Annotated in this window: 46 protein-coding genes (1 of these 46 running past the window's edge); 19 read left to right on the top strand and 27 right to left on the bottom strand. The window is 72.9% G+C overall.

Annotated features, from left to right (window positions below; genetic code table 11):
- Window positions 1-185, top strand: the final stretch of a protein-coding gene (locus ACZ6H8_RS04925) for a hypothetical protein (protein WP_464145035.1). The gene continues 538 nt to the left of window position 1, outside the view; only the last 185 of its 723 coding nucleotides appear in the window; the start codon falls outside the window, past its left edge; its stop codon occupies window positions 183-185.
- A 192-nt stretch (window positions 186-377) separates the two neighbouring features.
- On the opposite strand, the gene ACZ6H8_RS04920 is transcribed toward ACZ6H8_RS04925, so the two are convergent.
- Entirely contained in the window at window positions 378-1,019 is a 642-nt protein-coding gene (locus ACZ6H8_RS04920) for a hypothetical protein (protein WP_464145032.1), read from the bottom strand.
- A gap of 349 nt (window positions 1,020-1,368) precedes the next feature.
- Here ACZ6H8_RS04920 and ACZ6H8_RS04915 point away from each other — a divergent pair, with 349 nt between their 5' ends.
- The 3 genes from ACZ6H8_RS04915 (at window position 1,369) to ACZ6H8_RS04905 (ending at window position 5,405) form a co-directional block, all read left to right on the top strand.
- Entirely contained in the window at window positions 1,369-3,213 is a 1,845-nt protein-coding gene (locus ACZ6H8_RS04915; protein WP_464145028.1) for a DUF7507 domain-containing protein, read from the top strand.
- Window positions 3,214-3,539: 326 nt separating this feature from the next.
- A complete protein-coding gene (locus ACZ6H8_RS04910; RefSeq protein WP_464145025.1) occupies window positions 3,540-3,794 on the top strand; it encodes a hypothetical protein in 255 nt (84 codons plus the stop codon).
- Between the two features lie 183 nt (window positions 3,795-3,977).
- Complete coding sequence (locus ACZ6H8_RS04905; RefSeq protein WP_464145022.1) at window positions 3,978-5,405, top strand: RNA polymerase sigma factor; 1,428 nt, start codon at window positions 3,978-3,980, stop codon at window positions 5,403-5,405.
- Between the two features lie 7 nt (window positions 5,406-5,412).
- Here ACZ6H8_RS04905 and ACZ6H8_RS04900 read toward each other — a convergent pair whose 3' ends face one another.
- Window positions 5,413-6,354, bottom strand: coding sequence for a YfaP family protein (locus ACZ6H8_RS04900; RefSeq protein WP_464145017.1), 942 nt, complete (start codon window positions 6,352-6,354; stop codon window positions 5,413-5,415).
- Window positions 6,355-6,480: 126 nt separating this feature from the next.
- Between ACZ6H8_RS04900 and ACZ6H8_RS04895 the strand changes: the two genes are divergently transcribed.
- The gene (locus ACZ6H8_RS04895; RefSeq protein ID WP_464145015.1) at window positions 6,481-13,137 is read left to right on the top strand and encodes a GH92 family glycosyl hydrolase; all 6,657 of its coding nucleotides are present in this window, start codon (window positions 6,481-6,483) and stop codon (window positions 13,135-13,137) included.
- Between the two features lie 103 nt (window positions 13,138-13,240).
- Window positions 13,241-14,290 (top strand): LacI family DNA-binding transcriptional regulator, encoded by a 1,050-nt coding sequence (locus ACZ6H8_RS04890; RefSeq protein WP_464145012.1) that lies wholly within the window; start codon window positions 13,241-13,243, stop codon window positions 14,288-14,290.
- A gap of 23 nt (window positions 14,291-14,313) precedes the next feature.
- On the opposite strand, the gene ACZ6H8_RS04885 is transcribed toward ACZ6H8_RS04890, so the two are convergent.
- From ACZ6H8_RS04885 to ACZ6H8_RS04860, 6 genes are all read right to left on the bottom strand, one after another.
- Window positions 14,314-16,110, bottom strand: a complete 1,797-nt coding sequence (locus ACZ6H8_RS04885) for a DUF7507 domain-containing protein (RefSeq protein ID WP_464145011.1) — start codon at window positions 16,108-16,110, stop codon at window positions 14,314-14,316.
- Between the two features lie 103 nt (window positions 16,111-16,213).
- Window positions 16,214-16,975, bottom strand: coding sequence for an alpha/beta fold hydrolase (locus ACZ6H8_RS04880; protein WP_464145009.1), 762 nt, complete (start codon window positions 16,973-16,975; stop codon window positions 16,214-16,216).
- Between the two features lie 37 nt (window positions 16,976-17,012).
- Window positions 17,013-17,687 (bottom strand): SDR family NAD(P)-dependent oxidoreductase, encoded by a 675-nt coding sequence (locus ACZ6H8_RS04875; RefSeq protein ID WP_464145007.1) that lies wholly within the window; start codon window positions 17,685-17,687, stop codon window positions 17,013-17,015.
- A 165-nt stretch (window positions 17,688-17,852) separates the two neighbouring features.
- The gene (locus ACZ6H8_RS04870) at window positions 17,853-18,443 is read right to left on the bottom strand and encodes a DUF305 domain-containing protein (RefSeq protein ID WP_464145006.1); all 591 of its coding nucleotides are present in this window, start codon (window positions 18,441-18,443) and stop codon (window positions 17,853-17,855) included.
- A gap of 71 nt (window positions 18,444-18,514) precedes the next feature.
- Window positions 18,515-20,686, bottom strand: a complete 2,172-nt coding sequence (locus ACZ6H8_RS04865) for a heavy metal translocating P-type ATPase (RefSeq protein ID WP_464145003.1) — start codon at window positions 20,684-20,686, stop codon at window positions 18,515-18,517.
- Window positions 20,687-20,881: 195 nt separating this feature from the next.
- Entirely contained in the window at window positions 20,882-22,645 is a 1,764-nt protein-coding gene (locus ACZ6H8_RS04860) for a DUF5979 domain-containing protein (protein ID WP_464145000.1), read from the bottom strand.
- A 210-nt stretch (window positions 22,646-22,855) separates the two neighbouring features.
- Here ACZ6H8_RS04860 and ACZ6H8_RS04855 point away from each other — a divergent pair, with 210 nt between their 5' ends.
- A complete protein-coding gene (locus ACZ6H8_RS04855) occupies window positions 22,856-23,497 on the top strand; it encodes a hypothetical protein (RefSeq protein ID WP_464144997.1) in 642 nt (213 codons plus the stop codon).
- 66 nt (window positions 23,498-23,563) lie between these two features.
- On the opposite strand, the gene ACZ6H8_RS04850 is transcribed toward ACZ6H8_RS04855, so the two are convergent.
- On the bottom strand, window positions 23,564-24,067 hold the full coding sequence (locus ACZ6H8_RS04850) for a hypothetical protein (protein ID WP_464144995.1): 504 nt from the start codon (window positions 24,065-24,067) through the stop codon (window positions 23,564-23,566).
- A 398-nt stretch (window positions 24,068-24,465) separates the two neighbouring features.
- Here ACZ6H8_RS04850 and ACZ6H8_RS04845 point away from each other — a divergent pair, with 398 nt between their 5' ends.
- Complete coding sequence (locus ACZ6H8_RS04845) at window positions 24,466-25,083, top strand: TetR/AcrR family transcriptional regulator (protein WP_464144993.1); 618 nt, start codon at window positions 24,466-24,468, stop codon at window positions 25,081-25,083.
- Between the two features lie 112 nt (window positions 25,084-25,195).
- Here ACZ6H8_RS04845 and ACZ6H8_RS04840 read toward each other — a convergent pair whose 3' ends face one another.
- Entirely contained in the window at window positions 25,196-25,420 is a 225-nt protein-coding gene (locus tag ACZ6H8_RS04840) for a hypothetical protein (RefSeq protein WP_464144990.1), read from the bottom strand.
- Window positions 25,421-26,143: 723 nt separating this feature from the next.
- Here ACZ6H8_RS04840 and ACZ6H8_RS04835 point away from each other — a divergent pair.
- From ACZ6H8_RS04835 to ACZ6H8_RS04825, 3 genes are all read left to right on the top strand, one after another.
- A complete protein-coding gene (locus tag ACZ6H8_RS04835) occupies window positions 26,144-28,372 on the top strand; it encodes an ATP-dependent Clp protease ATP-binding subunit (RefSeq protein WP_464144988.1) in 2,229 nt (742 codons plus the stop codon).
- Between the two features lie 101 nt (window positions 28,373-28,473).
- On the top strand, window positions 28,474-28,971 hold the full coding sequence (locus ACZ6H8_RS04830) for a heme-degrading domain-containing protein (RefSeq protein WP_464144986.1): 498 nt from the start codon (window positions 28,474-28,476) through the stop codon (window positions 28,969-28,971).
- 556 nt (window positions 28,972-29,527) lie between these two features.
- On the top strand, window positions 29,528-31,135 hold the full coding sequence (locus ACZ6H8_RS04825) for a DEAD/DEAH box helicase (protein WP_464145126.1): 1,608 nt from the start codon (window positions 29,528-29,530) through the stop codon (window positions 31,133-31,135).
- A gap of 119 nt (window positions 31,136-31,254) precedes the next feature.
- On the opposite strand, the gene ACZ6H8_RS04820 is transcribed toward ACZ6H8_RS04825, so the two are convergent.
- Complete coding sequence (locus tag ACZ6H8_RS04820; protein WP_464144984.1) at window positions 31,255-32,028, bottom strand: GAP family protein; 774 nt, start codon at window positions 32,026-32,028, stop codon at window positions 31,255-31,257.
- A 117-nt stretch (window positions 32,029-32,145) separates the two neighbouring features.
- Here ACZ6H8_RS04820 and ACZ6H8_RS04815 point away from each other — a divergent pair, with 117 nt between their 5' ends.
- On the top strand, window positions 32,146-33,363 hold the full coding sequence (locus ACZ6H8_RS04815) for a sensor histidine kinase (protein ID WP_464144981.1): 1,218 nt from the start codon (window positions 32,146-32,148) through the stop codon (window positions 33,361-33,363).
- Entirely contained in the window at window positions 33,360-34,022 is a 663-nt protein-coding gene (locus ACZ6H8_RS04810) for a response regulator (protein ID WP_464144979.1), read from the top strand. Before ACZ6H8_RS04815 ends, ACZ6H8_RS04810 begins: the two co-directional genes overlap by 4 nt.
- 95 nt (window positions 34,023-34,117) lie before the next feature.
- On the opposite strand, the gene ACZ6H8_RS04805 is transcribed toward ACZ6H8_RS04810, so the two are convergent.
- On the bottom strand, window positions 34,118-35,053 hold the full coding sequence (locus tag ACZ6H8_RS04805) for an ROK family protein (protein ID WP_464144975.1): 936 nt from the start codon (window positions 35,051-35,053) through the stop codon (window positions 34,118-34,120).
- A 74-nt stretch (window positions 35,054-35,127) separates the two neighbouring features.
- Here ACZ6H8_RS04805 and ACZ6H8_RS04800 point away from each other — a divergent pair, with 74 nt between their 5' ends.
- Window positions 35,128-35,793 (top strand): pyroglutamyl-peptidase I, encoded by a 666-nt coding sequence (locus tag ACZ6H8_RS04800; protein WP_464144973.1) that lies wholly within the window; start codon window positions 35,128-35,130, stop codon window positions 35,791-35,793.
- Window positions 35,794-35,906: 113 nt separating this feature from the next.
- Here ACZ6H8_RS04800 and ACZ6H8_RS04795 read toward each other — a convergent pair whose 3' ends face one another.
- From ACZ6H8_RS04795 to erm, 4 genes are all read right to left on the bottom strand, one after another.
- Window positions 35,907-36,572, bottom strand: a complete 666-nt coding sequence (locus ACZ6H8_RS04795) for a YdeI/OmpD-associated family protein (RefSeq protein ID WP_464144969.1) — start codon at window positions 36,570-36,572, stop codon at window positions 35,907-35,909.
- 59 nt (window positions 36,573-36,631) lie between these two features.
- Window positions 36,632-37,684 (bottom strand): threonine aldolase family protein, encoded by a 1,053-nt coding sequence (locus tag ACZ6H8_RS04790; protein WP_464144967.1) that lies wholly within the window; start codon window positions 37,682-37,684, stop codon window positions 36,632-36,634.
- A gap of 115 nt (window positions 37,685-37,799) precedes the next feature.
- Window positions 37,800-40,049: a bifunctional metallophosphatase/5'-nucleotidase gene (locus tag ACZ6H8_RS04785; protein ID WP_464144965.1), complete on the bottom strand. Its 2,250-nt coding sequence runs from the start codon at window positions 40,047-40,049 to the stop codon at window positions 37,800-37,802.
- Between the two features lie 161 nt (window positions 40,050-40,210).
- The gene (gene erm, locus ACZ6H8_RS04780; protein ID WP_464144964.1) at window positions 40,211-41,110 is read right to left on the bottom strand and encodes a 23S ribosomal RNA methyltransferase Erm; all 900 of its coding nucleotides are present in this window, start codon (window positions 41,108-41,110) and stop codon (window positions 40,211-40,213) included.
- A 403-nt stretch (window positions 41,111-41,513) separates the two neighbouring features.
- On the opposite strand from erm, the gene ACZ6H8_RS04775 reads away from it, so the two are divergent.
- Window positions 41,514-42,878, top strand: a complete 1,365-nt coding sequence (locus ACZ6H8_RS04775; protein WP_464144960.1) for a cryptochrome/photolyase family protein — start codon at window positions 41,514-41,516, stop codon at window positions 42,876-42,878.
- Between the two features lie 76 nt (window positions 42,879-42,954).
- A complete protein-coding gene (locus tag ACZ6H8_RS04770; protein ID WP_464144953.1) occupies window positions 42,955-43,926 on the top strand; it encodes a hypothetical protein in 972 nt (323 codons plus the stop codon).
- Window positions 43,927-44,046: 120 nt separating this feature from the next.
- On the opposite strand, the gene ACZ6H8_RS04765 is transcribed toward ACZ6H8_RS04770, so the two are convergent.
- The 7 genes from ACZ6H8_RS04765 to ACZ6H8_RS04735 form a co-directional block, all read right to left on the bottom strand.
- Window positions 44,047-44,781: a hypothetical protein gene (locus tag ACZ6H8_RS04765; protein WP_464144950.1), complete on the bottom strand. Its 735-nt coding sequence runs from the start codon at window positions 44,779-44,781 to the stop codon at window positions 44,047-44,049.
- A gap of 13 nt (window positions 44,782-44,794) precedes the next feature.
- Complete coding sequence (locus tag ACZ6H8_RS04760) at window positions 44,795-45,688, bottom strand: ABC transporter ATP-binding protein (protein ID WP_464144947.1); 894 nt, start codon at window positions 45,686-45,688, stop codon at window positions 44,795-44,797.
- Window positions 45,685-45,837: a hypothetical protein gene (locus tag ACZ6H8_RS04755; protein WP_464144945.1), complete on the bottom strand. Its 153-nt coding sequence runs from the start codon at window positions 45,835-45,837 to the stop codon at window positions 45,685-45,687. The genes ACZ6H8_RS04760 and ACZ6H8_RS04755 overlap by 4 nt, the downstream gene beginning before the upstream one ends.
- Before the next feature lie 61 nt (window positions 45,838-45,898).
- Window positions 45,899-46,687 carry an HpcH/HpaI aldolase family protein gene (locus ACZ6H8_RS04750; RefSeq protein ID WP_464144942.1) on the bottom strand — a complete coding sequence of 263 codons (789 nt, stop codon included), beginning with the start codon at window positions 46,685-46,687 and terminating at the stop codon, window positions 45,899-45,901.
- A gap of 47 nt (window positions 46,688-46,734) precedes the next feature.
- Window positions 46,735-47,676 carry an aldo/keto reductase gene (locus ACZ6H8_RS04745; protein WP_464144940.1) on the bottom strand — a complete coding sequence of 314 codons (942 nt, stop codon included), beginning with the start codon at window positions 47,674-47,676 and terminating at the stop codon, window positions 46,735-46,737.
- 35 nt (window positions 47,677-47,711) lie between these two features.
- Window positions 47,712-48,659, bottom strand: coding sequence for a phosphoglycerate dehydrogenase (locus ACZ6H8_RS04740; RefSeq protein WP_464144939.1), 948 nt, complete (start codon window positions 48,657-48,659; stop codon window positions 47,712-47,714).
- Window positions 48,660-48,661: 2 nt separating this feature from the next.
- Window positions 48,662-50,068: an Nramp family divalent metal transporter gene (locus tag ACZ6H8_RS04735; RefSeq protein ID WP_464144936.1), complete on the bottom strand. Its 1,407-nt coding sequence runs from the start codon at window positions 50,066-50,068 to the stop codon at window positions 48,662-48,664.
- Window positions 50,069-50,207: 139 nt separating this feature from the next.
- Here ACZ6H8_RS04735 and ACZ6H8_RS04730 point away from each other — a divergent pair, with 139 nt between their 5' ends.
- The 3 genes from ACZ6H8_RS04730 to ACZ6H8_RS04720 are packed head-to-tail and all read left to right on the top strand — an operon-like array spanning window position 50,208 to window position 53,187.
- Window positions 50,208-51,368 (top strand): four-carbon acid sugar kinase family protein, encoded by a 1,161-nt coding sequence (locus ACZ6H8_RS04730; RefSeq protein WP_464144934.1) that lies wholly within the window; start codon window positions 50,208-50,210, stop codon window positions 51,366-51,368.
- Entirely contained in the window at window positions 51,365-52,369 is a 1,005-nt protein-coding gene (gene pdxA / locus ACZ6H8_RS04725; protein ID WP_464144932.1) for a 4-hydroxythreonine-4-phosphate dehydrogenase PdxA, read from the top strand. The genes ACZ6H8_RS04730 and pdxA overlap by 4 nt, the downstream gene beginning before the upstream one ends.
- A gap of 41 nt (window positions 52,370-52,410) precedes the next feature.
- Window positions 52,411-53,187 (top strand): DeoR/GlpR family DNA-binding transcription regulator, encoded by a 777-nt coding sequence (locus ACZ6H8_RS04720; protein WP_464144930.1) that lies wholly within the window; start codon window positions 52,411-52,413, stop codon window positions 53,185-53,187.
- 23 nt (window positions 53,188-53,210) lie between these two features.
- On the opposite strand, the gene ACZ6H8_RS04715 is transcribed toward ACZ6H8_RS04720, so the two are convergent.
- The 4 genes from ACZ6H8_RS04715 to ACZ6H8_RS04700 form a co-directional block, all read right to left on the bottom strand.
- Entirely contained in the window at window positions 53,211-54,560 is a 1,350-nt protein-coding gene (locus ACZ6H8_RS04715) for a heparan-alpha-glucosaminide N-acetyltransferase domain-containing protein (protein ID WP_464144927.1), read from the bottom strand.
- 119 nt (window positions 54,561-54,679) lie between these two features.
- Window positions 54,680-55,798, bottom strand: a complete 1,119-nt coding sequence (locus ACZ6H8_RS04710) for an ABC transporter permease (protein ID WP_464144924.1) — start codon at window positions 55,796-55,798, stop codon at window positions 54,680-54,682.
- The gene (locus tag ACZ6H8_RS04705) at window positions 55,795-56,679 is read right to left on the bottom strand and encodes an ABC transporter ATP-binding protein (protein ID WP_464144922.1); all 885 of its coding nucleotides are present in this window, start codon (window positions 56,677-56,679) and stop codon (window positions 55,795-55,797) included. The genes ACZ6H8_RS04710 and ACZ6H8_RS04705 overlap by 4 nt, the downstream gene beginning before the upstream one ends.
- A 292-nt stretch (window positions 56,680-56,971) precedes the next feature.
- Entirely contained in the window at window positions 56,972-57,652 is a 681-nt protein-coding gene (locus tag ACZ6H8_RS04700; RefSeq protein ID WP_464144920.1) for a response regulator, read from the bottom strand.
- Window positions 57,653-57,671: the final 19 nt, after the last annotated feature.

Genomic DNA, 57,671 nt, shown 5'->3' with positions numbered 1-57,671 from the left:
ACGTCGCGGGGCCGCGACTGTGGATGGCGCGCACCCAGCGCGTGCTCGCGCGGCAGGGTGACGGCGGTCTCGCACGCAGCGACGTCGCGCACGGCGGCATCGCACCGTGGATCCCGCAGACCGCACCGATCGCTCCGACCGATCCGGGCCCACCGTCCTCGCTCGGCTCCGGAGGCGCCCGATGACCGCCGACGCGGCAGCCGTCGACCCCGAGGGTCGATCGGCAGCAGCATCCGAGGCATCCGCGCTGCACGCCGCGGCGACGTGCTCCGCGCACCGGGCGCCGTGCCGTTCGTGCGGCAGCCGCTCCGGTCAGCGCACGCGTGCGCCCGGTTCGAGCGGGATGCCGAGATCCCGCCGGACGAGGAGGTGGATCGTCAGCGCGGCGCGAGGCGCGAGAGCTCGCGGCGGATGGCGCGCGGCCGCAGCGGGCGGCATCCCGCATCCGTCAGCGCGCGCACGATCGTCGGCTCGCGACGCGCGAGCATGAGGCCGCGGCGTACGAGGAACGTCGGGCTCTTGCGGCGCTCGCGCAGATCGCGGAGCAGCCGGAACGCCATCGTCGTGCCCCGCGGACGACGCACCGCGATGGCGTCGAGCAGCAGCCCGCGTGCGAGCGCGGGCGCGACGACCTCGCTCGCGAAGATGCCCTCGGCGACGAACGCGGGCGCGTCGCCGAGCGCGAGGGTGCGCCAGCCGACGCGGTCGCTGCGTGCGATGTCGTAGTCGGGCACCCTCGTCGCACCCGTGGTCGCGAGCTGCTCGATCGCAGCGATCGCGTCGGGCAGATGCCAGGAGCCCGGGTGGTCCCAGTCGACCTCGCCGGTGTCGAGCAACGGCAGCTCGGGATCGCCGGCGACGCGATAGAAGTCGTCGAGGCGCAGCACCGGCAGCCCCGACGCCTCGGCGAGACGCGACTTGCCGGAGCCTGAGGCGCCGCCGATGAGCAGCATCCGTGCTCTCGGCGTCGCCATGGGTGCATCGGCCGCGTCGTCGGAGGGCGCTGGCGCGTCGGGCATGGACTCCATGATCCCATGCGCGCAGCCGCGAGCGGGATCATGGCCGCGCCCGTGCCGCATCCCGATCGGTCGCATCTCTCGCAGACGCGCTGTACCCCGTCTCGTGACCGCGCGCGACATGTCGTCTAGCATCGCCGGGATCGCGCTCACGCGAGTCCAGCACCCGTCGCCGCGGCGACACGCCGCTGTCACGTTCCCGAGGGATCCTCGTCCTCTCTGTGACGGATGATGCCCCGCCGTGCTGCGACGGGCGTCGGGACCGCAGGATCTCGACCGAGGAGTTGACGTGGTAGCCACCACAGGAGTTGCCGGCATGCCAGGGAGGCCGCGTGCGCGGCGCTGGACGAGCATGCTGACCGCAGCCCTGCTGGCAGCAGGCAGCCTCGTGTCCCTCGCGACCGCCGCGGCAGCGCCTGCCCAGGCGGCGCAGCCCGGCTTCGAGTGCACCGCCGACGCGGTCTACGCCACGAGCAGCGCCGGACAGATCTCGAGGGTGCAGGCATCCACCGGCGCGGTCACGCCGAACGGCGCCTTCACCGTCCCGGCTGGCAACACGGTCAACGCGCTCGCGATCGGCGAGGGTGGCGGCCGCTACGCGTACGGCTACGACCGCACTGCAGGCCAGGTGCTGCGCTACGACGCGCAGACCGAGACGACGCAGGCGTTCGCAGGCGTCCCCGGCAGCTTCGCGACCATCGCAGGCGCCATCGACCCGGCGACCGGCATCTACTACTTCGCCACCGGCGGACCGACGTGGACGCTCTACGCCTTCGACACGACGACCCACGTCGTCATCGGCCAGGTCGGCACCATCAGCGGCCTCGCCGCCAACGGCGACATGGCCTTCGACTCCGTCGGCAACCTCTACGTCGTGTCGAACGGCAACGCCGCCGCACCCGGCGCCTTCGCTCGCATCGACGCTCCCATCGCGACGACGGCGGGCTCGGTCGCGTACGCGGCGACGCCCATCGCCCAGACGCCAGGCGGGCTCGGAGAGTACGCGTCGCTCGCGGTCGTCGCCGACGGCAGCATCGCGATCGGTGCAGGCACGACCGTCACGCGCGTCGCCCCCGAGACCGGTGCGACCCTCTCGCAGACCACGGCGGCCGTCCCCGGCTCCCTCGCCGACATGGCCAGCTGCGCCTACCCGAACATCCTCGTCGTGCAGAAGGACCTCCCTGAGGGTCGCTACCTGCCGACGGACCAGTTCCGCGTCGAGGTGACTGGCGAGGGGTCGCAGACGGCCTCCGTCGGCACCACCGAGGGCGTCGACGACGGCGTGCAGGACCTCGCGAACGAGGTCGCAGGCCCCATCCTCGGGCTGGACGGCGTCGCGGGCACCTTCACGGAGGTCGGCGTCGGCACGACGGACCTCGCGAACTACGCGACGACCTGGCAGTGCGTCGACATGGCGACCGGCGCGACGGTCGCGAGCGGCACCGGCACGACGGGCTCGGTCGACGTCGCAGCGGGCCCCGTCGCCGCCGAGGTGCACTGCACGTTCACGAACATCCCCCTGCGTCCCTCGCTGTCGTTGGACACGTCCGTCGCCGAGCTCGTCGACGCCGACGGCAACGGCTCCACCGACGCCGGAGACGGGATCCTCTGGCAGTTCACGCTCACGAACACCGGCACGACGGTGCTCGACGACCTCGTCGTCGACGACGACGTGCTCGCGGCAGCAGGCATCGGCGTGACGTGCGACCCCGCGACGCTCGCTCCCGGAGCCTCGGTCACGTGCACCGCCGATGCCGCGTACGCGATCACCGCGGCCGACGTCGTCGCAGGCCAGGTCGTCAACACGGCGACGGCGACCGGCGTGCCGCCGACGCAGCCGCCGGTCACGAGCCCGCCGGACACCACCGTGACCCCGGTCGGCGGCGACGAGGTCGAGGAGGCCGACCCCGAGTCGGGCACGGCCGTCACCCTCGGCGACACGATCACGTACACGCTGACGATCACGCAGACCGGCACGGGGCCCGTGCGCGGCGCGACGCTCGTCGACGACCTCTCCGACGTGCTCGACGACGCGACGCTCGGCGCCGATGCCGTGGCGTCCGCGGGCACGCTCTCGTTCGACGCGGCCGCGCGAACCCTGCACTGGACCGGGGACCTCGCCGTGGGCGACGTCGTGACGCTCACCTACTCGGTGACGGTCACGGGCGCGAGCGGTGCGAGGCCGCGAACGCCGTGACGAGCGCCGGCTGCGCACACGCGTGCACGGCCGAGCATCCCTCCGGGGCGTACGAGGTCGTGAAGGGGTCGGATCCAGCCTCAGGGCCGTCGGTCGTCGAGGGTGACGTCCTCGGTCACGGTCGCGGCAGCCGGCGACACGGTGCACGAGACGGGCGACGACGTCGCGACGAAGGACGCTGACCCGGCATCGGGTCTCGCGGCGAGGGAGGGGCGAGCGGTCGGCTCGCCCCGCCTCCGCGGCAGGATGGCGCGGCGTCGTCACGATCGCCGTCGCCGCTCGTCATGGGTGCAGGAGGGTACAAGCCTCCTGAGCCGAGGGCCCACGTGGACAACTTCGCGATGTCGATCGCCTGCGACGCGTGCGGCGCGTGCGCGGTGGTCGCGCGCGCGAACCTCGACGACGTGCTCGACGAGGATCCGAGCATCGCAGCGCTCCTCGAACCGCTCTGGCAGCGCGGCTGGGTGCACGACGCGGTCCACGGCTTCGTGTTCTGCTCCGACGCCTGCGCTCGAGCGCACGGTGTCGACGAGCGCCCGGACGACCGGTGGCTGCGCTGGGCGCTGCAGGATCCGGCGTGAGGCACCCCCTCGTGTCGGAGCGCCCGCGGAGCGCGACGACGTACCCCCCTCGCGCACGTGCCAGCGACCTCCCCGGCACGGTCTGCGACCATGCACGATGGAGGGGTGGGATGCAGCATGCGCACGGCGCCGGTCGCAGCGGTCGTCAGGTGGTGACGTCCGATGACGCCTGACGAGCGTGCAGTGCTCGACGACCTGACCGCGCGTGCTCGAGCTGGCGACGCGTCGGCGCTCGGGGCGATGTTCGGGCGGCTGCAGCCCGTGCTCGTGCGCATCGCGCAGCGCGAGATCGGCAGGAGCCACGCGCACCTCGACGCCGACGACCTCGCCTCCGACGTCATGCTGCGGCTCATCGAGCGGTTCCAGGCGGGGCAGGGGCCAGACGACAACCCCCTCGCGTACCTGGCGCGCGCCATCCGCAACCGGGTGATCGACGTCCGCAGGTCGGCAGCGAGCCGCGACGTCGGCTCCGACGACTTCGCCGAGCTCGCGGACGCCTACGCGCGCATCGAGGATGCCGACGAGCAGCACCGCGTCGACGTCGAGGACGACCTCGCGGTCGTGCGGCTCGCGATGTCGCGGCTGCCGAGGCGGCAGCAGGTCATCCTCACCGCCGTCGCGGTCGAGGGCATGCGCCCGCGAGAGATCGCGGCGAGCACGGGCGTCGCGGCCAACACGGTCTCGGCGACGGCGAGCCGCGCACGCAAGGCGCTCGCGGTCGAGGTGCGTCGTGCGCTGCTCGAGGCCGAGGGAGTCGACGCATGCGAGGCGCACCGCGACGCGCTCGCGACCGAACGGCCCGCGGCAGCGGCGGCGCTCGCCCACCTCGAGGAGTGCGCGCGGTGTCGTGGCGCGCTCGCCCGCTTCGCCGCGCTGCCGTCGTTGCTCGCGATCGTGCCGCTGGCGGTGCTGTCGGGCTTCGTGGGCGAGACGGCCGCGGCGAGCGCGGCGAGCGGAGCCGCGGCCGCGGCGCCGGGTGGGACCGCGCTGGCTGCGGCAACGGCGCCGGTGCCTGCGGCCGCGGGCAGGACCGGGCGACGCGTCGGACTCGCCGCCGCGGGCCTCGCGCTGCTCGCGCTGCTCGCGGTGTGCTTCGCGCTCCTGCTGCAGCCGGATGCCGTCGAGTCCGACGGGGCAGACGACGCCGACGCCGCGTCGCCCACCGCCGAGGCGGGAGGCGACGCGGCCGATGCTCCCGCGACCCCGATCCCGACCGCGACCGCGACCGATGATGCGGCCGACGCCAGCGACGCGCCGTCGGCGGGCGCATCCGCGAGCCCGGTCGGGCTGGGCATCGACGTCACCGTCGGTGCAGGCACGACGACCATCGCGGTCGCCCTCGACCTCGAGGCCGGCGCCACCGTCGAGGGGCTGCTGGTCGCGCTGCCGTCGTCGATGCGGATCGTCGACGCCGGCGACTGGGAGTGCCCGAGCGGGGCGGGCGGTGGCACGTGCACCCCGGGCTCGCACACCCCGGGCTCGGCGACGATCGTCGTGGGTGCCGTCGATGGTGCTGCCGCCTCCGGCGAGGCGACGATCGAGGTGGCCGTCGTCGCCGAGGGCATCCGCGCCGAGGTGTCGTCGACGGGCTCGATCGTCGTCGAGCCGTGAGCGCGCGCTACGGCACGTCGAAGCGGCCCACGACGATGCCTGCCTCCTGCCCGCCTCCGAGGCCCGGCGCCTCGAGGATGCCCTCCCATCGGTAGGTGCGTCCGATGGCCTGGACGGTGACGACCCAGCTCGTCTGGTCGATGCCGCAGTCGGCGTAGAGGTTGAGCCGCACCTCGTACTGGCCGGAGGGTGCGTCGCCGGTCGGCCACGTCACGTTCTCGTTGCGGATGCCGTCGATCTGGCACGACGGGTTCGAGTCGAGGTCGAGCTCGCCGCCGGACGGCGAGGTCGTCGAGCCGTAGTAGATGGTCTCGCCCTCGGGGTCGACGACGTACAGATCGGCGTCGACATCCTCGTTCCACGACACGCTCACCTGCACGTCGCCCGTGCCCACCTCGACGATCGAGATGTTGGTCGCATCGGTGGCGCTCACGGTGCCCGAGGCGTCGACGACGGCGATGACCGCCGAGAACTCGGTCGACGGCGGCGTCTGCGACACCGTGACCACGATCGAGGTGCTCGTCGTGGGTGCCGCCAGGTCGATCTCGTACGAGCCCGGCCACGCGGTCGGGGTGGTCGACGACGCACCCGTGGGCCCCGCGCCGACGAGCACCGACTGGAACGGCTCGTTCGACGACACGACGATCTCGACGCTGCCGCCGTTGACGGCGATCGCGGCGTCGGTGACGGTGACGGCGTCGCCGGGGCCGGGCTCGACGGCGTCGCCGACGGTCGCGCCGACGCTCGCTCCACCGTCGGCCGTCGCGGACGTCAGGTAGTCGTCGAGCCGAGCGTCGGCAGGCGCCTGGGTCGACGGCGTCGTGCCGGTGGGGCCCGGGTTCGGGCTCGGCGGCGAGGGGATGCCGGGGATGCAGCCGGTGAGCGCCACGACGGCGGCGAGGATCGCTGCGACGTGGACGGCGGGGTGGCTGCGGTGGCTCGTGCGCATGGCGCGAGCGTAGGCCGCGAGGCTGGACGCGCGCATCGACCTGCGCGGGTCGCTTGACGGGGGAGCCGCGCGCCCCGTACCGTGACCTCACTGACAACGATGTCAGTCACGGCTCCAGGAGTTCCCATGCTGCACCGTCGCACCGCGCCGTCCCGTCGCACCCTCGGCCTCCGCGCGCCGCTGGCCGCACTGCTTGCCGCAGTGCTCGTCGCACCGCTCGTCGGCCTCGACGCCGCGGCGCCGGCCGTCGCCGCCGACCCGCCGTTCACGACGTCGTTCGAGACCTCCGACGTCGCAGCGCACCCCGTGCCGCCGTCGGAGGCGTACGAGCCCCCCGTCAACGTGCAGGGCTCCACGCTGCCGCCCTCGAGCCTCGTCTCGCAGCTCTCGGCCGTCACGGCCTCGAACGAGAACGCGCCGAACGAGACCGCGGCACGACTCTTCGACGGGGACCCGGGCACGAAGTGGCTCGCACGCTCCACCACCGCGTGGGTGCAGATGGACTTCGCAGCCCCCGTCACGGTGCTCACCTACGCGCTCACGACCGCCAACGACTCCGCCGACCGCGACCCCAGGGCGTGGACGCTGCAGGGCTCGACCGACGGCGAGACCTGGATCGACGTCGACGCGCAGTCCGGCCAGCTCGACGGCGCCGCGCGCTTCGCGACGTCGACGTACGCCCTCGCAGCGCCCGCGACGTACGTGCACTTCCGGCTGCAGGTCACCGAGAACCACGGCGCGACGCTGCTGCAGCTCGCCGACCTCGACCTGCGCGGCGACGACGCCGGCGCGACCGCGACCCCCATGCTCACGTCGCTCGGCGCGGGACCCACCACGGGCTACAACATCGCATCCGGTCGCGGCTTCGACGGCGTCGCCGCCGTGCAGTACCGCGGCCAGCACATCGGCGACGGTCCCGCGTCGAGCACGAACGTGCTCGTCGACGACCTCGACGTGCCGATCGCCGCCGACACCGAGCTCGCGTACGCCGTGCTGCCGACGCTCTACGGTGCCGACCTGCAGTACCCCTCGACGTTCATCGCACTCGACCTCGTGATCGAGACGGCGGCGGGCGAGACCGTGCGCATGTCGGGCGCGCAGCTCGTCGACCAGTACGGCTTCTCGGCCACCGCTGCAGGGCAGGGGGCGGCGAAGTCGCTCTACGCCGACCAGTGGAACCGCATCCGCGTCGACCTCGGCTCCTTCGCGGGCGGCACGGTCACGCAGGTGCTGCTCGCCTACGACAACCCGGGCGGCAGCGCGGGCACCCGCTTCTCCGGATGGGTCGACGACGTCTCGATCGCCGCCGCGAGCCCCATCGACGCCGCCACCGTGCTCGACCTCGTCGACACCCGCCGTGGCACGAACTCCTCCGGCGGCTTCTCGCGCGGCAACAACATCCCCGCGACCGCCGTGCCGAACGGCTTCAACTTCCTCGTGCCGATGACGAACGCGACGTCGCAGACGTGGCTGTACGACTACGCCTCGCGCAACACCCCGCAGAACCTGCCCGCCCTCGAGGGTCTCGGCATCTCGCACGAGCCGAGCCCGTGGATGGGCGACCGGGCGCAGCTCGCGTTCATGCCCAGCCTCGACACCGGCACGCCCTCCGGCACGACCGCATCTCGCAGGCTGCCGTTCTCGCACGACGACGAGATCGCACGTCCCGACGAGTACTCCGTCGCGTTCGCGAACGGGCTCACGGCGTCGATGACCCCCAGCGACCACGGCGGCGTCATGCGCTTCGCGTTCCCCGACTCCGCGAGCGTCGGCACCGTCATGGTCGACCAGGTCGCGGGAGCCTCGGGCCTGCAGATCTCGGCCGACGGCATCGTGACCGGATGGGTCGAGGGCGGCTCCGGGCTCTCGGCAGGCCACTCGCGCATGTTCGTGTACGGCACCTTCAGCGAGGCTCCCGTCGCGACCGGCATGGCATCGAGCCGCGCGTCGGCCGCGTGGGGCCGCTTCGACACCGGCGATGCGCCGCTCGAGCTGCGCTTCGCCACGTCGTTCATCTCGCTCGACCAGGCGCAGCACAACCTCGACCTCGAGGTCGCCGGCGTCACGTACGACGACGTGCGCGCGTCGGCCCGCGACCAGTGGATCGAGCGGCTCGAGGTCGTCGACCTCTCGGCATCGGATGCGACGGAGGCCGAGCTCGTGAGCTTCTACTCGGGCCTCTACCGCCTGAACCTCTACCCGAACTCGCAGTCCGAGAACACCGGCACCGCAGCCGAGCCGCGCTGGCAGTACGCCTCCCCGGTGCGCCCGCAGGACGGCGACGCGACGGCGACCGAGACGAACGCGCAGATCATGGACGGCCAGATCTACGTCAACAACGGCTTCTGGGACACGTACCGCACGGTCTGGCCGCTGTACTCGCTGCTCTACCCCGAGGTGACCGAGCGGCTCGTCGACGGCTTCGTGCAGCAGTACCGCGACGGGGGTTGGATCGCGCGCTGGTCGTCGCCCGGATACGCCGATCTCATGACCGGCACGTCGTCAGACGCGTCCTTCGCCGAGGCGTACACCTCGGGCGCGATCTCCACCGACCTCGCCGAGGAGGCCTTCGCGGCCGCGCTGCGCAACGCCACCGTCTCCTCCGGCAGCGACACGAGCCTCGAGAACCCCAACGCCGTCGGCCGGAAGGGCATCGCGACCTCCCCGTTCCTGCAGTACACCTCCTCGACCACCGGGCAGAGCGTGTCGTGGGGCCTCGAGGGCAACATCAACGACGCGGCGCTGGCCGACATGGCCGCCATGCTCTCGACCGACCCCGAGGTCGCGCCCGAGCAGCAGGCGATCTACGCCGAGCACGCCGTCTACCTCGACGCCCGTGCGAGCGACTTCGTGAACATGTTCGACCCCAACGTCGGCTTCTTCCAGGCGCGCGAGCCCGACGGCACGTGGCAGCTGTCGCCCGAGGAGTACGACCCCACCGACTGGCAGAACCACGCCTACACCGAGGCACCGGGGTGGACGTTCGCCTTCCACGCCCCGTTCGACGTGCCGGCGCTCGCGGCGCTCTACGGCGGCAGCGACGGGCTGGACGCCAAGCTCGAGGAGTTCTACACGACGCCCGAGACCGCATTGTCGAGCGGCATCCACGAGGCCTTCGAGGCCCGCGACGTGCGCATGGGGCAGTTCGGGTTCTCGAACCAGGTCTCGCACCACACCCCGTACATCTCGGCCGCGAACGGCGACCCGACGACGACGCAGGAGGTCGTGCGCGAGGTGCTCGCGAGGCTCTACGTCGGCAGCGAGATCGGCCAGGGCTACGCGGGCGACGAGGACAACGGCGAGACGTCGTCCTGGTACATCCTCTCGGCGCTCGGGTTCTACCCGCTCGCCCTCGGCTCCGGCGAGTACGTCATCGGCTCGCCGCTGTTCGACCACGCCGTCATCCAGCGCGACGACGACCGCGGCGGCGACCTGACGATCACGGCGCCCGGCAACGACGACGCGTCGATCTACGTCGGCGGCGTGAGCCTCGACGGCGAGGCCCTCGACGCGCCGCGCCTCGACCAGGCGGCGCTCGCCGAGGCGAGCGAGCTGACGTTCGCGATGCAGGACGAGCCCTCGGACTGGGGCTCCTCGAGCACGGCGGAGCCCGTGCACGAGCCGCTGACCGACGCCACCAACCGGTTCCTCAGCACCATCTCGACCGGCGCGGAGGGGCCGCAGGCGGGCGCGCTCGCCGACGACAACTCCACCTCGGAGGTGACCTTCGGCACCGAGACGCCCACGCTGCAGGTGCAGCTGCGCGGCGGCACCGCGACGACCTCGATCTACACGATCACGAACGGCGCCACCGGATCCGCGCCGACGAGCTGGACGCTGTCGGGCTCGAACGACGGCACGGCGTGGGAGGTCGTCGACGAACGCGACGACGAGACGTTCGCGTGGGCGACGCAGACGCGCCCGTTCGTCGTCGAGTCGCCAGGCGCCTACGCGCAGTACCGGCTCGAGGTGCGAGCCTCGAGCGACGGTCCGACGACGATCGCCGAGCTCGAGCTGCTGGGCGAGGTCGACCCCGGCCCCTTCTCGGTGACGCCCGTCGACGCGCTCACCGCGTGGGTCGACGTCGAGCTCGACGCACCCGTCGCGACCGTGCTCGGCGTGCCCGAGGGCGTCACGCCCACCGCGACCGTCGACTACCTCGATGGCGCAGGGCCCATCGACGCCGAGCTGCGGGCACTGCCCGTCGGCGGTGGCCTCGAGGTCGTCGCACCGCACGCGTTCACCGCCGCGGGCGTCTACGCCGCGACCGTCACCGTCACGGCAGGGGAGCTCGTCGCGAGCGCCCAGACGCAGGTGACCGTCGCCCGCCCATCCACGACGGCCGAGTCGATCGGAGCGCTCGCGAACGTCGACTGCTTCGCCGACCGCGCCGTCGGTGGCGACTGCGACGGGCAGGGCGCCGCGCTCGACGCCGCGCAGCTGCAGGCGGCCGGCATCGCGTTCGGCGAGGTCGACACCGTCGAGCTGACGACCGCCGCGGGCGCACGCACCTTCTCGTTCGTGCTGCCTGCGCTGCCGGCGGGTGCCGCCGACACGATCACGCCTGCAGGTCAGGTGCTGCCCGTGCTCGCCGGCGCCGACACCACCCACGTGTCGCTCGTCGGCACCGCCAACGAGGGCACGCAGTCCACGACCCTCACCCTCACCTACGCAGACGGCTCGACGCAGCAGATGCCGGTGACGTTCGGCGACTGGGTGGGCGGCACGTCGCAGCCCGCCGGCGGCAACGTCGTCGTCGCGACCGTGCCGGGAAGGCTCGTGGGCCCGGGCTCGGTCGACACGAAGCCGTCGTCGCTGTTCGCCACGGCGCCCTTCGCGCTCGCGACCGACGAGAGCGGTGCGCCGCTGCAGCTCGTGTCGATCACGTTCCCGGCAGCCTCCGGCACCCTCGCAGGCGGTCAGGTGCACGTCGCCGCCGTCGCGATCGACGGGCAGATCCCCGCACCCACCCTCGCGGTCGCACCTGCGGTCGAGGCCATCCAGGCCACGGCGGATGCCGAGCTCGACCTCGACCTCGCGACGTTCGACGGCGTGAGCCCGCAGGCCGAGCAGGTCACGGCCGTCGTCAGCTGGGGCGACGGCTCGCCGTCGGACATCGCACGCATCGACCTCTCCGGTGCCCAGCTCGACGCGCCGTCGGAGGTCGCGGCGAGCCTGCAGGCCGAGATCGCCGAGCAGGTCGTGCGCGGCTCGCACACGTACCTGGAGGAGGGCACGTTCACGGCGACCGTGACGGTCGACGACGGCGTCGCGAGCGCATCGACGACGATCCCCGTGACCGTCGCGCCCGCACAGGCCCCGACGCCTGCGCTCGCGGTGCAGCCGGGACCGTACCTGCCTGGGGCGACCGTCGTCGTCGACGGATCCGGCTTCGTCGGCGGCGAGGCCGTCGAGGTCACCCTGAGCGGCAGCGACGTCGTCGTCGACGCGACCGCGGGCCAGGACGGCACGTTCCGTGCCGAGCTCGACCTCGGCGACGTCGCCGACGGCGACTACGTCGTGACGGCGACCGGTGCGCAGTCGGCGACGCCTGCGACCGCGACCATCACGGTCGCGACGCCCGATGTGCCCTCGACGACGGTGCTGCGCGCGTCGGCGTCGACGGTCGAGATCGGCGACGAGATCACCCTCACCGCGTCGGTCTCGGTCGCGGACGCGGCCGCGACGAGTGGATCGGTCACCTTCTCGGACGGCTCGGGCATCGTCGGCACCGTCCCGGTGTCGCAGGGCTCGGCGGAGCTCGTGCTGCCTGCCGACGCGCTCGGCGACCGCACGTTCGTCGCGACCTTCGGTGGCGGCGACGGCGTGGCCGCGAGCGCATCGGCGCCCGTGACCGTGTCGGTCGTGCCCGACGTGAGCGTCGACGTCGCCACCCTCGCGGGCGGCACGCGGTACGAGACGAACGTGCTCGCATCGCAGGCGCTGTTCGCACCCGGCACGCCCGTGTACGTCACGGCCGGGCAGGGCTTCCCCGACGCGCTCGCAGCGGGTCCGGCGGCAGCGCACGACGACGCGAGCCTGCTGCTCACGCCCAGCGAGGCGCTGCAGGACGTGACGATGACGGAGCTCGACCGGCTGCAGCCGCCCAGCATCACGATCATCGGTGGGCCGACGACCGTGAGCGGCGCCATCGAGGACGCGCTCGAGCGGCGGTTCCCCGATGCCGACGTCGTGCGCATCGCAGGCTCCGACCGGTACGAGACGGCGGCGCTCATCGCGACCGAGGTGTTCGGCAGCGCCGAGACGGCGTTCGTCGCCAGCGGCGAGGTCTTCCCCGATGCGCTGTCTGCCAGCGGCGTCGCCTCGGCGATCGGCGACGTGCCGGTGCTGCTGTCGGCACGCACCGCGCTGCCGGACGTGACGGCGGAGGCGCTGCACGACCTCGGCGCGGAGCAGGCGTGGATCGTCGGTGGCAACCCGAGCCTGTCGTACGGCGTGATCCTCGCCGCGCGCGCCGAGACCGGCAGCGCGGAGCGCATCGCAGGCGCCGACAGGTTCGCGACGAACGCGGCGCTCGTCGAGCGCTTCATCGAGCCGGAGCAGCCGCAGGGGCTCGTGATCGCGACGGGCGTGAACTTCCCGGACGCGCTCTCGGCGACGGCGGTGGCCGGCGCCACTGGCGACCCGCTCCTGCTGACGCGCGACGCGTGCGCACCGGCACCGGTCGCGGCGCTCGTCACGGCGTACGCGCCCGACGAGGTCGTGAACGTGGGCGGCCCGCCGTCGCTGCAGCCGACCGCGTGGGTCACGCCCTGCGGGTAGGCCGTCCCCCGGCGCACGTCGGCGACCCGAGCGCATCGAGCGCGCGGGTCGCCGACGCGCGTCGTCGTGCGACGCTAGGGATCACGGGGAGGGAGGCGACGTGATGGCCGATGGCGAGCAGCCGATGCCGCAGCCCGACGAGCCTCGGGCGCGACGTGCGCCGACGCTCGCCGACGTCGCCGAGTCGGCGGGCGTGAGCATCAAGACCGCGTCGCGGGCGCTCGGCGGCGAGCCGCACGTGGCAGCATCCACGCGGCTGCGGGTGCGCACGGCGGCGGCGAGCCTCGACTTCCGCCTGAACTCCGCCGCGAGCCAGCTGCGCCGTGGCACGTCGGTGCGCACCGTCGGGCTCGTCGTCGGCGACCTCGCGAACCCCTTCTACATGGGACTCGCGATGGGGGTCGAGCACTGCCTGCGCGAGCACGGCCTGCGGCTGACGATGGCGAGCTCCGACGAGGATGCGGCGACGGAGGTCGCGATCGTCGAGGACATGGTCGAGCGACGTGCCGACGGCATCCTGCTCGTGTCGACCCTCGACGAGCACGGTGGCCTGGCGGCCGTGCGCGAGCGCGGCGTGCCCGTGGTGCTCGTCGACCGCGCCCCCCGCGGCATCGACGCCGACGCCGTCGTCATCGACAACCACGCCGGGACGGAGGCGGCGATCGAGTCGTTCGTGCGCCTCGGGCACCGACGCATCGCGTTCGTCGGCGACCTCGAGCGCCTGTCGCCGCAGCAGGGCCGCCACGCCGCGTACCGTTCGGCGCTGTCAGCGGCCGGCATCGCATCCGATCCGGCCCTCGTCGTGCGAGGCTCGCACTCGGCCGCGGCCGCAGAGGACGCGGTGCGGTCGCTCATGGCGATGGACGATCCGCCGACCGCGATCTTCACGGCGAACAACCGCGTGACGATCGGCGCGATCGGCGCGCTGCGCGATCGCGCCCACCCGCCGGCGCTCATCGGCTTCGACCACTTCGAGCTCGCGGATGCGCTCGGGGTCACGACCGTCGGTGCCGACACGGCCGCGCTCGGCCGCGACGCCGTGAGCCTGCTGCTGCAGCACGCCGACCCGGCGCACGAGCCCACGACGGTGACGGTGCCCGCGACGCTCGTGCCGCGCGGCTCGGGGGAGCGGCCGCCGGCGAGCGTGCGCTGAGCACGCTGCGCCGGCGACCAGGCTCAGGCGGTGCGGCGCCGCAGCACGATGCCGAGGGCCGTCAGCAGCATCGCCATCGCGACGATCCAGGCGACGGGTGCGAGGTCGGCGCCGGTCTCGGGCAGCGTGCCCCCGACTCCGCCCGCGCCCGGCGGGACGCTCGGGGCCGACGACGGGGGCGTCGACGGGGGCGTCGACGGGCTCGGCGACGTGGGCACGGCCGCCACGACGATCGACGCGCACGCGACCTCCGCGTCGTCGACGCATGCCTCGACGGGCGCGAGCGGGATGGTCGTCTCGCCCACGCTCGCCTCACCGGTCACGCGCACCTCGAGCGTCGATCCGGGCGTGGTCTCGGTGACGGTGCCCACGAGGGTGACGCTCGCCGACTCGCCTGCCGGGATGGCGCCGAGGTCCCACTGCACGACGCCGTCCTCGGCGACGCCGCCCTGGCCGACCTCGGCCACCTCGAGGCCCTCCGGCACGACGGCGACGACGTCGGCGGCGTCGAGGTCGACGGAGCCCGTGCTCTCGACGACGGTGGTGACGGTCACCTCGTCGCCCGGCTGCGCCTCGTCGACGTCGGTCGTCGTCTCGACGGTGGCCGAGGGCACCTCGACGCCGACGTGCCACGACGAGTCCTGCGCCGTGGGCGCCGACGCGCCCGCGATGGCTGCGCCGCGCGAGTCGACCGGCGATCCCGTGACGGTCGCCGTGTTGGCGTGCTGGCCGTCGACGACCGTGCCCGTCGCCGCGCAGCTCGCCGAGTCGCCGACGGCGAGGGACGGGACGACGTTCGTGCCGTCGCCGCAGTCGATCGCCGCCGCCTCCACCTGGTCGTCGGTGACCGTGACGCCCGCGAGGTCGGTCGTGCCCGTGTTCGTCACCGCGAAGCCGTAGGCGACGTCGCTGCCGATCGGCAGGCTCGGCCCGGGCTCGGCGGCGACGTCCTCGCCGTTCGTGGTCTTCACGATCGTGACCGCGGGGGCCGGTGCGGCCGTCGGCAGCAGCAGGCCGAAGCGCGTCACGCCCGCGCCCTGCCGGTTGGCGAGCTCGAGCGAGAGCGTCGACACGGGCTGGGTCGTGACGAAGACCTCGATCATCGTGCGATCCACGCACTGCGGTGCGATGCCGTAGGCGTTCGTCTCGGCGTCGTAGGTGACGGTGGGCGGGTCGGTCGCTGGCGTGCCCGAGCCGATGACGCGGTACTGGTAGTCGAGCCACGGGCCCGTCGCATCCGACGCGGCCGAGAACCGCTCGTCGACGCCCCCGGGGGTCGGGCCGTTCTGGCACACGTCGACGTCGGCGACGGCGAGCCGGGAGCCGGCAGGCAGCACGCCGCCTGCGAGGCCCGAGAAGTCGAAGGCGTACGAGAAGGACCAGCGCTGGATCTCCTGCTCGATCGCGAAGCCGCTCGTGAGCGTGTCGTTCGCGCCCGGCCAGCCGGTGGGCTGCGCCGTGGGCGCGACGGGCGAGGAGGTGATGAGCGCGCCCGTGGTGCCCGTGGCGCCCGCCTGCAGCTGCGTGACGTCGAGCGCGACGGTGCCCTCGAGGGCGGGGTCGAGCACGCGTCCGGATGCGCCGGCGGGCTCGTGCACGCGCAGGTCGAGGCTCGTCGACCCCGTGATGGGGGTCTCGACGACGGCGGTGCCGTCGCTCGTGACGGGCTCGAGCCCCGCCCACGTGCCGCCGGGCGCCTGTGCGCTCGATGCGAAGCGCGCCGTGATCGGCTCGGGGGCGGCCTGGGCGGCCGCGGGAGCCAGCAGCGTGACGCCGAGCGCCGCGACGATCGTGGCAGCGGACGCGGTGCGGATGCGCATGGGTCTCCCTCGCGTCGGGCGATGTGGACCGACGGTCCAGCGACTGTACCCCGATGGGGTACCTCGCCGCGACGCCTCGAACGTCTTGGACGACAGGCTCGCGTCAGTCGGCGAGGAACCGCGCGAGCAGCTCGGTCACCACCGCCGGCTCCTGCGAGTGCACCCAGTGCCCTGCTCCCTTGACCGTCGCGCGGCGCACGCGCGGGAACAGCGCCTCCATCGCCGGACGGTGCTCGTCGCGCACGTAGCGCGACGCGCCGCCTGCGATCCACAGCACGGGTCCGTCGTAGACGCCGTCGACCTCGGGCCAGCCGCGGATCTCGCCGAGGTCGCGGCGCAGCACCTCGAGGTTCGACATCCACGCCCACGCGTCGCCGTCGCGGCGAAGGCTCTGCAGCAGGAACGCGCGCACACCTGGGTCGGGCACGGCGTCCGCGAGCGCCGCGTCGGCGTCGGCCCGGGCGCCGATGGTGCCGAGGTCGATGGCGAGCATCGCGTCGATGAACCGCCCGAACTCGTCGGACTCGCGATAGGTGACGGGTGCGACGTCGACGACGCACAGCCGCGACACGAGCTCAGGGTGTCGCAGCGCCGCGAGCATCGCGACCTTGCCGCCCATCGAGTGGCCCACGAGCGCCGTCGGCTCGTCGAGCAGCCCGGCGATCGCATCCGCCATCGCGACGAGGTCGATGCGGTCGGTCCACGCCGACCTGCCGTGGTTCGGCATGTCGACGAGCGTCACACGGTGGTCGTGGCTGAGCGCCTTGCCGATCTGCGTCCAGTTGCGGCCCTGGCCGAACAGGCCGTGGCAGAGGACGACGGGCGAGCCGTAGTCGCCGAGTCGGGTCACGTGCAGGTCGCTCACCGTGCCATCCTGCCGCGTCGCCGACCGGTGCGGGACGCTACTCCCTGCCGTCCTCGAGCGGGATGAGCATCGTGCGGAAGTCGCCCGGCTGCGCATGCAGCTGCCAGATGCGGTCGGCGACGGAGTCGATGCCGTGCTCGAGCTGCAGCTTGGGGATCGCGCCGGGGATGACGAGCTGCGCGACGCGGATGCCCTCCTCGGCGAGCGCGTCGTGCAGCATCTCGCCGTACGCGCTCTCGGCCGGGAATGCGACGGAGGTGCCTGCGAAGCCGTGCCGCGCCTGCACGGACGTGCCGCCGTTGACGAGGACGATGCTGCCCTCGCCTGCGGCGCGCATCGCGGGCAGCACGGCGCGGGCGGCGTGGATGAGGCCGAGGGCCGAGAACCGCAGCGCCTCGAGCGCGAGCTCGGGCGTGAGGTCGAGCACGGGCTTCAGGTAGTCGCGCGACGGCAGCGGGCTGTACTGCAGCACCGAGATGGCGCCCAGCTCGCTCGCGGCGTGCTGCAGCGCTGCCTCGAGGGCGGCGGGGTCGAGGACGTCGGCCGCGTAGCCGTGGGCGTCGATGCCCTCCTGCTGCAGGTCGGCGGCGAGCGCGTCGAGCCTCGCCTGGTCCCTGGCGACGAGCGCGACGGCGAACCCCTCGCGTGCGAAGCGTCGTGCGACGGCTGCGCCGAGTCCAGGACCGGCGCCGATGATGGCGATCGTAGGCATGCACCCATCCTCGTCGAGCGTGCGCGCGTCGGCGCGGGGTTGCGCGGACTCGATCGACGGACCAGACGCGCGATCGGCGCCGCGGATCACCTGTCGCGCCACGGCCGCCGACGAGGTCGTGAAGGTCGCGGAGCAGCCCGGGAACGTGCCGTGGCGAGCGTGCCGTCAGAGCGAGGTCAGCAGCTGCTGCATCTCCTCGATCTCGGCCTGCTGCGTGTCGACGATGGTCTGCGCCAGCTCGACAGCGTCGGGCTCCTGGCCGTCGGCGACCTCGTCCTCAGCCATGGTGATCGCGCCCTCGTGGTGCTCGATCATGTGCTCGAGGTAGATGCGGGATGCGTCGACGCCGGTGGCGGCCTCGAGCTCCGCCATCTCGTCGTCGCTCATCATGCCGTCGTCGCCGTGATCCATGCCCTCGTGCTCGGACGCATCGACGCCCCACTCGTCGAGCCAGGTGCGCATCGTGTCGATCTCGGGTGCCTGCGCGTCCATGATGCGCTGTGCGAGGTCGGCGACGTCGGCGGGAAGGTCGTCCTTGGCGAGCAGCATCTCGGACATCTCCACCGCCTGCTCGTGGTGGGGGATCATCATCGACGCGAACATCGTGTCGGCGTCGTTGAAGCCGGCGTTCGACGACTCCGACGACGAGCCGGACCCGTGGTCCATGCCGTCGTCGTCTCGAGCCTGCTGGCTGCAGCCGACGAGGGCGAGTGCTGCCGCCGTGGTGGCAGCGAGCAGTGCGATCGTGCGTGCCATCGTGTGCTTCCTCCTCGTTGGATCCTTGGTGCAGTGCGAGCACGCACGTCGTGGCGCCTCGTGCTCGCTCGTCATCGTCGCTCGCTCGCCCCATCGCGCAGGATCGCTGCGGTGCTGCGTCCCGGCCGGAGGTCGAGGCGTCGCAGCAGCTGCGCGTTGAGGGCGACGACGATCGTCGACGCCGACATGAGCACGGCGCCGACCGACATCGGCAGGATGAAGCCGACGGGGGCGAGCACGCCGGCGGCGAGCGGGACGGACAGCAGGTTGTATCCCGCCGCCCACCAGAGGTTCTGCCGCATCTTCCGGTCGCTGGCTCGCGAGAGCTCGATCACCGACAGCACCGAGCGCGGATCGTCGCTGGCGAGGATGACGCCCGCGGAGGCGATGGCGACGTCGGTGCCGGCGCCGATCGCGATGCCCACTTCGGCCTGCGCGAGCGCGGGAGCGTCGTTGACGCCGTCGCCGACCATCGCGACCGTGAGCCCCTCGGCCTGCAGCTGCGCGACCTTCGCCGACTTGTCCTCTGGCCGCACGCCGGCGAAGACGCGGTCGATGCCGAGATCCGCGGCGACCGACTGCGCGACGGCCTCCGCATCACCGGTGATCATCACGACCTGCACGCCGAGGACATGGAGGGCGTCGACCGCTTCCCGCGACTCGTCGCGGATCTCGTCCGCGAGCCGCAGACCGCCGACGAGCGCACCATCGGCGACGACATGCAGGATGATCGCACCCTCCAGCCTCCAGGCGTCTGCGACGTCGACCTCGTCCAGCCCCTCGTCCTCGAGCATCCGTGGTCCGCCGACGCGCACGCGAGTCCCGTCGACGAGGGCGGTGACGCCGACGGCCGGCGACGACGTCGCCTCGGTCGCGGTCGGGATCGTCAGCGAGCGGCGGTGCGCGGCGTCGACGATGGCGCGGGCGAGCGGGTGCTCGCTGTCGGCCTCGGCCGCGGCTGCGAGGGCGAGCACGGCGTCGTCGTCGAAGGTGCCGACGGGGTGCACGGCGATCACGGCCGGCTCGCCCTTGGTGAGGGTGCCGGTCTTGTCGAGCAGGACGGCGTCGACCGTGCGCATCCGCTCGAGCGCGAGGCGGTCCTTCACCAGCACGCCGCCGCGCGCTGCTCGTTCGGTGGCGATCGAGACGACGAGTGGGATCGCGAGGCCCAGTGCGTGGGGGCAGGCGATGACGAGCACCGTGATGGTGCGGATGACCGCCTGGTCGGGCATGCCGACCAGCATCCAGACGATCGCCGTGATCGCGGCGGCGCCGAGCGCGAACCAGAACAGCCAGCCCGCCGCCGTGTCGGCGATGCGCTGCGCCCGCGAGGTGGAGCCCTGCGCCTCGGTGACGAGGCGCTGGATGCCGGCGAGCGCGGTGTCGTCGCCGACCGCGGTGATCTCGACTCGGAGGCTCGAGTCGGTCGAGACGGTGCCTGCGGTGACGGCGTCGCCGCTCGAGCGGGTCACGGTGCGGGACTCGCCGGTGACCATCGACTCGTCGATCTCGGCCGTGCCCTCTGCGATGCGCCCGTCCGCGGGCACGCTGGCACCGGGCCGGACGATGACGAGGTCGCCGACGCGCAGGTCGGCTGGCGAGACGGTCACGATCCGATCGCCCTCGACGCGCTCTGCCTCATCGGGCAGCAGCGCGGCGAGGGAGTCGAGGGCGGAGGTGGTCTGCGCGAGCGAGCGCATCTCGATCCAATGCCCCAGCAGCATGATCACGACCAGCAGCGCCAGCTCCCACCAGAAGTCGAGCTCGTGCGCGACGACGCCGAGGCTCGACAGCCACGATGCGACGAACGCGACGGTGATGGCGAGGGCGATGAGGAGCATCATCCCCGGCTGCTTCGCGCGGAGCTCGGCGACGGCGCCGGTGAGGAACGGCCACCCGCCCCACAGGTACATGACGGTGCCGAGCACCGGCGAGACCCATGCGACCAGGGGCACGTCGGGCAGGTCGTAGCCGAGCAGCATCGAGAACATCCCCGACAGCGTCACCGTCGGCACGGCCAGCACGAGCATGATCCAGAACAGCCGGCGGAACTGCCCGACGTGATCGCCGTGGCCGTGATGCCCGCCGTGGTCGCCGTGCTTCGTGTCGGCGCCGCCGGTGTGGCCGGCGTGCGATGCATGGTGGGCGTGCGTGACCGGCGCCGTGGATCCGGGGGCATCGCGATGCGCATCGCCGCGCAGCGGTCGCTCGGCGTCGTGTCGGTCGTGGTCGTGCGCGTCCATGCGTGCTCCCGCGGTGGGTTCGGGTCGGGGTTCGCGCATACCCCCATGGGGTACGGGCGGTGCCCACGATACCCCATGGGGGTATGCCGAGCAAGGTGCCCGCCGGAAGCCGACCTCAGCCGCGCTCGTCCCCACCGGTCGCGTGCGAACGGGTGGGTGACCGATCTTCGGTCGCCCACCCGTTCGCAGTCCGCGTCAGTGCTGCAGTCGTCGACGCACGACCACGCCGGTGCCCACGGCGAGCAGCAGCATGCCGGCGATCAGCCAACCCGCCGCGACGTCGTCGCCGGTCCGCGGCAGCGACGTCGATGGTGCGCCCGGCACGGGCGCGCCGGGGCTCGTCGACGTGTCGGGCGTCGCGGGCGGCGTCGTGACCGGCGGCACGTCGAGCGTGTTCGTCAGCGTCACGTGCACGACCTCGTCGCGGCCGATCGTCACGGTGTCCGTCGACAGCTCGGGGCTGGCCCACGTGGCGCCCTCGATGGCCACCGGCGTCACCTCCGACAGCGTGAGCACCGCGCCGACGGGCAGCTCGGGCGAGGTCACGACCGTGCCGTCCGCTGGCAGCGTCAGCGTGCCCTCGCCAGCGGAGAAGCCCGGGCCTGCGGGGTACGAGTAGGCGAGCTCGAACGCGGCGTCGTCGGCCACGAGCGAGGCACCGGAGCCCTCGACGACCTTGGTCGCGCTGAACGAGCCCGTCGCGACCGTCGCCGTGTTCGTGAGCGTCACGGCGGTGGTGGTGCCGCCGTCGACCACGAAGTCGTTCTGCGAGAACGCCGGCGCGGCCCAGTCGACGTTCGCGGGTGCCGTCGGCGCGGTCTCCTCGAGGTGCACGGTCGAACCGGCCTCGAGCTCGGGGCTCGTCCACGTGCCGTCCTCGGCGACGTCGAACGTGCCCTCGGTCACCTCGCCGGACGGGGCGGTGGCCACGTAGGTGCCCGAGAACTGCAGGCCCGGGATGGGCTGGTCGCTCCAGAGCACGTCCTTCGCGATCGAGAACGAGCCGACCCCATCGCCGGAGCCGGTGCCGCCGCCGCCCTGGCGCACGACCTCGCCCGACACGGGCACGGTCTGCTCGCCGGCGAGCGTGATGTCCGCATCGTTCTCGTACGTGCCGGCTGCGCCCCGGTCGGTGACGGCGGTCGTGACGAGCACGACGTACGTCCACCCCGCCTGCGAGGTGAACGAGAGCGTGTCGCCGCCGGTGACGGTGAAGTCGTCGGCGGGCAGCTGACGCCAGTTCGTCGGGTAGCCGTTGGCGTCGTACTCGTTCGTCGCACCCAGCTGCATGCCGGGGTCGGTGAGCTGCAGGTGGTCGCCGAACCGCTCGGTCACGGTCACGTCGATGCCGCCAGCCATGCCGCCGACGGGCGCGGGGACGTTGACGTACCACTGGATGCGGTCGTTCGCGCGGTCGTACGCACCCCACTTGCCGTATCCCTGCCCCTCGTACACGCAGTCGGTGCACGGCTCGCCCGGCGGCGCGACGGTGACGGTGCCGGTGACGCTGCCGAAGTCGTAGACGACCTCGGTCTGCTCCGTCACCTCCGTCGTCACCTGCACCCAGAACTCGAACGTGCCCGAGAGGTTCCTGGGGTGCTCGGCGATGTAGGCCGAGTCGAGGTCGCAGACGATCTGCGTGGCCGTCACGGCGCAGCTGCCCATCGCGACGCCGCTCGGGTCGAGCAGGTCGAACGCGTCGGTGAGGCCCTGCAGCCCCTCGGGCAGCTCGACGACGAACCCGGCGGGCGTCGCGGGGTCGTCGGGCAGCGACCATGCACCGCTGAGCTCCGCCGAGCTGCCGCTCACCACGGTCTCCTCGGTGAACGTCACCGACGTCAGCGTCGCGGTCGTCGCATAGGGCGGGGCGGCCTGAGCCGCGGCCGCGGCCCCGAGTCCGACCATGAGTGCAGCGGCCGTGATCGTCGCGGCTCCCTGCAGGGCTCGTGCTCGTCGCATGTGTTCTCCTCGTTCGTGGAGCGCGCGTCTGCACGCCTCCCCCAACGAGGACGAGGGAAGGGCGCAGACGTGACGGCGCCGTGAGGATCCACCATGCGGTGGGGTACACGCCGGAGGACATCCTCGCCAGCCTCCAGCGCGAGCACGGCAGCACGCGCACCGTGCGGCGCGCACATCGGACGCCCTGGCGCTCCTGCATACGATCGACCCATGCCTCGCTCCACCGTCGTCATCGCCAGCCTCGTCGCGTCCGCCGTCGTCCTCTCGGGGTGCTCCGCATCCGAGCCCGAGCCGGAGTCCGACGTCGCCGCGGTCGACATCGGCGCGCCTGCCTCCGAGGCGACGGCACCCGGCACGGCGCTGTCGTTCGGCGAGCCAGCCTGGGTCGAGGCTCCGCAGGGACCAGACGACAACGCCGGTCTCGTGGGTCTCACGGTGCTGCAGATCGACGCGCAGGATCCCGCGACGTTCTGGGACGAGCAGTACGGCGACGACGCGGACGAGTTCGCAGGCCTCACGCCCTACACGGTCGTCACGCAGACCGACTTCACCGCCAACCCCGTGCCGGAGTCGTACTTCCCGACCGAGCCGCAGGTCGTCGGCGTCTACCCGGACGGCGGGTTCTCGCAGTTCGCGGTCACGGCCGGCGGAGGACGCGGGAACGACTGCGGCCTGACGCTGCCGGAGTGGGATCCCTACGACGACGAGCAGCACACGCTCCTGTCCTGCTACGTGCTGGGCGCGGAGGAGGGGCAGACGATCGACGCCGTCGCCTACGCCGCCACGAGGTACACCGAGGTCGCCATCGGCTCGGGACCCTACTGGGACGCGCCGGTGGTCTGGACGCCGTAGCCGACGTCAGTCGGCAGCGGCTCGCCCGTCGCCGACCGCGTCGGTCGACGGTCTCGGAGGACGTGCTCACTCCGTCGCCGTTCTTCGAGCAGGGAGCGCGCCGCGCGCGAGCAAGCGGACTGCCGTGAGGACGGTGACGAAGATCGCCACCACGACCAGCTGGCCCCACCACGCTCCCTCGAAGGAGAGGAAGACGACCGGGTTCCACAGCACGATCGCCAGCGCCGCATGTGCGATCGCGGCCGGCAGCGTGACCCATGCCGAGCGGCGCGTCGAGGCCGCGACCCAGCATCCTGCGAGCGCGACGGCGAAGGCTGCGAACACGGCCACGTCGGGCACGATCGGGTCGAGGAGGCCAGGACCGGACACTCCTTCTCCTCGGCGGCAGAGCTGGCGCTGGCAGAACCGCACGACGTACGCGGGCACGGCCGCGCCCGGATCGCTGGACAGCGTCAGCAGCACCCGCCCGATCGCTGCGGTCAGCGGCACGAGCGCAGCCGCGGCCACGAGCGCGAGCAACCGCCGGCGCTCCATCGCTCCGCGACCGCGGCCAGCGTCTCGGGTCGTCACCGCTCCCTCCGGCTCGGCTCGTCGATGATCGCGTGCTCCAGCGAGCGCTGCGACGAGAGCTCGGCGTCGGCGCAGAGGCGCTCGACGACGAGGTCGCGCGGCTGATTCCCGGTCGTGGTCGCGTGTCGTGGGCCCGAGCGCATGGCCCGAATGGTGCCATCTCGGATCGGGCGCCGCCCCCGTGGATGCTGAGCATGAGCCGGGCGCGGGCCGTGCCAGGTGCGCTGGCCGAGGGCCTTGCCGCCTGACGAGCTCGTGGAGGCCGCGAGCGCGACGTCCAGCAGCAGCGTGACTCGAGCTCGCTGGTCGGCGCACGGACGTCGAGACCGTGTCACCTTCTTGCGCCTCCTCCGTCTCTTGCAGAGGACGCCTTGGCGTTCGGGAGGAGGACGAAGGCCATGGCTGCTGTGTTCGCGAACGACGACTCGACCGCGTCGGAGCTGCTGGTGCTGCCCACCCGCAGGCCGCCGCGGACACCGCGATCGTCGGCTCGCCTTCAGAGCCTGATCGATGCGGCGGCGGTCGTGCTGGCGCGTGATGGCCGCGAGGCGTTGACGACCTCGTCGGTCGCGAAGGAGTCGGCCAGCTCGATCGGGACCGTGTACACCTACTTCCCGGACCGTGAGGCGGTGTTGCGCGCCGTCGCGCATCGCAACCGGCAGCACGTGCACGACGCGGTGCTCGCCCTGGCTGCCCCGACTCCCGAGCGCTTCATGGACGTCCTCGTCGATGCATACCGGAAGGACGCGGCGCTGCGATCGCTGGGATTGGGTCTGGGGACGATCGAAGATGGGGCGGCCGAGCAGCTGCTGTGGCTTCGGTGCGCCGAGCTGCTCATCGGACATGTGCCAGCGTCGCACCGGCTCGCCACGTGGTGCCAGCTGGCACACGCGAGCGTCGCGTCAGCGTTCCGATACGTCGCGCACGGAGACGAGTTCTGCCTCGATGTGGCCCGAACGCTGCTGCTGTCCTTCCCCGAGGTCTCGTCGTGGGGTGAGCCGTCACGACGTCGATAGCGTGCCGGCGCGCGCGACAGGCCCCGACTCGGCGCATCCTGCGCCGGCACCGCCCACCAGGAGACCCACGACGACCAGGGCGAGCGACGAGCTCGCCAGGGTCAGCACGTCCTCAGGCGCCACGAGGTCGCTCGGGGTCCGAATGGTGAGCCTCGGTGGCAGGTGCGGGAACGCTGATCGAGGCCGCGGTGAACGTCAGCACGTCACGACGGCGGATCGCGGCGCGATGACGCTCGAGGATGCGGCGATCGTGCCGGACGCAGGCCGACAGCGACCCCAGCGCTGCGACGGCGGAGGCGACAGTCACGGTGATCGCTGCTGTGACGACGAACGACATCGGTGCAGCCTCTCGGATCGACGGGTGTGGCAGGGACGGGCATCGCCCGCACCGTGTACCTCTGTAGACGGGGTTCGGCGCCATCGGTGACACGTGTCACGAACCGTGTCGTGCGTCGTCGGTCGTCGTGTGAGGAACGCACTCCCGCCGTCATCCCCGTCCGATGCGACGCGCGATCCGCTGTCATGGCTCGAAGCGCAGCCACCCCGCCCGAACGGGCGTCACGCGCGACCTGGCGGCCCTGCCGTGATCCCGCCCGTGCTCTCCCACGCGGCGAATCGGACGCGTCGCGTGTCGCTGGCTCGGCGCATGCTCGAAGGAGCGCTGCGTGCGACTCGGCGCGGCATCGCTTCGCGACGGTCCGCGTAGGCGCGACTAGGCGCATCCCCGGCCGACCGTCGTCGGAGCCGGGGTGGTGGTTCGAGCGTCGAGGTCCGCCAACTGCAGCCGTGATCGCTCGAGCCCGCTCTCGTACGGCACGTGACCGGTCGTCCGCATCGACCAGTGCGGACCCGAGGAGCAGTGGCGTCGCATGTGCGATCCGGTCGAGGTCCATCGCGGCGGCCGTCGTCTCGACCGTAGATCCCGCAGCACCCGACGTGCACGGCGGCGTCGGGCCTCTGGCGCATCCCCCGCCCGCGCAGTAGACTTGAGCCAAGCAGACTCAAGTTTCAGCGGGTCGCCGAGAGGCCGCCCGCATCGCATGGCAGAGAAGGAGACCACATGGCACGCATGGGAGGGATGCAGCCCGGCCAGCAGGATCAGCGCAGCGCGCTCGAGCAGTTCGGCACCGACCTCACGGCGATCGCACGCGCCGGCCGTCTCGATCCGGTCATCGGCCGCGACGCCGAGATCCGCCGCATCAGCCAGGTGCTGTCGCGTCGCACGAAGAACAACCCCGTGCTCATCGGCGAGCCCGGCGTCGGCAAGACCGCCGTCGTCGAGGGTCTCGCGCAGCGCATCGTCGCGGGCGACGTGCCCGAGTCGCTCAAGGGCAAGTCGATCGTCACGCTCGACGTCAACGCGATGGTCGCGGGCTCGAAGTTCCGCGGCGACTTCGAGGAGCGCATGAAGAACGTGCTCTCGGAGATCCAGAAGGCCGACGGACGCATCATCACGTTCATCGACGAGCTGCACATGATCATGGGCGCAGGCGCCGCGGAAGGCAGCCAGGGCGCATCGAACATGCTCAAGCCCATGCTCGCCCGCGGCGAGCTGCGCCTCATCGGCGCCACGACGCTCGACGAGTACCGCGAGTTCATCGAGAAGGACGCCGCCATGGAGCGGCGCTTCCAGCAGGTGTACGTCGGCGAGCCGTCGGTCGAGGACACCGTCGCCATCCTCCGCGGCCTCAAGGAGCGCTACGAGGCGCACCACAAGGTCACCATCGCCGACTCCGCGCTCGTCGCCGCCGCCTCGCTCTCCAACCGGTACATCACCGCGCGTCAGCTGCCCGACAAGGCCATCGACCTCATCGACGAGGCCGCATCGCGCCTGCGCATGGAGATCGACTCCGCCCCCGTCGAGATCGACGAGCTGCGCCGTTCCGTCGACCGCCTGCAGCTCGAGCGCCTCGCGCTGCGCAGGGAGCGCGACGACGCCTCGAAGGCGCGCCTGGCCACCCTCGAGCAGCAGCTGCAGCAGAAGCAGGCGCAGCTGGGCGACCTCGACCGGCGCTGGCAGGCCGAGCGCACCTCCCTCAACCGCATCGGCGGGCTGCGCGAGCAGCTCGACGAGCTGCGCATCCAGGCCGAGCGTGCGCAGCGCGACGGCGACCTCGAGCGCGCCTCCCGCGTGCTCTACGGCGACATCCCCGGCGTCGAGGCGGCGCTGAAGGAGGCGGAGGCCGGCGAGAGCGGCGAGGGCCGCATGGTCTCCGACCAGGTCACCGCCGACGACATCGCAGGCGTCGTCGCCGCGTGGACCGGCATCCCCGTCGGCAGGCTGCTGCAGGGTGAGACGGAGCGGCTGCTGCGCCTCGAGGACGAGCTCGCCTCCCGCGTCGTCGGGCAGCGCGAGGCGGTCGGTGCCGTGTCGGATGCCGTGCGCCGCTCGCGCGCAGGCGTCTCCGACCCCAACAAGCCCACGGGCTCCTTCCTGTTCCTCGGCCCGACGGGCGTCGGCAAGACGGAGCTCGCGAAGGCGCTCGCCGAGCTGCTGTTCGACGACGAGCGCGCGCTCGTGCGCATCGACATGTCGGAGTACGGCGAGAAGCACTCCGTGGCACGCCTCGTCGGCGCCCCTCCCGGCTACGTCGGCTACGAGCAGGGCGGCCAGCTGACGGAGGCCGTGCGGCGCAGGCCGTACTCGGTGGTGCTGCTCGACGAGGTCGAGAAGGCGCACGCCGAGGTGTTCGACCTGCTGCTGCAGGTGCTCGACGACGGGCGCCTCACCGACGGGCAGGGACGCACGGTCGACTTCCGCAACGTCATCCTCGTGCTCACCTCCAACCTGGGCTCGCAGTACCTCACCGACCCGACGATCGACGCTCGCACGGCGCACGACCAGGTGATGGCGACCGTGCGGCAGGCGTTCAAGCCGGAGTTCGTCAACAGGCTCGACGACATCGTCGTGTTCGACTCGCTGTCGGTGGCGGAGCTGGGGCGCATCGTCGACATCCAGGTCGGCGGCCTCGATCGGCGGCTGCAGGAGCGGCGGCTCACGGTGCACGTGTCGGAGGCGGCCCGCAGGTGGCTGGGGGAGCGCGGCTACGACCCGCTCTACGGCGCGCGGCCGCTGCGACGCCTCATGCAGCGTCAGATCGACGACCGTCTCGCGCGGGCCCTGCTGGCGGGCGAGATCCGCGACGGCGACGTCGTGCAGGTCGACGTCGCGCCCGGCGGCGACGGCCTGTGGCTCGGCCCCGAGGGTGCGACGCCGCCCGCCGCTGCCGCTCCGCAGTGGTCCTTCGATCCCGATGCCGACCCGGCGCCGCCCTCCTCCGGCTCCTGACCCCGCCCGATCGGTCATTTCTGCCTCCTGATCGGGCAGGAGTCGCGGCGATCCGGCCACGGAACCTGCAACTCCTGCCCGATCGAGGGGAGGATGAGGGCATGACCGTCCCCGAGATGCCCCCGCACGGCAGCGACGAGCTGCGCGCGATCGTCGAGCGCGACGAGCGCGAGCTCGTGTTCGACGCCTTCACCCTCGACGACGCATGGAGCCTCGGCACCCTGCTGCGCGACCGGGCGATCGAGCTCGGCCACCCCGTCGTCATCGGCATCGTCGTCGGTGGCCAGCGCCTCTTCCACGCGGCGCTGCCTGGCACGACGCCCGAGAACGACCGCTGGCTCGAGCGCAAGACGAACGTCGTGCTGCACTTCCACCGGTCGTCGCTCGGCGTCGGCGAGCGGTTCCGCGCTCGCGGTCAGGACTTCGCCGAGGCGCGCCTCGACCCCGCGACCCACGCGGCGCACGGCGGCGTGCTGCCCATCACGGTGCGTGGCGCCGGCGTCGTGGGCGCCGTCGGCGTCTCCGGCCTGCCGCAGCTGCAGGACCACGCGTTCGTCGCAGCCGTCGTGCGCGACTTCCTCGCCGCGAACCGCGACTGACGCGACGGGCGGCCCGCATCCGACGGAGCCGTCCGCATCGTCTCGACTGGTCACCGTTGCACGCTGACTGGTCGCGGTTGCACGCAGACTGCGACCAATCGGGTGCAACCGTGACCAGTCAGGGTGCAACCGTGACCAGTCAGGGTGCAACCGTGACCAGTCAGGACCGAGCCCGGGGATGCGCGCGGCATCCGCGGGGCGCTAGACTGAGGGAACCTGCGAGCAGATCTGCTCGCCCGCGTCGTGGACGCGCCCCTGCATCTGCCGGATCCCATCGGCCGGGCAGCCGGGCACGGAACTGCGGCGAACGAACGCGACGACCGTCGCGATCGCCCTTCCGAAGCGACGACGCCCACCGCCCATCCGGCACGCCCCAGCGTGCGCGTGGGCCGACATGGCATGCCAGAGCGCTGCCAGAGACGAAGACATGAGCACCACCACTCCCACGAATCCCGCGCCCACGCAGGCGCCCACCTCGAACGGCCAGGAGCACGCAGACCTGCCCTCGTTCGCCGACCTCGGCGTCAGCCCCCGACTCGTCGAGGCTCTCCGAGGCATGGAGCGCACCTCGCCGTTCCCCATCCAGGCCGACACCCTGCCGGACACGCTCCGCGGTCGCGACGTGCTCGGCCGCGGCAAGACGGGCTCGGGCAAGACGCTCGCGTTCGCGATCCCGCTCGTGCAGCGCCTGAGCGGCGAGCTCGCAGGCGGCCGTCGCCGCAAGGGCCTGCCCCTCGGCCTCGTGCTCGCCCCCACCCGTGAGCTCGCGACGCAGATCGCCGCGACCATCCGCCCCCTCGCCGAGGCCGCGGGCCTCAGCGTCACGACCATCTTCGGTGGCGTGAAGCAGGGTCCGCAGGAGACGGCGCTGCGGAACGGCGTCGACATCGTCGTGGCGTGCCCCGGCCGCCTCGACGACCTCATGAAGCAGCGCATCGCGAGCCTCGAGGCCATCGAGATCACGATCATCGACGAGGCCGACCACATGGCCGACCTCGGCTTCCTGCCCGTCGTCACGCGCATCCTCGACAAGACGCCGCAGTCGGGCCAGCGCATGCTGTTCTCGGCGACGCTCGACAACGGCGTCGACAAGATCGTGAAGCGCTTCCTGCACGACGAGGTCATGCACTCCGTCGACGAGGCGAACTCGCCCGTCGCCGCGATGACGCACCACCTGTTCGAGGTCGGCGCCGACGACAAGATGGCGCTCGTGCGCACCCTCGCGTCCGGCTCGGGCCGCCGCATCCTCTTCACCCGCACCAAGCACCAGGCGAAGAAGCTCGCGAAGCAGCTCACCGCATGGGGCATCCCCGCGCACGACCTGCAGGGCAACCTGTCGCAGAACGCACGCGAGCGGAACCTCGGCGCGTTCACCGACGGCTCCGTGAAGGTGCTCGTCGCCACCGACGTCGCCGCACGCGGCGTGCACGTCGACGACATCGAGCTCGTGGTGCACGTCGAGCCGCCGCTCGAGCACAAGTCGTACCTGCACCGCTCGGGCCGCACGGCGCGCGCGGGCTCCGCAGGCGACGTCGCGACGGTCATGATGCCCGCGCAGCGCTCCGACACCATGCAGCTGCTGCGCAAGGCCGCCATCGCGGTGCAGGCGCAGAAGGTGACGGCGACGTCGGATGCCGTGACGCGTCTCGTGGGCGAGGTCGCACCGATCGTCGAGCCGAAGCCGGGTGGCCCGGGCTCTGGCAACGAGATCCCCGTGCAGCAGGGCGCTGGCGGCGGTGGGCGTTCGCGCCGCGGCCGTGGCGCAGGTGCGGGCGTCGCAGCCGGCCAGGGTGCAGGCGACGGACGCGCACGTCGTGACCGCTCGGGTCGCCCCGAGACGAAGCAGCGTCGCGCAGGCGAGGGTGCAGCCGCGGGCGGCCAGGGGCGCGGCCAGCGCTCCGAGCTGCAGGGTCAGGGTCAGGGACGCGGACGCGGCCCGTCGACCGGTGGCGGCCAGGGCGCAGTCGGCGGCCAGGGCCGCGGCCGTGGCGCCGGTCAGGGTGGTGGCGGTCAGCGTCGCGACGACCGCGGCCCGCGTGGCGGCTCGTCGGTCGCATGGTCGTCCGGCGGCGGCGGCTCGCTGCAGGACGGCGGCCGCTCCGGCGGTCAGGGCCGCTCCGGCGGCGGCTCCGGCCGTGGCGCCCCCCGCCGCGCGCAGGGCTGACGCGACCGCAGCGACGCTGCCGGGTGCTCGCAGCATCCACCCACTCGACGCCCGCATCCTCCTTCGAGGGTGCGGGCGTCGTCGTGCGCACGCCGTGCGTCGGCTCCACCACCTGGGGCTCAGCCGCGTGACCCCATCGGCACGAGCCCCTGCACGACCTCCTGCAGCACCTCGCCGACCGTCGACGCCACGACGTCGATGCCGCCGAACGCGTCGGCCCCGGCACGCACGAGCAGGACGCCGACGATGCCGACGACCCACGACGTCATCTCACCCGCCTGCCGCATGAGCCAGTCGTTCACCCGCTGCAGCCACGGCTCCACCGCCCGGTGCGCGACGAGGCGCACGGCGAGCAGCACGAGCGCAGGCAGCACCATCACGACGACGTAGCCCGTCAGCACGGCCCCGTGCACCGGCAGCGGCATGTCGGCGCCCTCCATGATGCCGATCGCCATGAGGTAGGGCAGCAGCGTCGCCACCTCGATCGCCGTCGCGGCGAGCGCGAGCCCCATGAGGGGTGCCACCGATCCCGACTCGGCGTCGAGCGCTCGGTCGCGCCAGCGCAGCATGCGCCGCGGCGCATCGCCTGCGCCGCGCCTGCCCAGCAGCACCGCCCCGACGATGAGCAGCGCGCCAGCACCCATCACCACCGCACCGCCGACCGGCGACGCGAGCCACGACCGCAGGTCGTCGAGCAGCAGCCGCGCCCCGACCGACAGGAGCACCCCCACGACGAGGTAGAAGCCGGCGACGGTGCCGAGGTAGGCGAGCATGCGCGGCACGCTCGGCCTGGTGGAGGCGAGCAGCAGCCACAGGGGGATGAGCAGCGTGCCGAAGCTCGTCGAGTCGGCGAGCGCCAGCAGCACGAGCGTGCCGACGGTGGGGAGGTCCATGCGTCCACGCTCGCGCGCGCCGCAGGCGCGCGCGTCGGCGGAACGATGCAGGCGCACCCGCCGGCGATCCGTCGTTCGGATGACCCGCCGCGCGCTCTGCCGTGCTGGGATGGGTGCATGGCCGGCCCCCGCACGCCCTTGGACGAGTACGTCCTGCCGCTCGTGCGCTACCGTTCGCGGCTCGGCGTCGTCGCGATCGCGCTGCTCGCGCTCGGCGCGGGCATCGCTGCGATCTCGACGGGCTTCACGTCGGCCGCCGACCCGACGCTGCCGCTCGGGCAGCCGTGGATGCCGTACGTCATCGCCGCGGGCTCGGCCGCGTTCCTGCTCGCGAAGCTCGCGCATCCGATCCTCGCCGTCGCAGGCGCGGGCCTCGTGCTCGTGGTCGACGTGGGCTTCGTGACCGGCAGCCTCGGGCTCGTGTCGGTGCTGGCGTTCTTCGACGCGATCTACGCGGCGATGCTGCACCGGCGCGAGCGTCTGCGGCACGGCTCGCTCGCCGCCGCGGCTGCAGTGGGCGTCGCGATCTGCATCGTGTGGCTGCGCGACGGCGACGTCGACCTCGTCAACGCGCTTCGGTTGGGCCTGACGCTCGTGCTGCTCATCGCAGCCCCCACGGTGTGGGGCATCTCCGTGCGGCAGCGCGACGAGCTGCTCGCCGCCGAGACGGCGCGGGCGGATGCCGTGGCGCGCGCCGCCGCTGCCGAGCGCGAGAGCGCCGTGCGCCTCGAACGCACGGCGATGGCGCGCGAGCTGCACGACGAGCTCGCCGCGCGGCTGTCTGCCATCGCGCTGCAGTCGGCCGCGCTCTCGGCGCGCACGCCCGCCGACGACGCCGCTGCCGCATCCATCCGAGCCATGCGGTCGTCGAGCGTCGAGGCGCTCGAGGAGCTGCGGCAGCTCATCGACGTGCTCACGTCCGGGCGCGACGACGAGGGCGTCGCGGTGGGCATCGACGACGTCGAGGCCCTGCGGCGCGACGCGGAGCGGTTCGCGGTCGACCTGGATGCGCAGGTCGACGTGCCTGAGGACTCGCTCGGCTCGGCGGCCTCCCACGCGCTCATGCGCATCGCGCGCGAGGCGCTCGTGAACGCCGCCCGGCACGCGCCGGGCGAGCGGGTGCGGCTGCGTGCGCAGGTCGACGGCGACGCGGCGACGCTCGAGGTCGAGAACGCGCTCGTGCACGGTGCTGCCGCAGCCGACGGCAACGGCCTCGGCACCGCGATCATGGCGCAGCGGTGGCACGCGGTGGGCGGATCCGGCCGCGTGGGAGCGACGGACGACGGACGATGGATCGTGCACGCGAGCGTGCCGAGGCAGGAGGCGGGCGCATGAGCGACGAGCGACAGGCACCGATCAGGGTCGTCGTCGCCGACGACCACGCCGCGGTGCGCGCAGGCATCGCGGCCGTGCTCGCCGCCGACGCCGGCATCGCGGTCGTCGGCGAGGCGGCCGACGGGCGCGCGGCGGTGCAGCAGGCGACGGCGCTGCGGCCCGACGTCGTGCTCATGGACGTGCGCATGCCGAGGCTCGACGGCATCGCGGCGACGCAGGAGGTCGTGGCGCTCGGCGTGGCCGTGCTCGTGCTCACGACGTACGACGTCGACGAGCACGTCGACGGTGCGCTCGCGGCGGGCGCATCCGGCTATCTGCTGAAGACGGCCGAGCCGGATGCGATCATCGCGGGCGTGCGCCGCGTGGCGGCAGGCGAGGGCGTGTTGTCGCCGGAGGTGACGATGCGCGTGCTCGATCGGTTGCGTGCCGCCGCACCCGCAGCGCCAGCGGCGACGCCCGTGGGCCTCGACGACCTCACCGCGCGCGAGCGCGAGGTGCTCGCCGGCCTCGGCGCAGGCCTGTCGAACGCGCAGCTCGCGCATCGGCTCGGCATCTCGGAGCCCACGGTGAAGACGCACGTGTCACGGGTGCTCGCGAAGCTCGAGGCCCCGTCGCGCATGCGTGCGGCGATCGTCGCACGCGATGCGGGCCTGGCGTGACCTGCGCGTCCCACCCCACGACGAACCCCTGCGAGGCTCTCGGCCGCTTGTGACGTGAAGACCGGCCGAGAACCTCAGGAGATCGGTCGATGGGGTCAGGCCAGGGGCAGCGCGAGGCTCGCCGAGCCGATCGCCGTCGACCAGCGGCCGAGCGCCGCAGGCACGATGCGCCTCGGCTGCGGCACCGACTGCAACGGCGCGAGCGCGTCGAGCTCCTGCTCGATGATGGGCAGCAGGATCGACTGCGCCGCCATGCCCACCGAGCCGCCCAGCACCACGACCTCCGGGTCGAACGCAGGCAGCATGCGCCGCAGCGCAGCCGCGATCGCGATGCCCGCATCGCCGACGGCGCCGATGGATGCCCCATCTCCGGCGAGCGCGGCATCCACGAGATCCTTCGCCGTCACCGGCAGGCCACCAGCGAGATCCCGTGCGGCCGCGATGCGCGAGCCGACGCGCGCGAGCGCCTGCCCGCCCGCGAACGCCTCCAGGCACCCGTGCGCCTCGCACGAGCACAGCGGGCCGTCCTCGACGACCGTCACATGCCCGAGCTCGCCCGCGAACCCGTGCGCGCCCCGCAACGGCTGCCCGCCGACGATGAGCGCACCGCCCACGCCCGTGCCGAGCGACACGAGCAGCAACGACTGCGTGCCGCGCCCCGCACCCAGCCGATGCTCGCCGAGCCCGTGCGCGTTGCCGTCGTTGTCGACGACGACCGGCAGCCCCACGCGAGCCGAGACCGCGTCGCGCACGGGGAAGTCGCGGATGCGGAAGTGCGCGGCCCACGCGATCGTCGACGCATCCGGCGTGAGCCATGACGCGATCCCGAGCCCCAGTCGCTCGGCTGCGGGCTCTCCTGCGGCGGCGAGCGCGTCGCGCAGCTCGTCGGCGGTGCGCACGATCTCGTCGAGCAGCGCCTCCGACGAGCGGATGCGATGCTCACGCCAGCTGCGGTGCAGCACGTCGCCGTCGCTCGTCATCGCGACGCCCGCGACCTTCGTGCCACCGACGTCGATTCCGAGCACAGTCACCGCACCATCCTGCCGTGCCGTGCATGTCGCGTGCGTCGCGGGCCGCGCGTGGGCATGCGTCTCGCCCTGGGAGGATGGACGCCGTGCGCATCCTCGTCACCGCCTTCGAGCCGTTCGGCGGCGACGCCGAGAACGCCAGCCGCGAGAGCGTGCTGCTGCTCGCCGAGCGTGGCGTGCTGGGCGTCGACGTCGTGACCGACGTGCTGCCCGTCGCCTTCGCCACCGCGCCGCCCGCGCTGCGCGCCCTCGTCGCGCAGCATGCGCCGGACGCCGTGCTCGCCGTGGGCGAGGCGGGCGGACGCAGCGTCGTGACGCCCGAGCGACACGGCCGCAACCGCATCGACGCGCGCATCCCCGACGGGCTCGGCGCGCAGCCGCGCGACGTGGCGATCGACGACGGGCCCGAGCTTCGGCCGGCGACGCTCGACGTCGACGGCCTCGTCGCCGCGATCCGCGCCGCGGGCGTGCCCGCCGAGCCGTCGCAGGACGCCGGCGGCTTCGTGTGCAACCGCATCGCGGTCGAGCTCGCGGCGCTCGACGTGCCCGCTGCCTTCGTGCACGTGCCCGCGGTGCGGTCGGTCGGCGTGGCAGGCGTCGGCGACGAGACGGACGCGGGCGCCGATGCGCGCGCTCACGATGCTGGCGGTGGGGCGGTCGCGCCCGCGTTGACGATCGCCGATCTCGCGACCGCTCTGGATGCCTGCGTGCGCGCGGTGGTGGCGGAGGTCGCTGCGCGCTGATCGACGGGGCGCGGATGCGCCCCTCGCCGCGGTGCGATGTGCACGCCTGCGGGTCACCGAGCGTGCATGCGCACCTGGCGCGCCGTTGCGGCGCACATCTCGCCGTCGCGGGCTCAGCGCGCGGCGTCGGCAGCGGCCGCGGCGCGCGCGACCCACCTCGGCGTCTGCGACGGCCGCAGGTGCGGCAGCAGGGTAGCCGACGTGCACGCCTCGACGAGCTGCACCACGCGTCTGGCTCGCGTCTCGTCGCGCTTCGCGCTCGCGACCCAGTGGATCGCGGCGCGGCGGTAGCCGGGCGTCGCAGCCTCGAGGAACGCCGTGGCGGGCGGGCTCGCATCGAGCACGGCCTGCTCGGCGTCGGCGAGCGCGACGACGGCCTGCTCGTGCGAGTACGTGCCGGTGCGCTCCGGCGTGCGCCGCTCGTAGGCGGCGATGCCCGCAGGCTGCATGCGCCCCTCGACGAGCAGGCGCTCGACGTGGGCGACGTTCACGGCAGACCAGATGCTCGACGGCTTCCTGGGCGTCCACCGTTGGCGGCGCGTGTGCTCGTCGATGGGCTGCGAGACGGAGTCGATCCAGCCGACGCAGAGCGCCTCCGGCACGGCCTCAGCCCAGCCGAGCCCGGGATCTGCAGCGGGCGACGAGCGCTTGTGCAGGCCCATCCACAGCTCGGTGGCGGTCTCGTGGTTCGCCGCGAACCAGGCGCGCAGCTCGGCGGCGTCGCGGAAGAAGACGGCGGGTCGATCGTCGCTCCCACCAGGCGTGCCCGGCTGCGTCATGCCGCCAGCATGCCACCAGCGCCCGACGCGATCGCTGCGCGGCAGCGCATCGACGGCGGCTACGCCGTCGCGACCGCCGCACGCACCGCAGCGGCGAACGCGTCGACGTCGGACTCCGTCGTGTCCCACGAGCACATCCAGCGCACCTCGCCCGACTCGCCGTTCCAGTCGTAGAAGAGGAACGACTCGCGCACGCGGTCGGCGACGCCTGCTGGCAGCGACGCGAAGACGCCGTTCGACTGCGTCGGCTGCACGAACGTCACGCCCTCGACCCCCTCGAGCGCGGCACGCAGCCGCGCAGCCATCGCGTTCGCGTGCCGCGCGTTCTCGAGCCACACGTCGCCGTCGTACAGCGCGAGCAGCTGCGCCGAGAGGAACCGCATCTTCGACGCGAGCTGCATCGACGTCTTGCGCAGGTACGTGAGCCCGTCGCCCGCGCGCTCGGACAGCGTCACGACCGCCTCGGCGGCCAGCGCGCCATCCTTCGTGCCGCCGAGCGACAGGATGTCGACGCCCGCGTCGGTGAGGAACGAGCGCAACGGCGCATCGAGCGCGGCAGCGGCGTTCGCGATGCGGGCGCCGTCGACGTGCAGCAGCATGCCCTTGCCGTGCGCGTGGTCGGCGAGCGCGCGGATCTCGTCCACGGTGTACAGCGTGCCGATCTCGGTGGACTGCGTGATCGAGACGATGCCGGGCTGCGCGCGGTGCTCGTCGCCGAAGCCCCACGCCTCGCGGTCGACGAGCTCGGGGGTCAGCTTGCCGTCGGGCGTCGGCACGGCCAGCAGCTTCACGCCGCCGACGCGCTCGGGCGCGCCGCCCTCGTCGACGTTGATGTGCGCTCCGGTCGCGCAGATCACGGCACCCCAGCGGGGCAGCGACGACTGCAGGGCGAGCACGTTCGCGCCCGTGCCGTTGAACACGGGGAACGCCTCCGCGTGCTCGCCGAGGTGCTCGCGCACCACCTCCTGCAGCCGCGCCGTGTACGGGTCGGCACCGTAGGAGACGACGTGGCCGGCGTTCGCCGTCGCGATCGCCTCGAGCACGGCCGGGTGCACGCCTGCGTAGTTGTCGCTCGCGAACGTGCGGATGCTGGGGTCGTGGATCTGCTGCACGGCTCCATCCTCCCGGTTCGCGGCGCATCCGCCGAACGGCGAACGCCGAAGGCGGTCCCCACGTGCGTGGGGACCGCCTTCGATCGTGCATGCGGCCGCGAGGGCCGCGCCTGCGTCAGGCCGCCGTGCGGCGACGCACCACGAGGCCGATGCCTGCCAGCAGCAGCAGCGCGGCGAGCGCGAGCGCCGGGCCGGCGAGCTCGCCACCCGTCTGCGGCAGCGTTCCCTGACCGCCGCCTGCGCCAGGAGGCGTCGACGGGTCGGTCGGGGCCGGTGCGCTGGGTGCCGGGTTCGACGGCTCGGGTGCCGTCGGCGGCACGGCGGCGGCGTCGACGGTGAACTCGAGCACGACGCCGTCGGTGGGCACGCCTGCGCCCGTGACCTCGTACGCGACGAACAGCTGGCCGTCGACCGTGTCCTCCGGCACCGTGATCGTCACCGATGCGCGGCCGGTCTCGTTCGAGTCGACCACGTTGTCGTTGTTCACGGCGACCTCGGCGAGCACCGTGCCGGGGGCGGCGGCGGGCTGCACGAGGTCGGCCTCGGTCGAGGCGCCCGTGGACGTCGCACCCGAGTCCATCGTCGTCGGCAGCGACGGCAGGTTGCTGCCCACGACGGAGGCCGTGACGAGCTCGGCCTGCGGCTCGGTGCCCGTGAACGAGAGGGACGACAGGTCGATCGTGACCTGCTCGCCCGGGGCGATGGCGCGCGACAGGTCGGTCACGTAGGTGATGCCGATCGACTGCTGTCGGTACGTCGGTGCCAGGTTCGGGCGGTCGGCGAGGAAGTCGGCGGTCGCCTGCCAGTCGATGACGCCCGACTCCTGCAGGTTGGTGCCCTCGCCGAGCACCGAGAAGCCATCGGTGCCCTCGAGGAGGAACGTGTTCGACGCGACACGGTACGTGCCCGCGGGATCGATGGCCTCGAAGCCCTCGTCGGTCTCGAGCAGGATCTGGCTGACGCGCTCGCCGACCGCTGCGCTCGGGTCGTACAGGTACGACAGGCGCGAGAGGCCGAGCGCGAGCATCGGACGGTCTCCCTGGCCGAGGAACTGCTGCTCGAGGAGCGTGTCGACCTGTGCGCCCGTGAGGTCGACGGTGCCGATCGTGTTGCCGAACGACGTGACGTTGAACGCCTCGGCGAACGTGACGGTGCCGTCGGCGTTCGGGTCGAGGTCCGCTCGGAGGCCACCGGGGTTCATGATGCCGAAGTCGGCGTCGAGGCCGAAGTCGTTCACGGTCTCGAGCGCGATGTCGGCGACGAGGTTGCCCAGCGGCGACTCCGCGCCTCGGTGCTGCGGCGTGCCGACGTTCGGCGCGCCCTCGTTCGAGGCTGCGTTGAACGGTGCGGCGATCGTGCCCACCGGCTCCGAGCCGAGCTCGTCGGCCGTGCGGAACGCCTCGCGGACCGTGGCTGCGACGGTGGGGTCGAAGCCTGCGCCGGGCACCTGCTGCTCCTCGGGCACGGTCGCATCCCACTCGTACTCGTCGACGGTGAGGTTCTCGACCGTGTCGTAGACGATCTCGCCCTCCGTCGGGATGGTGAGCCGCACGTGGCCGAGCAGCGAGCCGGAGGCCTCCGACTGCACGATCGGCGCACCGCTGGGGGTCTCGCCGATGAACCCGACGTGCGAGTGGCCGGTGAAGACCACGTCGACGTCGGCGCCGATGCCCTCCGAGACGACCGCGTGGCCCTCGTGCACGAGCGCCACGACGACGTCTGCCTCCGGGTTCTCAGGGGTGTCGACGCCGTCGGAGAGCAGGGCTGCGTACTCGTTCGTCGCCGCGACGGGGTCGTCGAAGCGCAGACCCTCGATGCCGCTCTGGCTCACGATCGTCGCCGTCTGCTGCGTGACGGTGCCGACGTAGCCGATGCGCACGCCCGCGTCGGTCGTGACGATCTCGAACGGCGGCAGCACGGGCTCGCCCGTGACCTCGTCGACCACGTTCGCGCCGAGGTACGAGAAGTCGGCTGCCGGCACGACGTCGTCCATGAGGGTGTCGAAGCCCTGGTCGAACTCGTGGTTGCCGACGGCCGAGACGTCGAGCCCCGACTCGTTGAGCACCTCGATGGTCGGCGCATCGGCGTCGACCGCCGACTCGAACGTCGAGCCGCCGATCGAGTCGCCCGCGGAGGAGAAGACGGTGTCGTCGTTCGCGGTGCGGAAGGCTGCGACCTGCGCGGCGATGCTCGGCGACTGCACGAGCGCGCCGTGGAAGTCGGTGATGTTCAGCAGGTCGACGGTGATGCTGCCGTCGTCGTTCACGGTCGCGGACGCCGGCGCTGCGATGCCGAAGCCCAGCGCGATGGCGCCGGCTGCGGCGACGGCGGAGAGGGCTCCGCGGCGCACGTTCGATCGGGGCATGGGGGATCCTCATGTCAAAGGGGACGGGTGGGGCCAGCCTATGGATCGCATAGGCATGCCGTACAGAGCCGGTGGAGGTCGTTACCGGACGTTCACATTCGGCGCCCGCGGGGTCCCGTCCTCGTCCGAGCGCGCGTGCACATCCGACGGGTGCGCGATCGTCACCGCCCCGACGCGCGCCACAGCGCGATCCAGTCGTCGCGCGTGAGCGCCGTGGGCGACGCGTCGCGCGCGATGCCGCGGGCGCCGATGAAGGCGCGAGCGTCGTCGAGTCGCAGCACGCGTGCCTGCGCGAGCATGCGTGCGAGGCCGCGGCCGCTCGCGGAGAACACGTCGGCGACCATCCGCTCGTAGACGGTGCGCGAGCGGATGCCGGGATCGGGTCGACGCGTCACGGTGAACAGCCCGGCGTCCACGGCGGGCATCGGTCGGAACGCCGAGCGGGGGATGCGGCTCTCGAGCGCGAAGTCGAACCACGGCGCCGCCTGCGCCGTCAGCTGCGTCGATCCGCCGACGCCCGCGCGGCGGCGAGCGACCTCCCACTGGGCGACGAGCACGGCATCCGTCCATCCGGGCGCGTGCAGCAGGCGCCGCAGCAGCGCGGTCGTGAGGTGGAAGGGCAGGTTCGACACGACGACGTGCGGGCGCGGCGCGAAGCGGTGCTGCAGCGCGTCGGCGTGCTCGATGCGCACGTGGGCGGGCGTGCGGGCGTCGAGCCTCGCCGCGCGCCTGCCGTCGAGCTCGAGGCCGCGGATGGGGCGGCCGAGCCGCGCGAGCGGGCGCGTGATGGCGCCGTCGCCCGTGCCGATCTCGACGATGGGGCCGTCGGTGGCGGCGACGAGGTCGACGATGCGGTGCACGACGCCGCGGTCGACGAGGAAGCTCTGCCCGAGCTCGTGCCTGCCGGGCGCGTGCGTGCTGCCCGTCGGCGGCTGCGCGGGCCTGCCGCCGCCGGTCGTGGGGGTGCGGCGATCGCGCGCGGCGTCAGGCGACTGCTCAGGGCGGGTGCGCGGGTGGGCGGCGCGGCCGCGGTGGGGATGATGGCGTGGGTGTCGGGACACGGGAGGCTCCGCAGGGCTCGAGATGGCGGTGGCAGCACGAGGTGCCGCGACCTGATGGCCGGACCTGGGGCGGGCAGCGCAGCATGGAGCTGCGGCCGGCGACCGAGGTCAGCGACGAGCCGAGCGAAGAGGGGATCGGCCCGCGCTCAGGCGCGGCGGATGCGGATGGCGTAGATCGAACCCATGCCTCCACCGTACCCGCCCGCCCCGGCTCGCCGCATCCCGCCTCCGCTGCGGTGCGCGATCGGTCACTCGATGGACGCGACTGGTCACTGGATGCGGCCATTCGGCGTCAGGGGCAGCATCGAGTGACCGATCGTGGGTGTCGCGACGCGGCAGGCCGCAGCGCACCCCCGCGTCAAGCCCGCACGAGCCGGCACGCACGAAACGTACGGTGGAGGGGATGCCTCGACAGATCCTCTGGTTCCGCCGCGACCTGCGGCTCGGCGACCACCCCGCGCTCGGCGCCGCCGCGGCCGAGGGCGACGTGCTGCCGGTGTTCATCCTCGACGACGCCCTGCTCGACTCGGCGGGCGACGTGCGCCGCGCCGCCCTCGTCGATGCGATGGCCCACCTGCGCGCGGCCACCGACGGCGCGCTCGTCGTGCGATCCGGCGACCCTGCCCGCATCCTGCCGCAGCTCGCCGCCGAGGTCGACGCGTCGGCCGTGCACGTCAGCGCGGAGCCGTTCCCGTACGGACGCCGCCGCGACGACCGCGTGCGCGCAGCGCTCGCGCAGGAGGACGTCGCGCTCGTCGAGACCGGCAGCCCCTACGCCGTCACCCCCGGCCGTGTGCGCAACGGATCCGGCGACCGCTACAAGGTGTTCACGCCGTTCTCGAGGGCGTGGCTCGACCACGGATGGCGCGCCCCGGCCGCCGACCCCGACGGCCTGCGCTGGTGCAGGCTCGTCGAGAGCGACGAGCTGCCGACGGCACCCGCGATCGATGCCGACATCCCCACGATCTCCGAGCAGGCGGCGCTCGAGCGCTGGCACGCGTTCCTCGACGACGACCTCGACGAGTACGACGAGGGCCGCAACCTCCCGGGCGACGACACGACCTCGCGCATGTCGGCGCACCTCAAGTGGGGCACCATCCATCCGCGCACCATGCTCGCCGACCTCGAACGTCGCTCGCGTGGCCGCACGGGCACGCGCATGCAGTCGCTGCTGCGGTACCGCACCGAGCTGGCATGGCGCGAGTTCTACGCCGACGTGCTGTGGCATGCGCCGCGCAGCGACTGGCGCGACCTCACCGATGCGCTCGACGGCATGCAGTACGACGAGCCCGGCGACGCGTTCGTCGCCTGGCAGGAGGGCCGCACCGGCTACCCCATGGTCGACGCCGGCATGCGGCAGCTGCTCGCCGAGGGGTGGATGCACAACCGCGTGCGCATGCTCACCGCGTCGTTCCTCGTGAAGGACCTCCACGTGTGGTGGCCGCACGGCGCCCGGCACTTCCTCGACCACCTCGTCGACGGCGACATCGCATCCAACAACCACGGCTGGCAGTGGACCGCGGGCACGGGCACGGATGCGGCACCGTACTTCCGCGTCTTCAACCCCGTGCTGCAGGGGCAGCGGTTCGACCCCGAGGGGGAGTACGTGCGGCGGTGGGTGCCAGAGCTGCGGCATCTCTCCGGCGGTGCGGTGCACGAGCCGTGGAAGGCCGACGACGGCTACGCCCACGACTACCCCGAGCGCATCCTCGACCACAAGGAGGAGCGCGCGGAGGCGCTGGATCGGCTGCAGGCGACGAAGCGCTGAGCGTCGCGCGGCGCAGCCTCGGCATGGGGAGGTCCTTCCCATCGTCCATGCAGCATCGCGTGGCTAGCATCGTCGCGTGAGCGCGACCGAGCCTCCCGACGCGTCGCCAGACGAGGCCGCACGGTACGCGGCGCTCCTGCGAGGTCCGCGGATCGCGGCGCTCGTCGGCGGGGTCACGGCGCTGGGGACGTCGGCCATCAACCTCCTCGTGCTCGAGGACATGTCGGGGCTGCTGTGGGTCGCGACCGTCTCGTCGGTGCTCATCTGCGTGCTCGCGATCCGCACCATGGTCGACCACCCTCCGCGTGCCGTCGAGCGGCTGCGTCAGCTCGCTGCGCAGCTGGGCGGCAGGTTCTGGCTGTGGAAGGCGGGCACGGGTGCGAACCTCGGCGTGCCGTTCGCCTACGGCGCCGAGCACGAACGATTCGGCGTCGTCTCCGGCGAGCTGCACGGCATGCCGATCGAGCTGGGCACCCTGGCTTCGCAGGTGTCGAGCCGGCATCGAGCACCGGCGGGTCGGCGGCACGCGTACGTCGCCATCCGACTGCCCGAGCGGCTGCCGCACATGATCATGAGCTTCGGGCATCTCTCGCGAGTCCTCGGCGTGCGCGTCGCCCCCGACCAGTGGCATCGGTCGCAGCGCGTCGACGTCGGCGGCGAGCGCCGCTTCCGACTGTTCGTCGCCGACGGCGGCGAAGCGGCCGCGCGAGCGTTCTTCCGTCCCGAGATCGTGGCGCTGTTCGAGCGCATCGGGCGCGACTACGACGTCGAGATCAGGGACCGGCGCCTCTACCTGTTCCCCGGCCGATCGCCGGCGGCAGGGTCCGAGCGTCGGTGGGCCGCGCAACGGCAGTCGCTCGAGGCGTTCACGGGCGCGCTGGCGGCGTCGGGAGTCTGGGAGGCCGTGGGCACGCACAGCCCAAGGCTGCGCGACGTGCGGCTGCACGCCGACGTGCCGCGCTCGGTGGCGGTGGTCTTCAGCGTCGCCGCGGTCATCGTCGTCGTGGTGTCGGTCGTCTGGCTGGCAGCGACAGGCCGCATCGGCTGAGGTCGGCGCTCCGCGCCGTCGTCACGACGGGCGCAGGCGCGACGCCCCGACACCGCAGAGGGTGGCGGGGCGTCGCGGTGCGATGGGACTCGGTGCGGCGGACGGTGGACGCGGCGCGGGTCAGCGCACCGGCGCCCTGCGGATGAGCAGCGTCCACACGAGGGCTGCCGCAGCACCGACGGCGGCGAAGCCCAGCACCCATGCGAACCATTCGGCCTCGAAGAGCGCGGTGCCGATGCCGGCCAGGCCGCCGGGGTCGACGACCATCACGATGCCGCCGGCCAGCACCCCCGCCAGCACGACGCTCGTGATGACGAGCCACAGCGCCGTCTGGCCGCCGCGCAGGTAGATCGTCGACAGGGCGGCGCTCAGCAGCATCGCCATCAGCAGCAGCACGAAGGTGTGCAGCAGGGTCTGCCACCAGGCGCCGCCGCCGACGTAGGCGACGTCGAACATGCGGATGCTGAGCCCGAATCCGTTCGTCGCCCGCTCGATGGCCCGCAGGATCGTCACGACGATCGCGAACAGCAGCGACAGGCCGGCGAACACGGCTGCCGATCCGACGGCGAACTCGCGCCGCGTGATGCCGAGGCCCAGCGCGAGCGGGAACATCTGCAGCATCGCGGTGAAGCCGAGACCCATGAGCGGCCCGAGCAGCGCGAACACGGCGCCGTTCCACGTCATGCCCAGCTGCATGCTGGCGAGGTCGTTCCGGTCACCGCCCGTCGAGACGTTCGCGATGACGCCGATGACGAGCACGACGAGGAACGCGAGCCCGACGATGACGAACGGCAGGCCGAAGGTGTTGAAGCGGTGCTGCGTGTGCAGCCGGATGACGGATGCGGTGCGATCCATGGCGTCGCTCCTCTCAGACGCTCGCGTCGGCGAGCTCGGGGGTACGGGTGAGGTGCACGACGAGTGCCTGCAGCGACACCGGGCTCGTCGTGAGGTCGGCAGCGGCGAGCTCGGCGCGGGTCGCGGCGTCGAGGGATCCGAGGATCGTCGCGTTCGCGAGCCCGCCCATGCGCTGCTGCGCGACGACCTCGCGGCCGGCGCAGAACCGCTCCACGGCGTCGGCGCGGCCGGAGACGTCGTAGGCGCGGCCGCGCAGCTCGTCGGCGTCGGCGTCGATGAGCACGGTCCCCTGGTCGAGCACGACGACGTGCTCGAGCAGGTTCGCGACCTCGTCGATCAGATGCGTCGAGAGCACGATCGTGCGCGGATGCTCGGCGAAGTCGGCCAGCAGGTGGTCGTAGAACAGCTGCCTGGCGACGGCGTCGAGCCCGAGGTACGGCTCGTCGAAGAACGTCACCTCGGCGCGCGAGGCGAGCCCGACGACGATGCCGATCGCCGAGAGCTGCCCACGGGAGAGCTTCTTGATCTCGCGGTCGAGCGGCAGGCGGAAGTCGTCGACGAGGCGGCGCTCGAGGTCGGCATCCCAGCCGTCGTGCAGTCGCCGGGCGATCGCGAGCACCTCCTGCGCGCGGAACCCGTCCGGGTACTTCTGCGACTCCTGGATGAAGCACGTGCGCGAGAGGACGTCGGCGTTCTCGAACGGGTGGTCGCCGAGCACCCGCATGTCGCCGCTGGTCGCGACGAGCTGCCCGGTGAGCAGCTGCATGAGCGTGGTCTTGCCTGCGCCGTTGCGGCCGAGCAGGGCGTGGATGCGGTTCGGCTCGAGCGCGATCGACACGTCGTCGAGCGCGCGCACGCCCTTGGGGTAGTGCTTGGAGAGACCGGTGGTCTCGATGACGGCGGTCATGCCGACTCCTCCTCGATGATGTGCGCGAGCTGGGCCGGCGTGATGCCGAGCTTCGCCGCCTCGCGCAGCATGGGTGCGATGAACTCGTGGGTGAATGCGCGCGTCCTCGCCTCGACGAGACGGTCGCGCGCTCCGGTGGCGACGAACATGCCGATGCCTCGCCTCTTGTAGAGGACGCCGTCGTCGTGCGCCGGCTCGGCCGGCGGTCCCTCAGCCCTGCTCGACTGCCTCCGCCAGGTGGCCTCGTGCGGCAGCCTCGAGGTGCGTGAGATCCGACGCGATCGTGATGAACGTGAAGCCCTGCGCGATGCGGTCGCGCGCGATCGAGCCCGAAGCCGTGTGGATCGCCGCGACCTTGCCGGCAGCCTTCGCGGCCGTGAGCACTCGATCGATCGCCGCGTCGAACGCCTCCTGCGCATCCGGGTCGCCCGGGAAGCGCGCGCCGACCGCGAGCGCGAGGTCGCTCGGGCCGATGTAGACCCCGTCGACGCCGTCGACGGCGAGGATCGCGTCGACGTTCGCGAGGCCCTCCGGGGTCTCGATCATGCACAGCAGCAGCACCGCTGCATCCGAGTCGGCGGGCTTCGGGCCGATGCGCAGCCCCGCGCGCATGGGACCGTACGAGCGCGTGCCGCGTCCCGGGTAGCGTGCGGCGACGACCGCCCGCTCGGCGTCGTCGGCGTCGTCGACGAGCGGCACGATGATGCCGCGTGCGCCGGCGTCGAGCGCCTTGCCGATCGCGGCTGGCGCATTCGCCTCGACGCGCACGACGCCCGCGGGGCCGTGCGCCGCGTCGATCGCCGTCAGGTTGGCGAGCATGCCCGAGTAGCCCAGCAGGCCGTGCTGCGCGTCGACGGCCACGTAGTCGTAGCCGGTGAGCGCGATCCGCTCCGTCGACACGGGCGAGTCGAGCACGATCCAGTAGCCCACCACGACCTCGTGGCGTCGTGCTCGCTCGATGACGGCGGCGGCGGGATGGGGTGCGGGCGTGAGAGGCATTGCGGACTCCAGTCGGTGGGATGGGCTGCGCGTCGAGGGCGCGGCGGTCAGCGGTTGTAGGCGGGCATGGGGCCTGCGAGGTCGCTGCCGACCTCGTCGCAACGCGCGAGGACGTCGTCGTCGAGGGGTCCGCGGCCGATCGCCTCGGCGTTCGCGACGAGCTGCGCGGGCTTCGAGCCTCCCAGCAGGATCGAGCCGACGAGGGGCTGCGAGGCGAGCCAGCGCAGCGAGAGCTCGGCGAGCGGCAGGCCCGCGTCGTCGGCGATGGCGCCGAGCGCGGCGATCGCGGCGAACAGCCGCTCGTCCCAGTAGCGCGCGCGGTACATGCCGGCGAGGCGCGAGTCGCCGAAGCGCCCCGCGTCCGGTGCGTCGTCGAAGCGGTGCCTGCCGGTGAGGAGGCCGCCGCCGAGGGGGTTGTAGACCATCGTCTCGATGTCGCGATCGGCCGCGAACGCGCGGTACTCGGCGTCGAGCCTGCGGGCGACGAGGTTGTACAGCTGCTGCGCCACGACAGGGCCCGCGATGCCGGCGCGGGCGCACTCGCGCTCCACGTCGGCGACCTGCCAGGCCGCGAGGTTCGAGACGCCGAGCGCGGCGATGCGCCCCTCCGCCTGCAGCTCGGCGATCGCGTCGATCGTCTCGGCCAGCGGCGTCGCGCGATCCGGCTGGTGCAGGTAGAAGAGGTCGACCGACTCGCGGCCCAGCCGGGCGAGGGAGCCGGCGACGCTGCGGCGCAGTCCCTCGCGCGAGAGCGGGGCGTGCCCGTCGGCGTCCGGATGCGGCATGCCCGCCTTCGTCGCGATCGGCAGCTCGATGCCCAGCTGCGGCAGCAGGCGCCCGAGGATGCGCTCGGTCTCGCCGCCCGCGTAGCCGTTGGCGGTGTCGATGCTGGCGACGCCCGCGGCGACCGCGGCCTCGAGCATCGCGGCCGAGCCGGCCTCGTCGACGGTGTCGCCGAAGGTCATGGTGCCGAGGACGAGTGCTGGCATGGCGGAGCTCCTGAAGGGGGGTCGGGTGGGATGCGTCAGGCGAGCACGGGATGCAGGGGCGCCTCGCCGCGCAGGATGCGTGCGACGTCGCGCACGACCGTGACGCCCATCGTCGCGTTCGCGCCGTCGGCGTGCGCGCCGATGTGGGGCGTGAGCAGCACGTTCGGTGCCGTGCGCAGAGGGCTCGCCTGCTCGAGCGGCTCGTGCGCGAACGCGTCGAACGCGGCACCGGCGAGGTGTCCGGATCGCAGCGCCTCTGCGGCGGCGGCCTCGTCGACGAGCCCGCCGCGCGCGGCGTTGACGAGCAGCGAGCCCGGTCGCATCGACGCGATGGCGGCCGCGTCGAGCAGCGGAGGTCCGTCGCCGCCAGGCACGTGCAGCGTGAGCACGTCGGCGCTCGCGATCACCTGCGCGGCCTCGGCGCGCTCGACGCCCGCCTCGGCGAACGCGGCATCGGCCAGGAACGGATCGAAGGCGACCACGCGCATCCCGAACGCCCGGGCGCGGACGGCGACGGCTCGCCCGATGCGGCCGAAGCCGAGCACGCCGAGCGTGCGACCCGACAGCTCGAGCCCGGGGAACCGGTCCCAGGCGCCGTCGGCGAGGGAGGCGTGCGCAGGCACGATGCGGCGGGCGACGGCGAGGATCGCGCCGAGCGTGAGCTCGGCGACCGCGACCGTGTTCGACCCGGGTGCGTTGACGACCTGCACGCCCGCCGCGGACGCCGCCGCGAGGTCGATGTTGTCGACGCCCACGCCGTGCTTCGCGACGACGCGCAGGCCGGGCGTCGCGAGCACGGTCGCATCCACCTCGTCGAGCCCGACGACGAGCGCGGTCGCACCGGCCGCGCGCTGCGCGAGCGTCGCGGCGTCGAGGGGATGCGCCTCGACGTCGGAGCGGAAGGCGAGGCCCTCCTCGGCGAGCGCATCCCACGGCGCGCGCGACTGCGCGCCGAAGCTGGGTGTCGTGATCAGCACCGTCATGATCAGCCGATCTCGATCCCGAACACCTTGAGCACGCCGTAGACGCCGAGGGCGGCGACGGCGGCGGAGCTGAAGCACAGCGCGACCGTCCAGAACGCGCTCCTGCGGAAGCGCTTGGGCACCTCGCGACGCAGATGCCACACGGCGATCACGACGGCGACGAGGAAGATGCCGGAGCCGATGCCGCCGATCTGCACCATGACGAGCGGCGCCTGGACGACGAGGAAGCTGAGCGCCCAGACGAGCGGCATGCCGATGGTGAGCGCGCGGATGATGCGCTTGCGCTTGACGAGGTCGGTCCAGTCGAAGACGCCGAGGATGGACAGCGTGCTGCCCCACAGGCGCGGCACGGACGCGGTGGAGGCGATGAGCGTCGAGAAGAGCACGAAGAACGCGCCGACGAGGAAGATCCAGTAGCCGGCGGGACCCATGGTGTCCGAGTACATCCGCGAGAGGGTCACGATCATGTCGTTGCCCTCGGGGACCAGTCCCTGCGGGTGCAGGACGGCGGCGCCGATGACGTAGAACGACAAGGTGCTGACCGTGCAGATCACCCACGAGACGAGCACGTCGAGGCGCATGACGCGGATCCATCCCTCGGCGCGCTGCGCACGCTCCTCGGTGCCGTCGTCGGGTCCGGTCCAGCGTGCGTAGCCCTTCTCGATGCACCAGTAGGTGTAGGTCGTCATCTCGTCGGCGCCGACGCCGGTGAGGCCGAACATCGCGATCGCGAAGCCGATGGCGCCGACGGGCAGGGCCAGCGCGAGCCCGCCACCGATGTCGGCGGCCGAGTAGGCGAAGGGCGTGAATGGCAGGCCGAGCGCGAGGCCGACGGTGATGAGCGAGAAGGCCACGACGGAGACGAACGAGACCCGCTCGAGCACCGAGTACTTGCCGCTGATGTTGAAGAGGATCGCGCTCGCGGTGACGACGAGCGTCCAGAACACGAGCGAGGTCATGCCGAAGGGATCGCCGCCGATCGGCACCATGATCGAGATGCACGCGACGGCGCCGCCGATGATGCCGCCGCGCTGCAGGATCTTCGTGAAGTCCATGAGGACCCAGAGGAAGTTGATCCAGGAGCCGCGACGCGTCTTCGGGCCGACCTTCGAGTAGCCGACGAGCGCGGGCTGGCCGGAGTGGATCGCCCACTGCGCGAGCTCGAGCTGCACCCAGACCTTCACCGCGGTCGAGATGATGACGAGCCACAGCAGCACGAAGCCCGCCTGCGCGCCGAGCGCGGTGGTCGTGATGAGCTCGCCGGAGCCGACGACGGCGGCCGAGAGCACGAGGCCAGGGCCGAGGTGGCGGATGCGACCGCGCAGCGTCGTGGGGGCGGGCTTCACGTCCTCGGCCCTGAGGGCGTAGGGATCGTGGAGCGCGGCCGGCTTCGTCGCGGTCGTCGTCATGTCAGTCTCCTTTGACCAGGGTTCCACGGCAGTGCGACCGCCGCGGACGACACGATAGGCCTGATTGCGCGAAACGCGCAACCCGCCTAGCATGAAACGCGCAGGTCCGACGAGCGGACCGCTCGACGAGGAGGTCTGTGTGGACGCCGGTGCGCACGCCGCTGCAGCCCGACTCGTCGTCGTCGCCGACGACCTGACGGGGGCCGTCGAGACCGCCGCCCTGCTCGTCGCGCCCGGCGGCACGCTGCCGCGCGTCCTGGTGGGAGCCGATCGCGACGCCATCGCCGCAGCGCTGCGCGAGCCCGGTGCGCTCGTCGTCGACGCCGACCTCCGGCATCTCGACCACGACGGCGCGCGCCATCGGCTCGCAGGCATCCTCGACGCGCTGCCCGAGGGCGTCGAGGTGCTCGTGAAGGTCGACTCCCTGCTGCGCGGACCGCTCGGCGCCGTCACGGCCGCGCTGGCGGGCCGCGCCCCGGTGCTGTGCACCGCAGTGCCCGCGACCCGGCGCGCCGTGGTCGACGGTGTCGTGCGCGTCGACGGCGTGCCGCTCGATCGCACGGATGCCTGGCACGCCGAGGACGGCGATGCCCCGACCGCCGTCGCCACCGCGATCGCCCCCACCGAGGCCGTCGTCGTGCCGCTGTCCGCCGTGCGTGGCCCCGCGCTCGCGCAGGTGCTCGAGGAGGTCGCCGCCGACGGCAGGGTCGCCCTCGCCGACGCCGAGACCGCCGACGACCTCGCGGCCGTCGCGGCAGCCGCCCCGGGCGTGCTCGTCGGTGCAGCGGGGCTCGCAGAGGCCTGGGCTGCGCGATTCGCGCACTCTCGCCTGCCCGCTGCGCACGACCTGCCCGGCAGGCCCGATCCGCTCGCCCTCATCGGCACCGCGAGCGCCGAGGCCGCAGAGCAGGTCGACGCCTGCGAGGCGGACGGCATCGCCCTGCTGCGCCCTGAGGCTGCGGCCATCGCCTCCGCGACCCCCGCCGTCGGCGTCCCCGCCATCGTCGCCGCGCCGCGAGGCCGCGCCGATCCCGCGCTCGTCGAGCGCGGCTTCGCCGAGCTCGCCTCGCGCATCGCCGGGGAGCGCGACCTCGTCCTCTCCGGTGGCGCCACCGCGCGCGCCGTGCTCGAGGCCCTCGGCATCCGCATCCTCCGACCCGTCGCCGAGCTGCACCACGGCGCCGTCGCATCCCTCGCCGGCTCCCGGCGCATCATCACGCGCCCGGGCAGCTACGGCGACCCCACCAGCCTGCAGGCAGCCCTCGGCTGCCTCGCATCCGGAAGACAGGAGCACCCATGACCCTCCCCCTCATCGCCGTCACCATGGGCGACGGCGCGGGCATCGGCCCCGAGGTCACCGTCGCCGCCGTCGTGCACCCCGAGGTGCTCGCCACCTCGCGCCCCCTCGTCATCGGTGACGCCGCACGGCTGCGCGAGGCGGCGAGCATCCTCGGCCTCGACGTCGAGGTGCGCGCCGTCGACGGCGCCGGCGACGCGGTGTTCGAGCCCGGCATCGTCAACGTCGTCGACCTCGGCCTGCTGCCCGCCGACCTCCCCTGGGGCGTCGAGTCGCCCGTCGCGGGCGACGCCGCCTTCCACTTCGTCCGCGTCGCCGCCGAGCTCGCCGTCGAAGGCACGGCGCAGGCGATCTGCACCGCGCCCCTCAACAAGGCGGCGCTGCACGCCGGTGGACACCCCTTCCCCGGCCACACCGAGATGCTGGCGTCGCTCACAGGCACCGACGAGGTCTCGATGATGCTCGCGACCGAGCGACTCCGCGTCATCCACGTCACGACGCACATCGGGCTCATCGACGCCGTCGCCCGCATCGAGCCCGGCCTCGTCGAGCGCACGATCGTGCGTGGCGCCGAGGCGTTGCGCCGCGCGGGCGTCGACGCGCCACGCATCGGCGTGTGCGCCATCAACCCGCACGCGGGCGAGAACGGCCTCTTCGGCTACGGCGAGGAGGCGACGAAGATCGCCCCCGGCGTCGAGGCGGCTCGTGCGGCAGGCATCGACGCCGTGGGGCCGCTGCCCGCCGACACCCTGTTCTTCCTCGCGGGTCGCGGCGACTACGACCTCGTCGTCGCGATGTACCACGACCAGGGCCACGGCCCCGTGAAGGTGCTCGGCATCGAGGCAGGCGTCAACATCACCGTCGGGCTGCCCGTGATCCGCACGTCGGTCGACCACGGCACGGCCTTCGACATCGCCGGTCGCGGGATCGCCGACAGCGCCAGCATGGTCGAGGCGCTGCGCCAGGCCGCCGCCATGGCGACGGTCGTGCCCACCGCAGCGTGAGCATCCGCGTCGTCGCGAGCGGGATGCGCGAGGATGGCTTCGTGAGCACGGACGAGTCGACGTCGAGCCCGTCGGCGAAGGTCAGGCGGCAGGCGATCGTCGACCTCGCGCGCGCCGGCGGGCTCGCATCCGTCGACGCGCTCGCGACGCGATTCGGCGTGACGCAGTCGACCATCCGTCGCGACCTGGCGAGGCTGCAGGACGCGGGTCGCATCACCCGCACGTTCGGCGGCGCCATGGCGTCGCACGCCGAGTCGTCGCTGCGTCAGCGGCTCGGCGAGGCGACCGACGAGAAGCGCGCGATCGCCGGCTGGGCCGCGACCCAGGTGCAGGAGGGCGAGTCGATCCTGCTCGATGGCGGCTCGACCGTGGGTGCGCTCGCGCGCGAGCTCTCGGGGCCGCTGCACGTCGTCACGCCCGCGATGAGCGTCGTGCACGAGCTCTCGGACGTCGCGGGCGTCGAGGTCGACTGCCTCGGGGGTCGGCTGCGCGCGGTGAGCGAGGGCTTCGTCGGGCCGCTCGCCGAGGCCGCGCTCGAGCGCATGACGTTCGATCGCGTGTTCCTCGGCGCCGACGCCGTCGACGCAGAGCTCGGGCTGTGCGAGGCCGATCCGCAGCAGACGCGGCTCAAGCAGCTCGCCGCGCGTCGTGGGGCAGCCGTGTACGTGCTCGCGGACGCGAGCAAGCTCGGTCAGAGGCCATTCCACGCCTGGACGGCGCTCGATGGGCCGTGGACGCTCGTGACCGACGCGCGCGCCGACGCCGATCGGCTCGCGGCCTTCGACCGCGCCGGCATCCCGGTGGTCGTCGCGGGCTGACGCCGCGGTGCGAGTCGCGCCGCTCAGCGCCGAAGCGCGTCGTCGCCCCGCGGCGACGCGAACGAGCGCGCGACGGCGCCCGCCATCCGCTCGAGCGGACCCCTCACGCGGGCACGCGCCAGCAGCACGCCGAGCAGCAGCGACCCCGCCACGTGGATGCCGAGCATGCCGAAGCCTGCGACGGTCCACGGCGGCAGCTCGACCGCTCCGTCGGCACCGACCGCGATGGCGCTCCCACCGCCTGCGAACGCCCACGCGATCGACGCAGCCAGCAGCGCGCACACGTGCAGCGTGTAGATCGTGAACGGCGCAGCACCCGCGGCCCGCACCGGCTCGAGCGCGCGCGGCAGCCGGGCACCAGGGGGCAGCGCGACGACGAGCGCCCCGATCACCGCGACCGCCACGCCGACGCCGCGCGCGACGTCGCCGATCGTGCCCGTGTGCGGCACCGCCGTCGCCTGCCACCACCACGATGCGTCCGGCGGCGTGCCGGTGCCGAAGCGCAGCAGCCACGGCAGCTGACCCGTCAGCCCCTGCGACGCCGCCCACGAGTCCGCGAACGCATCCATCGTGCGCTCCGACACGAGGATCGCCGCGACGGCGACGAGCGCGCCTGCACCCAGCATCCCGAGGCCGACGATGCGAGCGCGCGTCGTCGAGCCCGCTCGCAGCACGCCGCGGGCCACGAGGATGCCGACCGCCAGCATCGCCACCCACGTGACCGCCGGATACTCGCCCGTGCACAGCAGGTCGACGAGCGCGGCCCACGGGGAGCCCTCGAGCGCATCGGCCTGCGGGAAGACCCCCTCGCCGAAGCGCCACTCGCGCACCGCGAGCGCCACCTGCGAGCCGCCCACCCACAGCGCCACAGCGACGGCGGCCACGAGCCAGCTCGGCGCGAGGAGCAGCGGAGCGGCGAGCACCATCGCGAACGCGAGGTAGTTGAGCACGACGTGCACCGGCGGCATGCACGCAGCCAGCAGCACCCCGACCGCGCCGACCACGATCGCGCGGCCCAGCACGGCGCGCAGCGCGGCGACGCGATGCCCTCCGGCCAGCAGCGACCGGGTGGCGAGCACGAGGCTCACCCCGGCGAGCACCGCGAACAGCGACGACGCGTTGCCGTTCGCGCCAGCGAGCACGACGTCGGCCGCCTGCGCCTGCGTGCCGGTGGCGCCCGTCCACGACCCCGCGACCGACGACAGCAGGTGGGCGCTCATCATGCCGACGATCGCGAGCCACCTGGCGAGGTCGATCGCGACGATGCGGGCGGATGCGCCGGTGGATGCGGCTGCGGCGGCGGCGGCGTGCGCGACCGTCCCGCCGGAGACCGGCCCGGTGGGCCCGGCGGCGGATCCCGGGTGCGCGCTCATGCCCCGATCATGCATCCTCCACCCATGCGCCACCCACGACCCCACGAGAGAGATGAGGTTCTCGGCCGCTTGTGAGGTCACAAGCGGCCGAGAACCTCAGATCTGTCGTGCGGGGTCGGTCAGCGCAGCGCCTCGCGCAGCTTCACCGGCTTGCCGATGCGCAGCAGCGACCGCTCGTACACGCGGGCGGCGAACGCGATGACGATCGCCGTCGACACGAGCACGATGCCGAACGACAGCAGCCCCTCCCACCATTCCATCGTGCCGAGGTAGGCGCGCATCGGCACCGCCACCGGCGCCGAGAACGGCACGTACGACATGATCTGCAACGCGAGCGGGTTGTTGTTGAAGAGGATGACGGCGACATACGGCAGCATCACGAGCATCATGATCGGCGTCGTCGTGGAGCCGAGATCCTCCGACCGCGACACCATCGCCGCCGCCGCCGCGAACAGCGACGCCATGAGCACGAATCCGACCGTGAACAGGCCCACGAACCACGCGATCGGCTCGCCGAGGCCGTCGAGGATCACCGAGTTGTCGGTGATCGCCCCGCCGATGAGCACCACCGCGGCGATGAGCGCGATCTGCACGAACGCGAGCAGCGAGTTGCCGACGATCTTGCCTGCCAGCAGGGCGCGGGCGGGCACCGACGCGAGCAGGATCTCGACGATGCGCGTCTGCTTCTCCTCGACGACCGAGCCTGCGATGCCGTAGCCGAACGACATCGACGCCATCATGAACACGAGGCCGAAGCCGAGGCCGATGAGGTACAGCAGGCCCGGGTTCGGCGCGTTCGGGTCGAGCAGCTCGACGTCGGGCATGACCGACAGCAGGCCGATGAGCGACTCGGGCGCCTCGCGGTCGCCGAGCACGAGCAGGCCTGCGGGGCCGTCGCTGGGCAGCACGGCCGCGTCGACCTCCTCGGAGGCGACGAGGTCGCGTGCCTCGTCTGCCGAGTCGACGACCGTCACCTCCGTGTCGGGCAGCGCCTCCACGACCTGCTGCGTCGAGCCGACGACCGCGACCGACGTCGTCGACTGGAACAGCTGCGGCCCCACCGACGAGAAGATCACGGCGGCGAGCGCACCCAGCAGCACGATCGCTGCCGAGATCAGGTACGCCTTCGAGCGCAGGTTCACGAGGATCTCGCGCTGCGCGACGATGCCGACGGCGCGCCAGAACGGCACGCGGCGTGCGGCGTGGCTCGCGGTGGAGTCCGCGGTGGTGATGGTCATCGGACGACCTCCTGGAAGATCTCGGTCAGCGGACGCGTGACGGGGGCGAACGCGCGCACGCCGCCGCGCTCGACGGCCTGCTGCAGCACGCGGTCGGCCGCTGCGTCGTCGGCGGCCGTGAAGCGCACCTCGCCGCCTGCGAGGTCGACGACCTCGACGCCTGCGGCATCCCGCACCCAACCGGCGTCGCCGGCGGTCACGAGGCGCCACTCGGGGCGGGTGTGGGCGGCGCGGATGTCCTCGCGGGTGCCTGCGGCGCGCACGCGGCCGTCGCCGATGATGACGAGCTCGTCGCAGAGGCGCTCGACGACGTCGAGCTGGTGGCTGGAGAAGAGCACGGGAGCGCCGGTGCGGGCGACGTCGCGCAGCACCTCGAGCGTCGTCTCGACCGCCATGGGGTCGAGGCCCGAGAAGGGCTCGTCGAGCACGAGCGCAGCGGGATCGTGCACGAGCGCCGCAGCGATCTGCGCGCGCTGCTGGTTGCCGAGGCTCAGCGACTCGAGGGTGTCGTGGTGCCGGTCGCCGAGCCCGAGACGGTCGAGCAGGTCGAGCGCGCGGCGCTTCGCGGTCGCGCCGTCGAGGCCGTGGAGGCGGGCGAGGTAGACGAGCTGGTCGTCGATCGGCATCTTCGGGTACAGGCCGCGCTCCTCTGGCATGTAGCCGATGCGGGCGCGGAAGTCGGCGGTGATGGGTGCACCGTCGACCTCGACGACGCCTGCGCTCGGCTCGAGCACGCCGAGCAGGATGCGCATCGTCGTGGTCTTGCCGGCGCCGTTCGCGCCGACGAAGCCGGTCATGCGGCCGGGGTGGATGTCGAACGACACGTCGTGCAGCACCTGGTTGGCGCCGAACGACCGGTCGATGCCTCGAAGTCGGATCATGGCTTCGACGCTACGGTCGCGGGCTCGTGCGCGTATCCGGCGTGGGGTGGATGTGCGGCTCCGCCGAGCGGGTGAGGGTCGCCGGGCGACGACGGCTGCTGGCGCAGGATGACGCTCGGCGAGCGCTCGAGGGAGCATTCCCCTCGACGGACCGCTGCGCGTCATCCGGGGCCCGCGTCGAGGCGGCACCGAGCGAGCGCGTCACGCTGATGCCCGCCGAACCTGCACCACAGCGCGCCCTCATCTGCACTGCGCACACGAGCAGTCGCTCAGGCGCCGGTTCGGCGGCGCATCACTCGACGGTCGGCACCGATCCGCTGCCGGCCTGCACGACGCCGCGCTCGTACGCCCAGATGACGGCATGGATGCGGTCGCGGATGCCGAGCTTCATGAGCACGTTCGACACGTGCGTCTTCACGGTCGCCTCGCCCACGTACAGCCGCTCGGCGATCTCGCCGTTCGAGTGGCCGCGGGCGAGCAGCATGAGCGTCTCGCGTTCGCGCTCCGTCAGCAGGTCGAGCTCGGGCGCCTCGGGCATCGATCCCGCGCCGTCGGGGCTGGCGAAGCGCTCGATGACGCGGCGCGTCACCGACGGTGCGAGCAGCGCGTCGCCGCGGGCGAGGGCGTGGATGGCGTCGATGAGGTGCTCGGGCTCGGCCGTCTTCAGCAGGAACCCGGAGGCGCCTGCGCGCAGCGCCTCGAACAGGAAGTCGTCGCGGTCGAACGTCGTGAGCATGAGCACGGACGCGCCCGAGTCGCCGTCGCAGATCTCACGCGTCGCTCCGAGGCCGTCGAGCACGGGCATCTGCACGTCCATGCAGATGACGTCGGGGCGCAGGTCGGCAGCCTTCAGCACGGCCTCCCGGCCATCGGCCGCCTCGCCGACGACCTCGAAGCCGGGCTCGGTCTCGAGGATGGTGCGGAAGCCGACGCGCACGAGCGCCTGGTCGTCGACGAGCAGGATACGGGTCACTCGGGGCTCCTCGAGGGGG

Source organism: Agrococcus sp. AC640b (assembly GCF_979255995.1).
The sequence above is the reverse complement of the archived record's forward strand: the minus strand, read 5'-3'. Positions and strand labels throughout refer to the sequence as shown.

Bases quoted from the DNA above. Each gene is read 5' to 3' on its own strand.
- ACZ6H8_RS04920 (WP_464145032.1), bottom strand. From the start codon at position 1,019: ATGCCCGACGCGCCAGCGCCCTCCGACGACGCGGCCGATGCACCCATG.
- ACZ6H8_RS04915 (WP_464145028.1), top strand. From the start codon at position 1,369: ATGCTGACCGCAGCCCTGCTGGCAGCAGGCAGCCTCGTGTCCCTCGCG.
- ACZ6H8_RS04900 (WP_464145017.1), bottom strand. From the start codon at position 6,354: ATGCGCACGAGCCACCGCAGCCACCCCGCCGTCCACGTCGCAGCGATC.
- ACZ6H8_RS04895 (WP_464145015.1), top strand. From the start codon at position 6,481: ATGCTGCACCGTCGCACCGCGCCGTCCCGTCGCACCCTCGGCCTCCGC.
- ACZ6H8_RS04890 (WP_464145012.1), top strand. From the start codon at position 13,241: ATGGCCGATGGCGAGCAGCCGATGCCGCAGCCCGACGAGCCTCGGGCG.
- ACZ6H8_RS04885 (WP_464145011.1), bottom strand. From the start codon at position 16,110: ATGCGCATCCGCACCGCGTCCGCTGCCACGATCGTCGCGGCGCTCGGC.
- ACZ6H8_RS04875 (WP_464145007.1), bottom strand. From the start codon at position 17,687: ATGCCTACGATCGCCATCATCGGCGCCGGTCCTGGACTCGGCGCAGCC.
- ACZ6H8_RS04870 (WP_464145006.1), bottom strand. From the start codon at position 18,443: ATGGCACGCACGATCGCACTGCTCGCTGCCACCACGGCGGCAGCACTC.
- ACZ6H8_RS04865 (WP_464145003.1), bottom strand. From the start codon at position 20,686: ATGGACGCGCACGACCACGACCGACACGACGCCGAGCGACCGCTGCGC.
- ACZ6H8_RS04860 (WP_464145000.1), bottom strand. From the start codon at position 22,645: ATGCGACGAGCACGAGCCCTGCAGGGAGCCGCGACGATCACGGCCGCT.
- ACZ6H8_RS04855 (WP_464144997.1), top strand. From the start codon at position 22,856: ATGCCTCGCTCCACCGTCGTCATCGCCAGCCTCGTCGCGTCCGCCGTC.
- ACZ6H8_RS04845 (WP_464144993.1), top strand. From the start codon at position 24,466: ATGGCTGCTGTGTTCGCGAACGACGACTCGACCGCGTCGGAGCTGCTG.
- ACZ6H8_RS04840 (WP_464144990.1), bottom strand. From the start codon at position 25,420: ATGTCGTTCGTCGTCACAGCAGCGATCACCGTGACTGTCGCCTCCGCC.
- ACZ6H8_RS04835 (WP_464144988.1), top strand. From the start codon at position 26,144: ATGGCACGCATGGGAGGGATGCAGCCCGGCCAGCAGGATCAGCGCAGC.
- ACZ6H8_RS04830 (WP_464144986.1), top strand. From the start codon at position 28,474: ATGACCGTCCCCGAGATGCCCCCGCACGGCAGCGACGAGCTGCGCGCG.
- ACZ6H8_RS04825 (WP_464145126.1), top strand. From the start codon at position 29,528: ATGGAGCGCACCTCGCCGTTCCCCATCCAGGCCGACACCCTGCCGGAC.
- ACZ6H8_RS04820 (WP_464144984.1), bottom strand. From the start codon at position 32,028: ATGGACCTCCCCACCGTCGGCACGCTCGTGCTGCTGGCGCTCGCCGAC.
- ACZ6H8_RS04815 (WP_464144981.1), top strand. From the start codon at position 32,146: ATGGCCGGCCCCCGCACGCCCTTGGACGAGTACGTCCTGCCGCTCGTG.
- ACZ6H8_RS04810 (WP_464144979.1), top strand. From the start codon at position 33,360: ATGAGCGACGAGCGACAGGCACCGATCAGGGTCGTCGTCGCCGACGAC.
- ACZ6H8_RS04800 (WP_464144973.1), top strand. From the start codon at position 35,128: ATGGACGCCGTGCGCATCCTCGTCACCGCCTTCGAGCCGTTCGGCGGC.
- ACZ6H8_RS04795 (WP_464144969.1), bottom strand. From the start codon at position 36,572: ATGACGCAGCCGGGCACGCCTGGTGGGAGCGACGATCGACCCGCCGTC.
- ACZ6H8_RS04785 (WP_464144965.1), bottom strand. From the start codon at position 40,049: ATGCCCCGATCGAACGTGCGCCGCGGAGCCCTCTCCGCCGTCGCCGCA.
- ACZ6H8_RS04775 (WP_464144960.1), top strand. From the start codon at position 41,514: ATGCCTCGACAGATCCTCTGGTTCCGCCGCGACCTGCGGCTCGGCGAC.
- ACZ6H8_RS04765 (WP_464144950.1), bottom strand. From the start codon at position 44,781: ATGGATCGCACCGCATCCGTCATCCGGCTGCACACGCAGCACCGCTTC.
- ACZ6H8_RS04760 (WP_464144947.1), bottom strand. From the start codon at position 45,688: ATGACCGCCGTCATCGAGACCACCGGTCTCTCCAAGCACTACCCCAAG.
- ACZ6H8_RS04755 (WP_464144945.1), bottom strand. From the start codon at position 45,837: ATGTTCGTCGCCACCGGAGCGCGCGACCGTCTCGTCGAGGCGAGGACG.
- ACZ6H8_RS04750 (WP_464144942.1), bottom strand. From the start codon at position 46,687: ATGCCTCTCACGCCCGCACCCCATCCCGCCGCCGCCGTCATCGAGCGA.
- ACZ6H8_RS04745 (WP_464144940.1), bottom strand. From the start codon at position 47,676: ATGCCAGCACTCGTCCTCGGCACCATGACCTTCGGCGACACCGTCGAC.
- ACZ6H8_RS04740 (WP_464144939.1), bottom strand. From the start codon at position 48,659: ATGACGGTGCTGATCACGACACCCAGCTTCGGCGCGCAGTCGCGCGCG.
- ACZ6H8_RS04735 (WP_464144936.1), bottom strand. From the start codon at position 50,068: ATGACGACGACCGCGACGAAGCCGGCCGCGCTCCACGATCCCTACGCC.
- pdxA (WP_464144932.1), top strand. From the start codon at position 51,365: ATGACCCTCCCCCTCATCGCCGTCACCATGGGCGACGGCGCGGGCATC.
- ACZ6H8_RS04715 (WP_464144927.1), bottom strand. From the start codon at position 54,560: ATGAGCGCGCACCCGGGATCCGCCGCCGGGCCCACCGGGCCGGTCTCC.
- ACZ6H8_RS04710 (WP_464144924.1), bottom strand. From the start codon at position 55,798: ATGACCATCACCACCGCGGACTCCACCGCGAGCCACGCCGCACGCCGC.
- ACZ6H8_RS04705 (WP_464144922.1), bottom strand. From the start codon at position 56,679: ATGATCCGACTTCGAGGCATCGACCGGTCGTTCGGCGCCAACCAGGTG.